This window comes from Amycolatopsis stemonae (assembly GCF_054781455.1).
In genome coordinates this window covers 56,376-97,255 of the sequence record NZ_BAAGUJ010000027.1, presented here as the reverse complement: position 1 = coordinate 97,255, position 40,880 = coordinate 56,376, and the positions used below count along the sequence as shown (strand labels likewise).

At 70.0% G+C, this 40,880-nt stretch carries 44 protein-coding genes (1 of these 44 only partly in view); 38 read left to right on the top strand and 6 right to left on the bottom strand.

Annotation, left to right across the window (positions count from 1 at the left end):
* Window positions 1-197: 197 nt before the first annotated feature.
* Together ACYVLJ_RS46770 and ACYVLJ_RS46765 are read right to left on the bottom strand one after the other, a co-directional pair.
* A complete protein-coding gene (locus ACYVLJ_RS46770; RefSeq protein WP_460443590.1) occupies window positions 198-1,238 on the bottom strand; it encodes a hypothetical protein in 1,041 nt (346 codons plus the stop codon).
* Entirely contained in the window at window positions 1,235-1,501 is a 267-nt protein-coding gene (locus ACYVLJ_RS46765; protein WP_460443589.1) for a hypothetical protein, read from the bottom strand. Before ACYVLJ_RS46765 ends, ACYVLJ_RS46770 begins: the two co-directional genes overlap by 4 nt.
* A 711-nt stretch (window positions 1,502-2,212) precedes the next feature.
* Here ACYVLJ_RS46765 and ACYVLJ_RS46760 point away from each other — a divergent pair.
* The 19 genes from ACYVLJ_RS46760 (at window position 2,213) to ACYVLJ_RS46670 (ending at window position 19,674) form a co-directional block, all read left to right on the top strand.
* Window positions 2,213-2,530, top strand: a complete 318-nt coding sequence (locus ACYVLJ_RS46760; RefSeq protein WP_460443588.1) for a PadR family transcriptional regulator — start codon at window positions 2,213-2,215, stop codon at window positions 2,528-2,530.
* A 276-nt stretch (window positions 2,531-2,806) separates the two neighbouring features.
* Complete coding sequence (locus ACYVLJ_RS46755; RefSeq protein WP_460443587.1) at window positions 2,807-4,033, top strand: helix-turn-helix domain-containing protein; 1,227 nt, start codon at window positions 2,807-2,809, stop codon at window positions 4,031-4,033.
* A gap of 532 nt (window positions 4,034-4,565) precedes the next feature.
* Window positions 4,566-5,108, top strand: coding sequence for a hypothetical protein (locus tag ACYVLJ_RS46750; protein ID WP_460443586.1), 543 nt, complete (start codon window positions 4,566-4,568; stop codon window positions 5,106-5,108).
* Between the two features lie 18 nt (window positions 5,109-5,126).
* On the top strand, window positions 5,127-6,155 hold the full coding sequence (locus ACYVLJ_RS46745) for a GPP34 family phosphoprotein (protein ID WP_460443585.1): 1,029 nt from the start codon (window positions 5,127-5,129) through the stop codon (window positions 6,153-6,155).
* A 60-nt stretch (window positions 6,156-6,215) separates the two neighbouring features.
* On the top strand, window positions 6,216-7,775 hold the full coding sequence (locus ACYVLJ_RS46740) for an APC family permease (protein WP_460443584.1): 1,560 nt from the start codon (window positions 6,216-6,218) through the stop codon (window positions 7,773-7,775).
* Window positions 7,772-8,419: an N-acetyltransferase gene (locus ACYVLJ_RS46735; RefSeq protein WP_460443583.1), complete on the top strand. Its 648-nt coding sequence runs from the start codon at window positions 7,772-7,774 to the stop codon at window positions 8,417-8,419. The genes ACYVLJ_RS46740 and ACYVLJ_RS46735 overlap by 4 nt, the downstream gene beginning before the upstream one ends.
* Window positions 8,420-8,513: 94 nt before the next feature.
* Window positions 8,514-9,104, top strand: coding sequence for a hypothetical protein (locus tag ACYVLJ_RS46730; protein WP_460443582.1), 591 nt, complete (start codon window positions 8,514-8,516; stop codon window positions 9,102-9,104).
* Window positions 9,105-9,134: 30 nt separating this feature from the next.
* Window positions 9,135-10,172: a DUF3558 domain-containing protein gene (locus ACYVLJ_RS46725; RefSeq protein WP_460443581.1), complete on the top strand. Its 1,038-nt coding sequence runs from the start codon at window positions 9,135-9,137 to the stop codon at window positions 10,170-10,172.
* A 278-nt stretch (window positions 10,173-10,450) separates the two neighbouring features.
* A complete protein-coding gene (locus ACYVLJ_RS46720) occupies window positions 10,451-10,585 on the top strand; it encodes a hypothetical protein (RefSeq protein WP_460443580.1) in 135 nt (44 codons plus the stop codon).
* Window positions 10,582-11,466 (top strand): class I SAM-dependent methyltransferase, encoded by an 885-nt coding sequence (locus tag ACYVLJ_RS46715; RefSeq protein WP_460443579.1) that lies wholly within the window; start codon window positions 10,582-10,584, stop codon window positions 11,464-11,466. The genes ACYVLJ_RS46720 and ACYVLJ_RS46715 overlap by 4 nt, the downstream gene beginning before the upstream one ends.
* 419 nt (window positions 11,467-11,885) lie before the next feature.
* Window positions 11,886-12,431 (top strand): hypothetical protein, encoded by a 546-nt coding sequence (locus ACYVLJ_RS46710; protein ID WP_460443578.1) that lies wholly within the window; start codon window positions 11,886-11,888, stop codon window positions 12,429-12,431.
* 124 nt (window positions 12,432-12,555) lie between these two features.
* A complete protein-coding gene (locus ACYVLJ_RS46705) occupies window positions 12,556-13,176 on the top strand; it encodes a Scr1 family TA system antitoxin-like transcriptional regulator (protein WP_460443577.1) in 621 nt (206 codons plus the stop codon).
* A gap of 289 nt (window positions 13,177-13,465) precedes the next feature.
* Window positions 13,466-14,689, top strand: coding sequence for a class I SAM-dependent methyltransferase (locus ACYVLJ_RS46700; RefSeq protein WP_460443576.1), 1,224 nt, complete (start codon window positions 13,466-13,468; stop codon window positions 14,687-14,689).
* Window positions 14,656-15,153, top strand: coding sequence for a helix-turn-helix domain-containing protein (locus tag ACYVLJ_RS46695; protein WP_460443575.1), 498 nt, complete (start codon window positions 14,656-14,658; stop codon window positions 15,151-15,153). Before ACYVLJ_RS46700 ends, ACYVLJ_RS46695 begins: the two co-directional genes overlap by 34 nt.
* Window positions 15,154-15,164: 11 nt before the next feature.
* Window positions 15,165-15,560 (top strand): helix-turn-helix domain-containing protein, encoded by a 396-nt coding sequence (locus ACYVLJ_RS46690; RefSeq protein WP_460443591.1) that lies wholly within the window; start codon window positions 15,165-15,167, stop codon window positions 15,558-15,560.
* A gap of 65 nt (window positions 15,561-15,625) precedes the next feature.
* The gene (locus tag ACYVLJ_RS46685) at window positions 15,626-16,222 is read left to right on the top strand and encodes a hypothetical protein (RefSeq protein ID WP_460443574.1); all 597 of its coding nucleotides are present in this window, start codon (window positions 15,626-15,628) and stop codon (window positions 16,220-16,222) included.
* 574 nt (window positions 16,223-16,796) lie between these two features.
* Window positions 16,797-17,378, top strand: a complete 582-nt coding sequence (locus ACYVLJ_RS46680) for an HAD family hydrolase (protein WP_460443573.1) — start codon at window positions 16,797-16,799, stop codon at window positions 17,376-17,378.
* Window positions 17,375-19,435 (top strand): tetratricopeptide repeat protein, encoded by a 2,061-nt coding sequence (locus ACYVLJ_RS46675; protein ID WP_460443572.1) that lies wholly within the window; start codon window positions 17,375-17,377, stop codon window positions 19,433-19,435. The genes ACYVLJ_RS46680 and ACYVLJ_RS46675 overlap by 4 nt, the downstream gene beginning before the upstream one ends.
* Window positions 19,435-19,674: a hypothetical protein gene (locus ACYVLJ_RS46670; RefSeq protein WP_460443571.1), complete on the top strand. Its 240-nt coding sequence runs from the start codon at window positions 19,435-19,437 to the stop codon at window positions 19,672-19,674. Before ACYVLJ_RS46675 ends, ACYVLJ_RS46670 begins: the two co-directional genes overlap by 1 nt.
* Window positions 19,675-19,926: 252 nt before the next feature.
* Here ACYVLJ_RS46670 and ACYVLJ_RS46665 read toward each other — a convergent pair whose 3' ends face one another.
* On the bottom strand, window positions 19,927-20,280 hold the full coding sequence (locus ACYVLJ_RS46665) for a helix-turn-helix domain-containing protein (RefSeq protein ID WP_460443570.1): 354 nt from the start codon (window positions 20,278-20,280) through the stop codon (window positions 19,927-19,929).
* 201 nt (window positions 20,281-20,481) lie between these two features.
* Here ACYVLJ_RS46665 and ACYVLJ_RS46660 point away from each other — a divergent pair, with 201 nt between their 5' ends.
* Window positions 20,482-21,720 carry an IS110 family RNA-guided transposase gene (locus ACYVLJ_RS46660; RefSeq protein WP_460443569.1) on the top strand — a complete coding sequence of 413 codons (1,239 nt, stop codon included), beginning with the start codon at window positions 20,482-20,484 and terminating at the stop codon, window positions 21,718-21,720.
* 151 nt (window positions 21,721-21,871) lie between these two features.
* Here the strand turns inward: ACYVLJ_RS46660 and ACYVLJ_RS46655 are convergent, their stop codons facing one another.
* Window positions 21,872-22,102 carry a hypothetical protein gene (locus tag ACYVLJ_RS46655; RefSeq protein WP_460443568.1) on the bottom strand — a complete coding sequence of 77 codons (231 nt, stop codon included), beginning with the start codon at window positions 22,100-22,102 and terminating at the stop codon, window positions 21,872-21,874.
* A gap of 14 nt (window positions 22,103-22,116) precedes the next feature.
* On the opposite strand from ACYVLJ_RS46655, the gene ACYVLJ_RS46650 reads away from it, so the two are divergent.
* Both ACYVLJ_RS46650 and ACYVLJ_RS46645 read left to right on the top strand, forming a co-directional pair.
* Entirely contained in the window at window positions 22,117-22,362 is a 246-nt protein-coding gene (locus ACYVLJ_RS46650; RefSeq protein WP_460443567.1) for a hypothetical protein, read from the top strand.
* A 601-nt stretch (window positions 22,363-22,963) separates the two neighbouring features.
* Entirely contained in the window at window positions 22,964-24,232 is a 1,269-nt protein-coding gene (locus ACYVLJ_RS46645) for a cytochrome P450 family protein (RefSeq protein ID WP_460443566.1), read from the top strand.
* Window positions 24,233-24,260: 28 nt separating this feature from the next.
* Here the strand turns inward: ACYVLJ_RS46645 and ACYVLJ_RS46640 are convergent, their stop codons facing one another.
* Together ACYVLJ_RS46640 and ACYVLJ_RS46635 are read right to left on the bottom strand one after the other, a co-directional pair.
* On the bottom strand, window positions 24,261-26,627 hold the full coding sequence (locus ACYVLJ_RS46640) for an ATP-binding protein (protein WP_460443565.1): 2,367 nt from the start codon (window positions 26,625-26,627) through the stop codon (window positions 24,261-24,263).
* Between the two features lie 171 nt (window positions 26,628-26,798).
* Window positions 26,799-27,371: a helix-turn-helix domain-containing protein gene (locus ACYVLJ_RS46635; protein ID WP_460443564.1), complete on the bottom strand. Its 573-nt coding sequence runs from the start codon at window positions 27,369-27,371 to the stop codon at window positions 26,799-26,801.
* 414 nt (window positions 27,372-27,785) lie between these two features.
* On the opposite strand from ACYVLJ_RS46635, the gene ACYVLJ_RS46630 reads away from it, so the two are divergent.
* The 16 genes from ACYVLJ_RS46630 to ACYVLJ_RS46555 all read left to right on the top strand — a co-directional run.
* A complete protein-coding gene (locus ACYVLJ_RS46630) occupies window positions 27,786-28,622 on the top strand; it encodes a hypothetical protein (RefSeq protein WP_460443563.1) in 837 nt (278 codons plus the stop codon).
* A 139-nt stretch (window positions 28,623-28,761) separates the two neighbouring features.
* On the top strand, window positions 28,762-29,193 hold the full coding sequence (locus tag ACYVLJ_RS46625) for a hypothetical protein (protein ID WP_460443562.1): 432 nt from the start codon (window positions 28,762-28,764) through the stop codon (window positions 29,191-29,193).
* 334 nt (window positions 29,194-29,527) lie between these two features.
* On the top strand, window positions 29,528-31,483 hold the full coding sequence (locus ACYVLJ_RS46620; RefSeq protein ID WP_460443561.1) for a S53 family peptidase: 1,956 nt from the start codon (window positions 29,528-29,530) through the stop codon (window positions 31,481-31,483).
* Between the two features lie 78 nt (window positions 31,484-31,561).
* Entirely contained in the window at window positions 31,562-32,509 is a 948-nt protein-coding gene (locus tag ACYVLJ_RS46615; RefSeq protein WP_460443560.1) for a L,D-transpeptidase, read from the top strand.
* Window positions 32,510-32,556: 47 nt separating this feature from the next.
* Window positions 32,557-33,276, top strand: coding sequence for a hypothetical protein (locus ACYVLJ_RS46610; protein ID WP_460443559.1), 720 nt, complete (start codon window positions 32,557-32,559; stop codon window positions 33,274-33,276).
* 97 nt (window positions 33,277-33,373) lie between these two features.
* Window positions 33,374-33,637, top strand: a complete 264-nt coding sequence (locus ACYVLJ_RS46605) for a hypothetical protein (RefSeq protein ID WP_460443558.1) — start codon at window positions 33,374-33,376, stop codon at window positions 33,635-33,637.
* 119 nt (window positions 33,638-33,756) lie between these two features.
* Window positions 33,757-34,620: a GP88 family protein gene (locus ACYVLJ_RS46600; RefSeq protein ID WP_460443557.1), complete on the top strand. Its 864-nt coding sequence runs from the start codon at window positions 33,757-33,759 to the stop codon at window positions 34,618-34,620.
* The gene (locus tag ACYVLJ_RS46595; protein ID WP_310977488.1) at window positions 34,617-35,069 is read left to right on the top strand and encodes an XF1762 family protein; all 453 of its coding nucleotides are present in this window, start codon (window positions 34,617-34,619) and stop codon (window positions 35,067-35,069) included. The genes ACYVLJ_RS46600 and ACYVLJ_RS46595 overlap by 4 nt, the downstream gene beginning before the upstream one ends.
* A gap of 329 nt (window positions 35,070-35,398) precedes the next feature.
* A complete protein-coding gene (locus ACYVLJ_RS46590; RefSeq protein WP_460443556.1) occupies window positions 35,399-36,472 on the top strand; it encodes a DNA-methyltransferase in 1,074 nt (357 codons plus the stop codon).
* 189 nt (window positions 36,473-36,661) lie between these two features.
* Window positions 36,662-36,904 carry a hypothetical protein gene (locus ACYVLJ_RS46585; protein WP_460443555.1) on the top strand — a complete coding sequence of 81 codons (243 nt, stop codon included), beginning with the start codon at window positions 36,662-36,664 and terminating at the stop codon, window positions 36,902-36,904.
* Window positions 36,905-36,951: 47 nt separating this feature from the next.
* On the top strand, window positions 36,952-37,590 hold the full coding sequence (locus ACYVLJ_RS46580) for a VUT family protein (RefSeq protein WP_460443554.1): 639 nt from the start codon (window positions 36,952-36,954) through the stop codon (window positions 37,588-37,590).
* Between the two features lie 4 nt (window positions 37,591-37,594).
* Window positions 37,595-38,182: a hypothetical protein gene (locus tag ACYVLJ_RS46575; RefSeq protein ID WP_460443553.1), complete on the top strand. Its 588-nt coding sequence runs from the start codon at window positions 37,595-37,597 to the stop codon at window positions 38,180-38,182.
* Entirely contained in the window at window positions 38,179-38,838 is a 660-nt protein-coding gene (locus tag ACYVLJ_RS46570; protein ID WP_460443552.1) for a hypothetical protein, read from the top strand. Before ACYVLJ_RS46575 ends, ACYVLJ_RS46570 begins: the two co-directional genes overlap by 4 nt.
* A gap of 100 nt (window positions 38,839-38,938) precedes the next feature.
* Window positions 38,939-39,517, top strand: a complete 579-nt coding sequence (locus tag ACYVLJ_RS46565) for a hypothetical protein (protein ID WP_460443551.1) — start codon at window positions 38,939-38,941, stop codon at window positions 39,515-39,517.
* Window positions 39,514-40,221 (top strand): YczE/YyaS/YitT family protein, encoded by a 708-nt coding sequence (locus ACYVLJ_RS46560; RefSeq protein WP_460443550.1) that lies wholly within the window; start codon window positions 39,514-39,516, stop codon window positions 40,219-40,221. Before ACYVLJ_RS46565 ends, ACYVLJ_RS46560 begins: the two co-directional genes overlap by 4 nt.
* Window positions 40,218-40,880, top strand: partial view of a plasmid partition protein ParG gene (locus ACYVLJ_RS46555; RefSeq protein WP_460443549.1) — the 5' portion only. Its footprint extends 102 nt past the window's final position; the window shows 663 of its 765 coding nt (coding positions 1-663); its start codon is at window positions 40,218-40,220; the stop codon falls past the right edge of the window. Before ACYVLJ_RS46560 ends, ACYVLJ_RS46555 begins: the two co-directional genes overlap by 4 nt.

Here is a 40,880-nt window from a genome sequence, read left to right as displayed (position 1 = left end):
GTGCGTGCGACGGCTCGACCTCAAGTGGTAACGGCTGATCCAGCCTGCATCACCACCCGGGACCCGACCCGTAACAGGCCTGGCGGCCGCCGCGTCTTCCCGGTCAGCGGCACGCGCTGCTGACCGGCCCGGCGTCAGGTCTCCCCCCAACCTGCCGCCGGGCCGATACGCGTCGACCGGACGCGACCTCGAACGCCCTACGCCCTCTGCGCCACCGAACGCAGGCCGCCGGTCGGCCGCTTCCCCTTCGGCCGGGGCGGCACGGTGCGGCGAAGTCGCCAGCGGAGCACCTGCATCGCCAGCGCCACTCCGATCACCGTCAGCGAAGACCAGCTCGCCGACAGGCTCAGCATCCTCATCACGAAGTAGGTGGTGTGTCCGCCGAGCAGGGACGGCACCAAGAAGTGCCAGCCGGCGAGCACCGCGATGCCGAGCAGGATCGGCAGCAACGTCCGCGCCCGGACGAGTTCGCGGCCGATGTCGCCGACCGCGAAGTCCTTGATCCGCGGTCCCCGCCTCGCCGTCGCCTCGCGGACGATCTCACGCGGGCTCAGCCGCGTGATCGGGGTGGAAACCAGCGCGGGCGCCGACGACTCAGCAGCCGGCTTGCCAGTCGGCTTCGGCCTCGCGGCGTTCAGCAGTTCCCACGACCGCATGATCGCGGCGACCTGGCGCAGCTGCAGCCCGCACGCACACAAGAACTCCAGAACCTGCCGGGGCTTCGTCGGCAGGCCGGTCCGCCGGACATCGACCAGGTTGTACACCGAACTGCGGTTGATCGAGGTCTTCATCGTGATCTGCCCGCAAGTCAGCCCCGCTCGGTCCAGCACCAACTTCAGCAACGCCCGGAAGTCGGCGACCGTCTCAACCGCCAGCTCGTCGGCGTCCAGGACCACCTTCTCCGTCGAGGTACACGGCGGCCGGTCGTCGCCGAGCCACCCACCCCAAGCCGGCATGTAGAGCTGCACATGTCCGGAGCCATCCTTGCTGCACGGCTGCAAGTTGACCAACCACTTGGAGTTGGCAACGACCTTGTTGTGGTCGGCCTGCGACACGCTGAAATCGATCGGACCCGTACCGATCTCGTAGGGCACGAAGTCCGCCCAGGCGGAGCGCACTCCCTTGACGGAGCGCACCTTTCCGCGGGCACTCGCGGCGGAGACGAGCCACTTCACGTCCCGAAGCATGGCGAATTCGTCCGGCTCCGCGGGACCACCCGCGACCACGGCGGCGCTCACGGCGCAACCGTCCCGCGCAGGATGTGCACCAGCCCGGCGAGCTGCCTGAGCGCCGCGACGACGTCGCGCGGCTTGACGTTCGCCACGCTGGCCGCGGCCACCCCCGTCACAACGAGCAGGACCGCGGTGACGACGTCGATGCCGCTGGAGATCAAGTAGACCTCGAACCCGAAGATCAGCGCGATGACGATCGCGGTCGGCCTCGGCGTGTCGGGAGCGTCGCCGGCGACGAGCGCGCACGGCGGCACCTTCTTCTTTGCCACGATGTTCCTCCTGGGGAGGGACAGGCGGCCCGGTCGGTGCCCCGGGCCGCAGCGAGATAACCAGTTCGGAGACTTCGGGTCTCTCACCCGGCGAGGTCGCGTCTCGTGAACCCGGGTGCTCCCCCGCGACGAGCACCGCGCCGGGGGACTCCAAAAGTGTGGCACCATCCACCGACAACCTGCGCGAGGTACACGTGTCCGCGCCGAGATCCGCGCCCACCGAACCGTCCACGACGGCCAAGAGCCTGTCCAAACTCCTCCGGTTTGGACGCGGCTCTCCGAGCCAACTCGGACAGAATCACCCGGGTAACCGCTGATCAGAACGTGTTTGGACACTGTGCTCCTCCCAATACCCCGGGGTATTGGGGTCCAAGTCACTCCCGCGCCATGGTGGGCCCGCCGCCGCAGCCCTACAGTGAGGTCGAGGGGCGTTCGGCACGCCGGACGCCCCCGGTCCTGGGCAAGCAGATGACCAGTTCGGAGCACAGGACCCCGATGGCGCACCGGTCGCGCGGTGCCTCATCAACAAGAAGGCCTCGGCGAGCACACGCTCGTCGAGGCCTTCTCCGTTCCGGACACCGCGCCCAACCCCCCTCAGTTGCCACCTCAGCTGGTGCAGCGTGCATCGAAGGGCCTGGCCACCGCGGGCGGCTGGTGCTGCGGAATACCAAAGGGAACCCATAGTAGAACTAGATCATGACCCGGCCGCGGATGACCTTGACCACCCAGCTGGTGCTCCGCGCGCTGCTGGCGGATACGGCGCGGGAGATGTACGGGCTGGAGATCTGCGCCGCCGCCGAGCTGCCGAGCGGCACCGTCCACCCCATCCTCGCCCGGTTAGAGGACATCGGCTGGCTGGAGAGTCGCTGGGAGGACGTTGATCCCCGCGAGGCCGGCCGCCCGCGGCGGCGCTTCTACCGCCTGACCGGGGACGGCGCGAAGGCCGCGTGGACCGCCCTCGTCCGCGCCGAAGCCTCGGCGGCCAAGCTCGCGCGGCTGCGCCCGAGGCTTGCCGGCGGTGAGCGATGAGACGCCGTCGCCCGCGATATCCTCGCGTGGCAGCCCCTCACCCGGCCCGAGCTGTGCGTGCGACGGCTCGACCTCAAGCGGTGAGTCCGGCGCCAGCGGACCTGGTAGTCACGGCAGGGCTGATGCAGCCTGCATCGTCAGGCGCTAACAGCGCGAGCTGACGAGGCTATTCTGGTGTTGGCACCTCGTGTGCCTCCTCCTCGCGGAGGTCGCCCCCGGTTGGCCGCCGGGGGCACGCGAGGAGGGGTTTACCTCCGCGATGAAGGCAGGTCCTCCATGGACGACAGTGAGATCCCTCTTGGCGCAACGATCAGGAGCCTCCGAATCGAGGCAGGGTTTACTCAGCAGCAGCTGGCTGACCGAGCTGGCCTGAGCCTGAGCCTGATCCGGAGTCTCGAGCAGGGGCGGCGGCAGACGGCGCAAATCGGCAGCCTCCAGGCCATCGCCAAGGCGCTCGACGTCCAGATCGACGTACTCCTCAAGAAAGCCCAGGCACTTCCCGGTGAAAGCCCTGACGCAGGAATCGTCGCGATCCGGCGCGTGTTGACCTCCGTTGACGATCTCATCGATGAGGTGGTCGACGACGCCCTTGAACCGGTAAGCCTGCGCGACACCAGCCGAGCTACAACCTACGCGTGGGGCGCCTACTGGGGGGGCAAGTACGACGAGCTGAGCCGCCTGCTCGCGCAGGCTATGGTGCGCGCCCGCGCCGTCGAGCACGCGAGTTCCACGCATGAACGCGCGGCCGCCGTCGATCAGCTTGCTCAGCTCTACCAAATCGCCGCTTGCACGCTCGTGCATCTCGGTCACCCGGACACAGCATGGCTGGCGTCGCTAGAGGCGCGCAAAACGAGCGAAAAGGGTGACGACCCTCTGCGAGTCGCTGCGTTACGCGGCACCGTGTCGTGGCTGCTGTTGACGCAGGGTCGCTATGAGGAATCCCGTAAGGTCGCCGCCAAGACGGCGGAGAAGATCGACGTCGGCGGCAAGGCGACGCCGGCGGCGCTCTCCGTGTACGGGAACCTGCTCCTATCGGCAGCGACTGCGACCGGCCGGGACATCAAGCTCAAAGATGATCGGGCCCGCCAAGCTGAGGACTTCCTCGTCGAGGCTCGTGAAACCGCCGGACGCACTGGTGAGCGCAAAGATTACGAGGCTCCCTTTGGGATCGAGCAGGTAACCATGCAAACGGCTGACGTGCACATCGTCACTGAGCGTTTCAACGCAGCGTTGAAGACGTCGAAACTGATGCCGCGAGAGGCCCGTTTGCCGCTGGCGGCGCGAATGCGCCACTTGACCGACGTTGCTCATGCGCAAACTCAATTGGGCATGAACAGGAAGGCGGCAAACACGGTCCTCGCAGTTGCGGCGGCTGCACCGGACTGGGTCAAACACCAAACCCTGTACAAGCAGACGGTTGCTGAGCTCGACCGACGGCAGCCACCTACGAAGCTGCACGAGTTGGCTGTGAGCATCGGGGTCCGGCGCGCTCGCACCGATTAACCCGCTCTCCCTGATTCCGCCAATCGGGTAGTGACACAAGGCGTGTCACCTGCTGGTATGGGCTCCCTTTTAATGTTCCCTAGGTGATCAAGGACGGAGCTTCTACCAGCCAAGACATGCTCTGCGCCCAAGAGCCACGTCGCTCGGTGGGTGAGTCCGGCCTATTCTTCGATCTTCGCGTGGCGGCTGGCATTTCGGCGTGGGGTCACAGCCGCGGCCACGAAACAATGGCTGCCGCAAGCAGTACTTCAACGACTTGGTTTGGTGCTCAGCAGGCGCATGCAACCGTAGGCATCAGCGCTCAAGACGACGGATTCGCGCGCCCCGCCATCAACGACCGTCGTGCGCTCGATCTCCCGGCGGCCGTGGATGGCGTGGCTCCCGCGTCTGCGGCCGCCGGGGTCCACGCCGCCCATAAACGGCCTTGTGAGACTCCTCCTCGCAGCGGCCCAGCGTGCTCGCGAAACCCGGACCACAAAACGACGACTCGCTGCAGCACGTCCGCGCTGGCCTTCCCCCCGCAGGCGCGGCCATGACCACGGTGTTCGGCTGGCGGCCCAGTCCTGACGGCCAGACCGGTGTGGTTTTCGCGGGTGGTGTCTTCCGGACTGAACTACTGCACCGCGTGCACTCCGGCGCCCCGGTGGTCCGTCTCGAATCGCAGAACGCGGCAGATCTCGGTTGGCTCAACAGATACGTCGTGTTCGCCGTCTGCGGATGCCTCTGCTGGCCAGCCCGCGCCGACGTGGCCGTCGACCAGCGTGAGCACTGCCCGGCGTGCTGGAAGCGCGCCATGGCGTCGCCGGCCGAAGAACACCACGACCTCGGCGCGACGGCGAACGGTGGATCAGTGCGTCGCGGGCTCGAGGCGCCGCTGCGGCCGCCTGACGCCGCCCTCCAGCCTGCAGTAGCTGTCGCCATCCGGCCCCGGCTCCTATCCGGTGCGCTCCCGGCAGGCCACGTGCCCCTCCGCCTACGGCGGCTCGCCGAGCCTGATGCCGCCTGCATCACCGCCGCCGATGCGGCCGACGCCTACTACCTGCCCGCCGCGGCCGCGGACCACCACGCCGCTTGATCACACCCAGAGGCCACCGTGACCCCGATCGAGAACCAACCAGCCCGAGGTCAACGCCGAGTCGGCGACGGCGCCGCGGCCGCGCCCGTTCAAGACGACTGGCACCTGGGCAGCCGTGCGCGGAGGCCCGGCGCCACCGGGCCAACTGCCACTGCCCTGCCGGCGCGCGAGCCGCAGCTTCCCCGCACCGCCGGTCCTGCGCTCGCCGAAGCCACCGCTGACACCGCGCCGCTGTTCATGCCCGCGGCACCCCAGCACCGCGGCACGATCCCTGAACAGCAGACCTGGCAGGCTTCACGGACAGCTCAGCCTCAGCGCGGTCCGGAGACCGTCCGGCGCACCGCAGCGCCCGGCTCACCGCCCGCTCCCTCGGAGACGGTGAAATACCCGGGGTCGATCTTTCGGTACCAGGTCACGGCCTACCAGGGCTCTGACCGGTTGGCGGACCTGGCTCTGGCGGCGCTCTACAGCCAGGACATGCATCGTCCGCTGGTGCACGACCGCGACGCGGTCGCCTACGTCCTCGGATGCATGCTGCTGGTCGAACTGCACTCGGCACGCCAGATCCGTATCGGACCGGACGGCCGGATTTACCCCGGGCGTCCCGCCGCCGACGTCGACGACAGCGCGCACGCGGACATCCTCGAGTACCTGCACGCCGTGAAGAGGGTCGAACCAGTGGCGAGTTGGCTCGACTACCTCGTGATCGAGCAGAGGTCGACCACATCGGTCTGGAAGCGGCTCGTACAGGCCGGAGCTGCCAAGGCGGAGCGGAGATGGCGGCGACGGGTCCGGTACGAAGTCGGCGATTTCCGGGTGACCGGGTGGGCCCGCCGGTACCTGGAAGTGCACGGCACCGCCAGGGACGTACCCGAGGAGGCCGTCGTCCTGTGGCGCGCCTTGCGGGAGCTCGGCCTGAACGCCCGCGCGCTCGACCTCCAGCCCGACATCGGCTCCCGGCTGGAGCACGCGAAGTTCCCGGCCGAGCTGACGCCGCTGTTCGACGCGCTCACCTCCGCCCTCGCCCGCGTCGCCACCCCGCTGTAGCCGCCGCCCGTCCCGCTCCGCCCACTCGGTCCCCACCCGTTGCTCGCAAGGAGTGCCGATATGTCTGATCTGCGCCGCCGCGCCCCCGAGACCACCGGAGGCCTCGACGACGCGCTCGCGTCCGGCCGGCTGTCCACCCGCTCCATCACCGGCCGCACAGTCGCCGCCGCCACCCCGACCACCGTGGTCGCCGGCGTGGTGCCGGTCGCCATCGCCGTAACCGGCGGCAACTTCCCGCTCCTGTTCATCGCGATCGCGGTCGTCTACGTGCTGTTCTGCCGCGGTTACCTCGACACCAGCCGGATGGTCCCGGCCGACGCCGCCAGCGGCGCGTTCTACAACCTGGTCCGCCGAGGCCTGGGCCAGACCATGGGCGTCGGCGCCGGATGGGTCGCCATCGCCGCCTACACCGCGCTCACGGTCGGGCTCTACGGCCTGATCGGCAGCGTGCTCGGCCCGCCGCTGTCGAGCCTGCTCGGCGTCAGCGTGCCCTGGCAGGCCATCGCCGTCCCCACCGCCCTGCTGGTCGGGTGGCTCGGGCTGCTCAAGATCGAAGTCGGTAACAGGTTCCTCATGGTCCTGGTGACCTGCGAAGTTCTCATGATCGCCGTGGTCATCGTCGCCAACTTGAGCCACCCGGCTTCCGGCACCAACCTGCTGACTGCCCTGGACCCGCACCAGCTGACCACCGGCACCCCGGTGATTGCCGCGCAACTTGCGCTGGCCGTCCTGGGCTACATCGGCACCGAACTCACCGTCGTGCACACCCGCGACGCCCGGGACAGCCACCGCGGCGTCTCCCGCGCCACCATCGCCACCATCGCGGTGCTCACCATCCTCTTCGTCGCGGCACCAGCCAGCCTCAGCGTGACGCTCGGCGTCAACGGCGTCGTCACCGCCGCCCAATCCGCTCTCGAACAGCCCGACTCGCCGGGGGTGTTCGTCGGCGCGGTTCACGCGAACCTGGGCAACGTCGCCACCACGATCGTGCAGGTCGTGTTCGCGGGCAGTCTGATCGCCGGGTCCATAGCCTTCCACCACGCGGCGGTGTTCTACTGCGTTCACCTCGGCGGCGCCCACGCCGCCCCGAAGGCCCTCGCCCACGTCAGCACGCGGCACCGCAGCCCCATCGTCGCCTCGCTGATCCAGACCGGCTGCGCGATCGCCGCGATCATCGCGGTGTCCGCGCTCGGCGCCGATCCGGTGACCGCCCTGTTCTACACCGGCGGCACAGCCGGAGCCGTCGGCATCCTGGCCCTGCTCGCCCTCACCGCGCTGGCCACCGCCATCATCCTGCTACGCAACCGACCGGCGAAGACCGAGAATCTCGACTCCGCCAACGCCGGATCGGACAACCGCGACGGGACGACCGGCCACCTCAGCAGGGCACGACGTCGCTGGTCCGCGGCCTCCGCAATCCTCGCGACCGTCTTCCTCGGCGCCATCGTGATCACCGTGATGGCCCAGCTCGACACGGTGTTCGGCGTCCAACCCGACTCGCCGCTGCCGCTGACCGTGCAGCTGACCTACCTGCTCGTGTACGTCGCCGGCGTCGGCTGGGCGCTGTGGCATCGACGCTCGGCCCGCCTCGACCCGCTGGCCGGATCGGACCGCCGATGACCACCTCCAACGTCGAGCCGTTGCGGCCGGTCGACACCGACGAAGCCGCCGCCGTCAAGGCCGCCGCGTTCACCGACCTCGCCATCGCACGATGGCTGGTCCCCCACGACGCCGCCGAGCGTGAACGGATGCTGCGCGAGCAGTTCGCCTGGCTGATCCGGGCCGCGCTCGCCAGCGAAGGGCGGCTGCAGGGCATCCGGGAAAACGGCCGCCTGGTCGCCACCGCGCTGTGGACGATCCACCCGGGCGGCAAGCCGGCTGATCCACCAGGCTACGACGCTGCGCTGCGCGCGATCACCGGCGAGCACTACCTCCGGTTCCGCGCCCTCGACGACGCCTTCGCCGCCACCACCCCCACGGCGCCGCACCATCACCTCGATCTCCTGGCCGCAGCGTCCCGCGGCCGCGGACTCGGAAGCCAACTGCTCAGCAGCTACCTCGCCTGGGCCGACACCCGGCCGGTGCGACCGATGCTGTTCCTGCAAGCCAGCGGCCCCCGCGCGGCTCAGCTCTACACCAGACATGGCTTCGAAGCCGACGATCCCGTCGAGATCGCCGACAGCGACGGAATCTACGTATTCCCGATGCGCCGCCGGCCCCCGACCGCACCGGCCACCACCCCGGCTGAGCTCCACACCATCTAGTCGAAAAGGACCGTCCACCGTGTACACCCGCTCTCCCGCCGCAACACCCGCGCATCGGCGCTCACTGCCCTTGCGGCCTCTGTTGCTGGGCGCCGTGCTCGCCAGCACCACGGCGTGCGGAAGCAGCCACGGGGGACCGGCCCTGCCCCTGGCCGACGCCCGGGCGGCCGCCGTCGCGCAGATTCGCGACGCAGCCGCCGCGGTGTTCCCGCCCGGGTTCACCCTGCAGCCGCTGCCATCGCTTCCGGCGAACTGCACCGACGCCGTCGACCGGCCCACCGGCTACGTCCTGGTCGGCGTCACCTTCTGGGTCGACGGTATCCCCACCAACCGGAACAACAGCTACTTCGACGCCCTCTACGGCTGGTGGGTCGCCCACGGCTGGACTCCCCGACTCGACAGCCGCCCCGCCGACATGTTCACCAACGCCACCAGCAACGACGGCTACCTCATGAGCCTCCGGGCCAACGTCCAGGCCCGCCTGGCCATCGGCGCCACCACACCGTGCCTTCCCGCCAACGGCACACCCAACCCGCCCACCTCCGCACAGCCGATGCCGCCTGCATCACCGCAGCCGAACACGGCGACCCCGACACCGAGTCCGATACCGCCTGCATCACCACCACCGGCCACCACACCCCACTACTGGCCAGCAGCGCGCACTGAAGAGCGCCGCGCTGCCTGACCTGCCCGATCACCACCGACGAGGACCGCGATGACCGACCGCCACGACTGGCCGCCCATGCCTGCCGCGCACTGCGTCCCTGACATGCCGCGGTTCATCGGATGGGGCGGTGCGGAGCCTGTCACCAGAAGCTGCTCGGAGCTCTTTGGAAGGCCCGACGTCTACACCTCGTCGCCGGAGTTTGGAAGCCGGCTCTACAGCGGCGTCGACGTCGGTGTCCCCGCGAACGCGGTTCGCTTCGTCGTCGAGGCCGATGTCCCAGCGAGCCCGGTTCGCCGTCCTCGCCGCCATCCTCGCCGCACCGTCACACACATCGCCGCTTGGCTGCGCACGCTCGGCCCCGACACCCCGAATCGGCGACTCGCGCGCATCGTGCGCCAGTCGAAAGCCCGCCGGCGACGCCAAGCGCGCCATTGGCACGCGCGGCCGCGCTCGATGAGCCGCGCGCTGAGGGGCGCGCTAAGGGCCGCGGTAGCCGGGACGGCCGCGATGGCCGCGACCCTCGCCGTCGTCACGGCCTGTTCAACCAGCTCCTCGCCGACCAGGCAATCCCCCGACACCGCGCCCGCACCATCGACCACCGGTATGCCCACGGTGCCGTTCGGCGGAGCACCCGCCGTAGCCCATCCTCTCCCCCGGGCCGTCCTGGGCGGAGAGCCGTGCGCGGACACCCTGACCCCCGCCCAAGTCCGAGCGGTACTCGGAGTTGACGTTGCCGGTCAACCTGACGTTAATCCCCTGGTCGGCCCGGATTGCACATGGTCTGCCGAGGACGACAGCAGCGTGGTCGGAGTTGCCTACCGGACCAGCGCCGGAACCGGCCTGAGCGGTGTCTACGCCCACCTCAGGCAAAAGGCCTACTCGTGGCGAGCTGTGCCCACAATCGACGGTTTTCCCGCCGTTACCTACTCCGGCCGAGGGGGAGCGATCCAACTCAGCGCCGGGCTTGGTGATCAGTACGCGATCGACGTCCTCTACAAGCCCGCCCCGGGCAAGGAGACCGACGCCGAACAGGTTCTATGCGAGATCGCTGCAGCAGTTGTCAGCAGGCTACGAGGCAGCCGATGACCCTGCTTCCCCGTACAGCCCAGGCACTCACTTGCCGGTCGAGACCGACGCCAGCGACCCGCAAGACCGCCGCGGCTCTTCGGCTAAGGCTCCACCTCCGCCGTGCTCTCCAGCGGCGCGGCGGCACCGCCTTCCCCCCTGACCTGTTCACCAATCCGCTCAAACCTGAGGCACCCGTGGATCCCAACGACAGCCACCACCCCCAGGCCCCGCGCGTGCCGGGCCTGGCGCTCCACTCCGAGTTCGGACCCCAACCCGGGCCTGTCTCGCGTCCCTACGTGGCAACCGACAAAGCCGGGGCAGCGATCCCCCACCCCGCCGCCATCGGCCGGCCCGCCACCGACAAGGAACGAGAGCGGGTTCTGCTGGAAGTTTTTGTTGGTCTGAAAGCGCTCGCCGAGGACGCGTCATGAACGCGTCATGTGCGCCCGAACCGGATGCCCGCATCTCGCGCCGACCTGTTGACGTCGACCCAACCCGCCCGATGATCGCTCGCCTCTACAACGCCGCCCTCGGCGGCAACGACCACTACCGCGCCGAACAGCTTGTACTCGACAAGCTGGCGGCCGTGCCGGACGCGTTCTTCGTGTTCAAGTCAGAAATCGAGTTCCTTCAGCGCGCCGTTCGCCATCTCGCGATCCGTGGCGTCACGCAGTGGGTGGTCGCACTGGCCGGCCTGCTGCCGCACCACGTCGACCGCATCGACGAGATCGTCCGCAGAACGCAAATCGACGCCCGCGTCTGGTACGTCGAGTACGAACCCGTGATCCTGGCTCACCTGCGGGCGCTAGTAGCCGACGAGGACGGTAAACAGCCGGTCCGCGTTGTCGCTGCCGACCCGCTGGACCCCATCGCCGTCTGGGAAGGTCTGACCAGGCGCGACGCACCGATCGAGCCGGGGCCGATCTGCCTTGTGCTCGGCGGCGTCCTCTCCTACCACCCTGGCACCCGAGCCGAGGCCGCAGCCGTAGCGCAGCAGCACATCGCGCGACTGCCGCCCGGCTCGTACGTCGTGCTCACGCACCTGCACGACCCCGAGGACCCCGAACTCGCACCCCTGGTGCGCGGCTTTCACACCGCGATGGGATCCCACGGCGCGCCCCAGCCGGGCAGCGCCACCCGCGACGAGATCCGGGCCATGGTGGCCGGGACGACGATCCTTGAGCCCGGCCCCGGCAAGCCGCCCGGCATCGTCCCCGCCAACCTGTGGTGGCGCGACGGTCCGCTCAAGCCCAGCGAACCGACGTCCGGGCCGCTCGTCGCCGGCGTCGTCGCAGCCGTCGGCCCTGACTGACCTGGTCCCGACGTCCTTGATCCTCCCGGCTCCCCCACCCCCAGGGAGCGACGGGAGACCCGGTGCCCGCGCACAGCCGCCCTGTGCGGGTGCCGGGCGGGGTGCCCGACCATCGCGAACCCCCCGCTCCGGTCGGGCACCCCGCGCAGGCAAGCCAGCCAGCACCGGCGATACAGCCTGCATCACCACCCGCGAGGAAGACCGGGCAGTCGGACACTCCCGGTCCAGCCCCGGCGAGGGCGCCCAGCGCGGAACCCGCTGGTGCAGCCCCCGGGCAGGTGGCCCGGCCTCCCAAGCCTCCGGGAGACCGGGCCATCAGCACCCACGACAAGGAGACGACCATGAGAACCGCCGACGGCCGTCGGCATCGCCCGGCGATGTGGCGAATGAGGCCCCGCCGGGGACGCCCGCACCCCCGCGTGCTTTCGCCTTCCGAGACCGGCGCGCATGCCGTCGCCGTCGTCTGGGGAATCGACTGCGCGCTCGGCGTGGCCGCGCTGACGTGGAGCGGCCAGTTCTACCTCCGCTTCCCGCTCTTCATGCTCGTGGTGGCCCTGGCCGGGCTCGCTGGCGCCGCAGCCGGCTGGACGCTGGCGTCCCGGCAGCGACGGCCACTAAACCCGCACCGTCTCGTGCTGTTCACCTCCGCGCCGTTTCTGCTCCTCGTCTGGCTCGTCTCCGTCGGGCTTGGCCCCAACGGCGACTTCATCCCCGACTACCGCGCCGATCTGGAGGCCTACCGCGGTGGCTGCCTCGCCGGAACCGACTACGGCGGCCCCGCCTTCCGCTACGTCAGCGTCACTTCCGACGAGGTGATCGTCTACCCGCGCTACGGCAGCCCCCTGTGGTTCAGGAGAACCGGCCACTCGTGGCCGTCTCGTGAGCGAGCCGAACTCGGCGGCGAAGGCGTCTTCCCCGCCGACGACCTCACCCGATCCATCCTGGCCGCCCGCGGCTGCCCCTGATCACCCGCCGCCAGCGCGTGGCTCACACAACCACAACCCGGTGATGCCGCCTGCATCACCTATCGACACGCAAGCGCGCGGAACAGAAAACCGCTCACCAGCACAATCTGACGAAGGGGACATGATGACGCAGAACGACATCACAGCTGACACTTCTGGTGAATCGTGGTGGGAAGCCTACCGAGGAGGAGAATTTCCGGACAGCCTCATCGAGTACATCGCCGCAGAAGCTCGCGCAACGAGCGCGCAGGAATATCACGGTTTCGTCATTCCGAACCCGCTTCAGGATCCTGAATACGGGGAAAGAGTTCTGCACGCCTACGACGACAAATACAGCGCCGAGTTGATCGAGCGCGCCACCGTGCTCCGCGCCAGGCGACGAGCAGGCTTCTTCCGCCCCGGCCTGACCGCCTCCTTCATCGTGGACGGCTCAGCCCTCTGGCGGCCGGTCGGGTCTCGCGAGGTGATGAAGAAACAGTACGCCCGCCTGCGAGAAATTCAGTCATCAGGAAAGGCAACCGTCACGGTGATCGACGGGGTTTACCACGGGATGGAAACCCCGTTCACCACCTTCACTGTCGACGGCGAAATCATCGTCTTCGAAAGCGACGAACACAAACTCACAAAAGTTGAGGACCCTGCCCGCAAAGTCGAATTGATTGAGCGATTCAACCGTTACCGACAACTTGCGCTCCCGATTCAGGACCACCCGCTGATGAGCTTGGAGTGGACGTTGTTGGAGTAATGAAGTATTGCGCGCAGCCATCCTTGGCGACCCAGCCAGGGAATCAGCTGTGCGACCGGCTCTCCCGCATGACGTTTCAGCGCTGCTGCGGGCGGCGCGGCCCGCAGCAGCGCCGCGACACGGTTCGAGCACGCCATGGCCACCACCCGGTCAACCAACCTCCCACGCACCGAACTCGGCGGCCACGGCGCACCTGACCGAATCACTGGCCGTCCTCGGCTGCCGCCGATCTCAACAACCCAGGCGGCAAGCGCGGAGCAGGATCGCTGACCGAACCTCGAGGTACCCGATGAACCACTTCAGCCCAGAGCGCCTGCGCGCCGAGATGGTCCGCAACATCGTCGACGCCGGACACGCACAAACCGAGGCGGTCCAACATGCGCTGAACGTGGTGCCCCGCCACCTTTTCTTCGTCGGCGTCCCGCTCGGCGACGCCTACGACCACGGGCAGGCCCTGGCGGCCACACCGGACCCTGCTGCCGGGCCGAGTCCCGGCAGCGGCATCGCGCCCGGTACCGCCGCCATGCTGCTCGAACAGGCCGACATCCGACCCGACCACACGGTCCTGCTCATCGGAACCGGCACCGGCTACACCACCGCTCTCGCTGCCGAACTGGCCGGCGCGGGCCGAGTCGTCACCATCGAACGCGACCAGGCCCTGGCCGCCCACGCCCGCCGCACCCTGCGTGCCCTCGACTACGCCCGCATCGAGGTCATCACAGCCGGCGCCGGCGACGCGGCACCCGGCCTCTACGACCGGATCATCGTCACCGCCAGCGCCTACGACATCCCGGACGCCTGGATTCGCCAGCTGGCCCCTGAGGGTCGGCTGGTCGTGCCGCTGCGCCTGCGGGGCGGCAGTCGCAGCTTCGTCTTCCAGGAGCACGACGGTGTGGTGCAGGCACGTGACAGCCGTGCTTGCTCGCTCCCCCGGCTGCTCGGCGCCGACCACGACCTGCAGCACACCAGCGCGCTCGGCCCCGGTGGCAGGCTCACCCTCTACTGGGACGAGGACCAGAGGCCCCTCGTCGAGCGCTACGAGCTCTACGTGCCCGGGTCCCACCAGGACATCGCCCAGGAGTCGTTTGGGGCGATCGTCGGCGACGGTGACCCGCTGGACAGGCTGTGGTTGTGGCTCGCGGCGACCGCGGCGGGGACTTGCATGCTCGCGGTAAAGGGCGACCTACCCGGCATTCCTAAGCCCGCCTTCCCAACCGGGACACCCGCGATCGTCCGGCACGGCACCGTCGCCTACCTCACCAGGCGGGAAGTACCGGCCGCGCCTGACGGAACCCGGCTCTACCAGCTCGGAGCCGGCGCGTTCGGCCCGTTCGCCCAGCGACAAGCCACCGAGTATTGCGAACTGCTCCGTGCCTGGAGCTGGACTCGGTTGTCCCACCCCACCATCACCGTCTTCCCCGCGGACACGCCCGACGAGCACCTGCCGCAGGACGGCCAGCGCCTGAAGCGGCCGAGCCAGTGGCTCGTCATGAGCCTGGCCAGCACGGCGTGACCACCGCAAACTCCGCATCGCCCGATGCCGCCTGCATCACTCGAACCCTCGCATCGAGCAGGAACAGGAGCAGCACCATCCGAGAAAGGCAACCCCCGGGCCCGCGACGCAGCCCGCACGCCGTGAGCGCCCCGGGGCCGAGTGGCGAAGCCGAGGCTGGCAGGGATCCGAGGATCAACCCGTGTGGTCTCCCGCGGAACCTGCTGCTCCCCCCGCTGGATGACCGGTCGTTCGGCGACCGCGTGTTCGAGCTACGGGACGCGCTCGGGTTGTCCCAAGATCAAGTGGCATACGCGGCAGGCATCAGAAGGTGGTCACTAGGCCGATGGGAGCGCAAGAAAGCCATCCCCACGTCCCTGGCATCCATCGCTGCTCTGGCCGACGTGCTCGGAGCAGACCGGGCCGAGCTCGCCAGGCGGGCACTACGCGACTTCGAGCGCCGCGAAGGAGCAGAACCGACGTGAAAGACCCCGACATGCAGCTGGCCGGTGGCTGGGTTCGATCCCGACGTGACCTGCAAAACCTGCGAGGAACCGAACTCGCCAGAAGAGCCGGGATCCACAGCAGCGTCCTCTGGCGACTCGAAGGCGGAAGCACGCCGTTCACCATTCCCTACGTCGTCCAGGTCGCCGACGGACTGGGCGTCTCCCGGGAAGAGTTGGTGGTCCGCGCCGTCTACGACTTCGCGAAGCGGGAGCCGTGCAAAGGGGTGCGGGGCGAGGGCACTCCTCACCTCCACTCTGGACGCCACGTACGTGCCCAGCGCCCGGGACACGCGCCAGAACGCTTATCTACTCCGCACCCGGCCCCTGACTCGGCCCCCGCAGATCGCGCCGCGATCCCCACGACGTCGCCCACTGCCCCGGCGTGACCGGGCGCCGGACATGAGTCGACTCCATCACCAACAAAACCACTTCGTAAGAGCCGAAGGCGCCGATGAACTACAACCCCGACAAGACGGCCGTCACCCCTGCAGACGTCCTGCGCGAAGTCGAGGCGCTCCGGTCGCGATGCCTTCCGATCCTCCGCGACGCCGCCACCGAGGGCCGCACCATCGAATCCGCCGCGTTCGTCGACTGCATCAGGAAGTTCGCGGATGCGCTGATCGACTTCGGCTGCGCACTCTCACCGGCTGCCGCTCGTATGGTCGCGCTGTGCGATGTTCCGCCGCCGTCCTCCTGCCTCTGTGATAACTGCCAACCCCGCCTCCCCCCTCATCAGATGCTGACGATGGCGATGACGCAGTTCCTGCAGAACGTGTTCGAAGACGCCTCCTGCTACGCGTCCAAAGTCGGCCGCCCCGACGAGGACGCGGAACTCTGGCGGCTGAGTGCTTTCGCCCTGACAAGCGGGGCCAGCATCGGCCACGCCAGCCGCCTGCTGATCGTCTGGAACAGCGAACGCGCCGGACGATCCAACGCCGACATCGCCGGCCAACTCGGCATCCCAGTCGACCGCGTGCCGCAGATGATCGCCACCGCCAAGGCCTACCTCGGCGCCTGGCCGAAGTCCCCGCCGGACGACCCGAGCTGACGCCCGGACTGGGCCGAATCCGGCACCCCCTCGCCCCGTGCCACCAGAACCCACCTCGCCACGCCGCATCAACCAGGAGTGACAGTTTTCATGACCAGATCCGTGAACCTGCACGTCGTCCCGCTACATGGTCGGCCGAGCGCCGAAATTCGCACCGGCAGGCGACCCGTGAAGGCGCACAGGCTCCGGCTCGTGTGGATCGCACTCGGACTGCTCATCGCTAGCGGCGGCATTGCGTGGGCCGTCACCGCGGTGACGCGGCACATCCGGCGGTACACGACGGCTCTCCTCAAGCTCAGCCCCTCGGCGCGGTAGCCGCCCACGATCCGAGCCCGCGGCCGGGCCGAGCCGGCTGCCCGACCGACCAGCCGGATCCTGCCTGATCCAGCCTGCATCACCCCACCCCACAATCCGAACCGGACAGAAAGAGCACACGCCCCTGCCCGATACCGTCGCGCTGATCACCGTCGACATCAGCAGAACCCTGGGCAGATTCACCGGCCGGCCCACCAGCGCACAGCTGGCCGAGCTCACACCCCTCGCCGAGGTCGCTCCCACCCTCGTCGGCGAGACCGTGCGGGCCCTGCTCTATCGGGCACCGAAGCTGACCCCCAACCTGGTCGAAGAGGTCTGCGACCGGCTGCTCATCCCCTGCCGCAAGTTCCCGACCGAGTGGGACCGCGGGTACGAGCCCTTTCCGCGCGCTGAACACGTCCTCGAGGAACTCGCGGAGATCGCGCCGGTGGTCGCCTTGTCGAATATGGCCGTCACCGGCGGCCCGGAACGAGTCGCCGCCGTCAAACGCGCACACGGCCGCACCCTGACCGACGTGTATGCCAGCTGGGCACTCGGCGCCGCGAAGCCCACACCCTGGCTCTGGAATTCCACCGCCGGGAAGCACAAGGTCGTGACGGGCAGCATCGTCCACATCGGCGACCAACTCGTCGCCGACGTCTACGGCGCCTGGACCGCCGGCGCCCGCGTCGTCCACCTGCGCACCACCAGCCAGCCCGCCGTTTACCCGAACGGCAGCGGTGACCGGATCGTCTCGGTGACCGACCTGGCCGACGCGGTGCCGGTCGTTCGGGCATGGGCGGAGCGGAAGCCGCTGCCCGAGGCCGCAGGAGCCAGCCACCCGGGTGGCGAGTCAGCATGAACGAGACCACCCGCACGCAACGCGGTCCACGCCAGTTGCCACCGCCGCCGATGTACTTCGTCAACCGGCTCGACGAACTGGAAGACCTCGATCGGCTGGTCGACGAGCACCGCCGCGGGGCAGAATCCCGGCCCGGCGTCGCGGTCCTCATCGGACTCGGAGGCGTCGGCAAGACCGCGTTGGCCGTCACCTGGGCTCACAACCACGCAAAACGGTTCGCAGACGGCCACCTGTACGCGGACCTGTCTGGCTTCTCCGCCGACACCGACACCGCCACCGGCACCGGCATGGTGCTGGCCGGCTTCCTGCGCGCGCTGGGCGTCGAGCCGGAACGGGTGCCGGTCACCCTGGCCGAGCAGGTGGGCTTGTACCGCACGCTCACTGCCGACGCGCGGCGGATGCTCGTGGTCGTCCTCGATAATGCGGTCTCGGTCCGGCAGGTCCGCCCGCTGATTCCGGCGTCGGCCGGATGCGTCGTGGTCGTCACCAGCCACCGGCACCTGGACGGGCTGTACACCGAGGGCGCGCAATTCATCGAGGTCCCACCGCTCACCCAGCACCAAGCGGAGAGGCTGCTGACCGAGCTGCTGGGCGAAGAGCGCGCGCATCGCGAGCGCAGCGCCATGGCGGAACTCGCGCTGCTGTGCGGCTGCCTTCCGATCACCCTGCATGTCGTCGGGGCGCGACTGGCTACCCACCGCCATTGGGAGGTGGCGCGGGTGGTGGAGCAGCTGCGCGACGAACGATCCCGGCTGGCCACCCTCGATCAGCTCTCCGATGCGGAGACGCCGGTCACGGCGGTGTTCGACTGGGCCTGCCAGGATCTGGAGCCTTACGCCGTCGACCTGTACCGGCTGCTGGGCCGGCTTCCGACCCGTAAGTTCGGGATCGAGCTGGCCGCCGCGGTGACCGAGATGGCCACACCGGACATCGCGCTGGTACTGCAGACCCTGGCCGACGCCAGCCTGCTCGAAGAGGTCGCGAGCGGCCACTACCGCTTCCACGACCTCGTGCGGCTACACGCGCGCACCCAGCGCGCCGACGACGGCGACGAGGTCCTGCCCCGCGCGGCCCGCTGGTACCTGCAGCAGATGACCCGCGCGAACCTGGTCGTCATCCCGATGCGCTGGCGAGTCAGCCCCGTCGCCGCCGACCTCGCCGGCGAGCCGCCCGCGTTCAGCTCCGACGCGGCCGCACTGGACTGGCTCGCCGAGGAGCTGCCGAACGTGCTGGCCGTTCTCGAAGAGGCCGTCCTCGATCGCCGCGACGAACTCGCGTGGCAGCTGTGCGAGGCCCTGTGGGAGCTGATGCTGTACCGCAAGCACTACACGGAGTGGCTGCGATCCCACGACCTCGGCATCACCGCGGCGCGGCGCTGCCGCAACGCGATCGCCGAGTCCCGGCTGCGCTACCAGCTGGGCCGGGCCCACCTTGACCTGGGCCAGCAAGAACCCGCCAGGACCGAAACCCAGGCGGCCATCGATCTCGCGCGACGTGCTGGTGACCGGCGAAACGAATCAGCCGCGCTGGAACAACTCGGCCGTATCGCGCAGGACGACCACGACTTCGACACCGCGATCGCGTGCTTCACCGAGAGCCTGCACATCGAAGGGGAACTGGGGATCCCGCGCGGGGTCGCGTCGCGACATCGACGCCTCGGCGACGTGCTCCTGCTCGTCGACCGCGATGACGAAGCAGAATGGCACCTCCTCGTAGCTCAGCGGATGTTCATCGAGCTCGACTCACCCAAGGACGAAGCTCGAACCGCTCTCGGGCTGGCCCGGATCGACGTGCGGGCCGGGCGGTACGACGTCGCGGATGAGCGGCTGGCCCGCGCTCGACAGGTGTTGAGCCGGGAGGCGTCGCCGACCTACGCAGCTGATGTTTTGCGCGCGCAGGGCGACGTCGCCGTACGGCGCGGGAACGTCGAGCAAGCCCGCCAGCACCTGACCGAAGCGGCCGAGCTGGTCCGCGACCGTGGCGGGGTCTCCCTGGATCTCGCCCGCGCCGCCCTCGAGGCCCTCGAGCGGCCAACGCGCGCCGACGGGAAACCCTGATGAGCGAAGAAATGGACCACGATGCCATCGCGCGACGTTGGGATAAGGCACCCCTAGGCGCTTCCGACGGCGAGCGCATGAACCGCGACGAAGTCGCCGCGCGGTGGGACCTCTACGCCCGGGGCGCCCTCACTCCGGCCCCGCTGCCCGACGATGACGGGGAGGAACGCCGCCGCGCTCGGCGGCGAAGGCGCTCCGCCGAGCTGAACACCATCATCGACGCTGGCCGCCTGTTCTGAATGCCCGGCGGTCAGGATGCAGGAAGCCCGGCAAGCCGGTCGACGTCCGCGATGCGACCGGCGATGCCGCCTGCATCGTGCATTTGGTCGGCCAGCGCACCGACCCCACACCCCCGTCCTGACCGTGATCGACGAGACCAAGCTGCTGGCAGTCTGACCGACGACGCCGGACACCCCGTTGCCGAAACTCAGCGACGGCGGGCTGCCCAGCCTCGACCGGTGCGCCCGCCCGCGGCGCTGCCGGTCGCTCACTCAGCGGGGATTGACAGAGCTGAACTGGGAGCGCAACCCGACCGGGTAGAGATCGGCACTCAGCGCGACTTCGAGGCGGGCGAGGGTGCCCAGATCGGGCAAGACCTCGCCACGCAGCACCCGCTGAACAGTGGCATGGGACAGCCCCGCCGCGGCCGCGGCGGCCCGGCCGCTCATGCCGCTGATCGCCAAGGCCGCATACAGCCGCTGAGCGAAGGCAAGGCCGAAGTGCGCGGAGACCGGCGCGTCGTCGGCAAGCATTGCCTCCGGCCAGGTGCCCGAGCTGACGTAGCTGACGGGCGCTTGGTCGGCGTCACTGCGAGGCACGCCGACCACCTCCCCGAACTCGATCATTGCAGGTCCTGCCCAATCTTCCGGGACGAGCGAGGGGGCGGTGACACGACCCCTCGGTGGACCATGTATGGTCCACTCGGGTGGTTGATCATAGCCACCTCGGCAGGCCGGGGAACGCCCATTGCGATCCCGGACCGGAAAGTCCTCACAGCGAGAACGAGCGCCCGGCCTGCCACGAACCGACCACGTGAGGGCGGGCAGATGGGCCGATACTGGGCCGGGATCGACTGGTCCGAGCAACTCAACGACGTCGCGGTCGTCGACACTGCGGGGCAGGTGGTCACCCGCGCCCGTATCCCCGAGACCCCGGCCGGGGTGAAGGAGCTGCTCCGCCTGCTCTCGGGGCTCAGCACGAGCCACCGACACAGCCGCCGCCAGGTCCCGGTCGCGATCGAGACCAGCTCCAGCCTGCTGGTGGAGGCGCTGCGGGCAGCCCGCCAGCCGGTCCATGTCATCCACCCGTCGATGGCGGCGCGCTACCGGGCCCGGCTCTCGCCCGCGAAGGCGAAATCGGACAAGGGCGACGCGGTCATGCTGGCCAACATCCTGCGCGTCGACGGCCCCCTCCATCGCGCCCTGCCGGCCTCCTCAGACCTGGCCCGCTCCATCACCGTCCTGGCCCGCGCCCAGCTGCGCGCTCGCTGGAGCATGCAATTCCATGCCAACCGGTTGCGGGGAATCCTCCGCGACGTTCATCCGGCAGCCCTGACGGCATGGGCCGACTTGCCCGACGGCTTCCGCCGAGCAGAAGCCCGAGCGGTTCTCGCCGCAGGCCCGACTCCACGCACGGCTGCCCGCCTCGACGCCGTCGAGCTGTGCCACATCCTCGACGGCGCCGGGCGCACCCGCCTGCGAATGAACCGCGCCCTGCACCTGCAGGCCGCGTTCGCCGAACCGGTCATCCTCCGGCCGCCCGCGGTGGAAGCTGCCATGGGCGCCGAGGTACTGGCCTACCTGGGACAGCTTGACCAGGCCTGCGCGACCGCCAGCGAACTCGCCGACCAGGTCGAAGCCGCGTTCGACAGCCACCCGCACGCCGAGATCTACCGGTCCTTCCCCGGATGTGGCTCGCTCATCGGCGCCCGGCTGCTGGGCGAGATCGGCGACGACCCGGCCCGGTTCGCCACCGGCCGCGGCCTGCGGGCTTACGCCGGGGCAGCCCCGCTGACCTGGGCCTCCGGCGGGAGCTCCTCGGTCACCCACCGGCGGATCGCCAACCGGTGGCTCAAGAACGTCGGACACGTCTGGGCGTTCGCCGCCCTCACCCGATCACCGGGCTGCCGCGCGCACTACGACCAGCGGCGCCAGGTCGGTGACCGGCACGCCGCCGCACTGCGGCACCTGTTCGGCCGGCTGCTGGTCTGCCTGCACCACTGCCTCCAGGCCGGCGAGCTGTACCAAGAGGGCATCGCGTTTCCTGCTCCGCCCGTGACCTCGTGATCGCCAGGTAGGAGGCGGCCGGGAACACGCCTCGGAAATCAGCCCGAGCCCCGGAGCTCTGACGCGGGAACGGCGCCCGGCCGCCCCCTACCTGTCGATCACCGGCGCTGTGGCCGGTGATGCGGCCTGCATCACCGGGCGGCTCGCTCGCTCAGCTCGTACCCTCGGGCCGAATCGCCACGCCCATGATCGACTTCACAAGATCCGGGTCGAGGTCCGGCGTCAGCTGCAGCAGCTGATCGAACGCCGACTGGTCGATCAGCTGAGTGCCGGCGCCCGGATGCGCGTGCCGTTCGGGCTCGATCAGCACCCCGCCGAACGGCGTCAGCCAGAAGCTGCCTGCTGGTTCCGGTGGCTGACGGCTCGCCAGTTGCGCTGACATCGATCCCCTACCCCTTGATCATCCGTTCCTGGCCCGTGTCCGGCTCGCCGCCGCGGGATGCCGCGGTCCACAAGCAGACCGTGCGCCCCCGCGCCTCGCCCGGACCGCGGCGCTATGCGGTCAACCGCATACCGCCTGCCATCCAGCTGCTTACCGTCCCCGAGCGGTGCAAGTTCGCCGACCCCGACGTCGGCGAATGCAACACCGTGTTCTGTGAGATCTGTCCGAATGCCATGCTGCTCAGGCCGTCGAACGCGTGATCGTCTAGACGTAGCAACAATAGGCTCATAACGACAGGTGTCAACGTGTTACGGCACATTCGGTGTCGTGTTTTTGTCCGGAGATCGGCCAATGGCGCAGTGGTTAGCGCGGAGTAGCGAATCGGCGGCGCTACGTAGATCCACAGTCGGCGTCGACCGCGACGACAAGCACGCTGAGCAGGAAGTTTAGATTTCATGCACCATCCCTGCTGCAAGTTGCAATGTCATGCCCGGTGCTGGTCGAATGATCGAAGAAACAAGAAGTTCGCGATTAATCGCGGAGGTCGGAAAACCAGGTGAAGCCCAAGTTGATAATCACCTCCGTAGTGCTTCGCGATTGTCCTACGTAGTGGGCTTGAAATCCCTACGTAGTCCGCCCCGGTCTCTTTCCGTAGTTGCCACGATGAATTGCGGCGCATCATCGCCGATGCTTGAGCACGGCACCGCGCACAGCCGCGTGCCGGGGGCAAGGGGTGCGCACCACCACACCGCGCGCGGGCGGGGACCGCCGCGGAACCAGTTCGCCGGACGAGCTGCGTCGGCGCATCCCGCCCACGCAGACCCGTCGCCGCACGGGGCGACCGCGCCACAGGAGAACCACATGACCCGAACCGCCGGCTTCTTCAGCGTCGAGGACTGGAAAGACCCGCTGACGATCAGCGACCGCGAGCGCGAACGCGCCTCCGTCGTCTCGGCGACGTTGCCCGACGGTATGCCGGTCTGGGTGATTACCCGCTACGCGGAGGCGGTCAAGGCATTCGACGATCCGCGGCTCAGCAAGGACAGCGCGACCTTGGTCACGGCGATCACTCGCCAGCTCAAGGAAGCCGGATACGGCGACCGCAGGGTCTCGCGCATGTTCGAACCGCACGCGTTGTTCACCGACCCGCCCGAGCACACCCGTCTCCGCAAGTTGCTCGTGAGAGCGTTCACCACCAAGCGCGTCGAAGCCCTGAGACCACGCTTCGAGGCCATGACCAACACTCTGGTCGCCGGCCTGTCGATCGACGAGCCGGTTGACCTGATCAGCGAGGTCGCGGTTCCGCTCCCGCTCGCGGTGATCTGTGAACTACTGGGGATCCCCGCCGACCAGCGTCCGGCGCTGCGTCCACTCGTGGAGGCTCTCAACGAGAATGACCCCGACGAGGCGCTGGCGGCATCGGACAAGCTCGCCGGCTTCTTCACCAGCCACATCGAGCACAAGCGCAGGCAGCCAGGCGGCGACCTGGTCTCCGCCCTCATCCACGTCGGCGACGACCAGCCGGACAAGCTCACCGAAAAGGAACTGCTCGGAACGCTGTTTTTGCTGCTCAACGCCGGGCATGACACGACCGCCAACCTCATCGGCAACGCCCTGCGAGCCCTGTTGCAGGATCGCCGGTCCCGGTGGCGGCTCGTGCGCGAGCATCCCGAGCTCATCCCGAACGTCGTCGAGGCGGTCCTGTGCTACGACAGCCCCGTCCGGATGGCCACGCACCGCGTGGTCGTCGAGCCGGCCGTCTACGGCGGAATCACGCTGCTGCCCGGCGAGATCGTCCTCATCTCCCTGCACAGCGCGAACCGCGACCCGCGCCGCTTCGGGGAGACCGCCGGCCAGCTCGACCTGCGTCGCGACCGCCACGACCTGCGACACCTCGGATTCGGGTACGGGCTCCATCGGTGCGTCGGCGCGACGCTCGGGCGCATGGAGGCGGAAGTCGTCCTCGGCACGCTCGCCCGCGCCTTCCCCCGGGCCGAGCTGCTCGACCAGCACGATCTCCGTCGAAGGAGAAGCCCGATCATGAACGGCTGGGAAAGCCTTCCCACTCGCCTCGACCCCGGCCACTGGCACCCCGCCACGGAGGTCATGCAGGCGGTGCCGCTGCAGTGATGCCGCCTGCATCACCGACTGGCGGTGATCACCTCGGCTTGGTCGCCTCGAGGATCTCGCTGATCTGGAGAACGCGGGCGGCCCGTGTTGCACCTCGCACACCCAGCTTGTCCGCGACGTTCTGAACGTGCGTCTCCGCGGTCCGCACCGTAATGCTCAGTTCCTCGGCGATGGCCCGGTTCGACAGCCCGGCCGCGAGCAGCCGGGCGACCTCGAATTCGCGCTTGGTCAGCCCGCCAGGGAGCGACGCCGGTGCCGAGGCAGGCGGCGGTGTTTCCATCGCCTTCTTGGCCAACTCGATAACGGCTCCGCGCGAGTAGCCAGCCCCGATCTCCCGCTCGGTCGGCCACGCGTCGTCCAGCTCGCGCTCCAGGGTGAGCTCGGCCTGCCGCTGCAGATGGTCGAACGGCAGCAAGCCCGGCACGATCACCTCGGCCTCTTCCTGGAATTTCGCGACGCCGGCCAGCGTCCGGGCCGCGCGGGAGTACAGGCCCAGCCGCGCCGCGATCAGCGCGATCAACCAGATCGACCAGAGCAGACCCCACCGGTCGCCCATCTCGTCCTGCATCGTCAAGGCCCGCTGCGCCAGCTTGACCGCTCGGCCGAGGTCCTTTCCGAACAGCAGCTCCACCAGGGCGCACGCCCAGTACGCCCACGAGATGCACCAGGCAGCACCCACAGCTTCCGCGTCGGCCAGCAGCCGCTCGCTCTCCAGCACCGCGACGTCGCGGACCCCGAGCATCGCCGCGGCCATCACCATGAACAACCGGGCCATCCACGCGTCGCCGGGGGCGTCGTGGTCGCGGAACCAGGCCGCGGCCTGCTTGTACAACGGCAGGCACCGGCGAGCCTCCTCCAGGTCGCGCTCGACGAGCCACAGCCGGGTCGCGCGCGCGTAGAGCAGCGGTCCCCAGTCCTGGAGGCAGCCGAGCTGCCGAGCGGCGTCTTCGGCGTCCACCAGTAGTTGGTCGCCGCGCTCCGGGTCTCCCTGGCAAAACGCCACGGTGGCGGCGAATGACAGCGCGCTCACCAGCGTGAGACTCGGCTCGTCGGGATGCCACCGACGGGCCGCCTGCAGCATCTCGGCGGCATCGGTCAGCCGGCCGATGAAGTAGAACAGGCGCGTGCGGGCCAAGTTGACGAACAGGTCCATGCCTCGCAGCGCGGTGTCCGGGTTGGCCAGCCGAGTTTCCTCGGCCGCGCGCAGGTTCGGCAGCGCGACACCCAGGCGTCTGAGCCAGCCGGGTTCGTCCGGCCCGAACCACTCGATCCCGGCGCGGGTGGCCATCGCCTCGTGGTGGTCGGCGTGCCGTTCGCGCAGTTTGTCGGCCTCGTCGTCACTCAGCTGCTCGGCCACGTACGCGCGGATGGACTCCCACAGCCGGAACCGCCGGCCATCAGCGCTGCGCTCCGAGACCATGAACGACCTCTTGTGCAGGCCGTTGAGCAGCTCGGCGATGTCGTCTTCGTCCCCGAGATCCGTGCTGAGCGCGGCCGCATCCTCAAGCTCGAAGCTGCCCGCCAGCAGCGACAGCCGCTTCAGCAGTTGCTGCTCCGCTTCGCCGAGCAGGTTGTAGGACCATTCCACCGTCCATTCCAGTTTCCGGTGGCTTTTCTTGGCTGAGGTTCCCCCGGCCAAGCTCATCAGCAGATTGGTGCGCCGGACCATGCTGGCCATCGACACGGTGTCCATGCGACCGGCGATCAGCTCAATGGCCAGCGGCATCCGGTCGACCCGGTTGACGACGGTACGGGCGGCGACCTCGTCCTCGGGCGGGATCTCGATGCGGATGGCACGCGCGCGGTCGCGCAGCAACTGCAGCGCCTCATCCTCCGACAGGCCCGGCACGTCCAGCCATGCCTCGCCTTCCACGCGGATCGCGGCTTGGCTGGTGGTGACGATCTGCAAGTCTTCGGCTGCCTCCAGCAGGGTGCGGATCAGCTGCGCCAGGACGCCGTCTTCGCCGTCGTCGACCAGGTGCTCGCAGTTGTCGAGCATCAACAGCTGCCGCTTGGTCCGCAGGTGCGCGATCAGCCGCGCGGTTCCGTGGCGGGCGGAGTTCGCGGGAATGCCGAGTGCGTCGGCGACGGCCGATGCCAGTTCGGTCGGGCGCACGTTCGTCAGCTCGACGAGGACGACACCGTCGCGGTAAGCGCGCTCCTTTTGCAGCTGGTGCGCGAGGCGGCGCATGATCCGGGTCTTGCCGATCCCGCCCGGCCCCTTCAGCGTGACCAGCCGCCACTCCGTCAGCAGCCGTCGCGCCTCGCGTAGCTCCTCGTCGCGGCCGACGAACGTCGACAGCTCCGCCCGCAGCAGCGCAGGCTGTGCCGCCTCATCGGCGTCCGCCGGCCCGTCGTCGCCGGGATACTTCATCATCGCGTGGTAGCTGTGCACTCGTGTACTCCCCCGGAGTCCCCTCCCGCGGCCCTCCACACCACCGCGGCGGCGCCCCACTCGCCTCCTGATCACCCACCATAACCCGTCTCCCCGACAATCAGCGCAGGTCAGCAAGGCTGTAGCACGGCGATCGCGGTCAGCAACCGGTGGCGGATGATGCAGCGGGTATCAGCCCGCTGAGTCCTGCTTCCGAGCCTGCGCCGCGAACTCCAAGACCCCGATCGCCGCTCGAATGCTGGCTTCGTCCAACGACAGCAGCACCTCGAGCGCCTGGCGCAGAGCGGGCCGTTGTCCGATCGCCGCTACGACCTCGGCCACCAACGACACGTCGGCCGGCTCGGTCACCTGCAGCAGCCGTAGCGCCAGCTCCCGGGTGCGGGGATCGCGCAACGCGACCGCGACCTCGATCTGCCGGTGGATCTCGGCGCTCTTCGCGTCGTCGAAGAAGTACGCCGCCGACACGCCGAAGAACTCCGCGAGGCCCTGCAGATGCGCTCGGCTCGGGTTCGCCTTGCTGTTCCGCATCATCTCGGAGATGTACTGCCGAGTCATGCTGACGCCCGTCGTCTCGGTGACGAACGTGGCGACCTGCTCGTAGGTCCACTTCCGTCCGTCGGGACGGCGGGCCTCCTCGAAGAGGTAGGCGAGGCGTTTTCCAAGGGTCGGTAGTTTGCGGCCCTCCTGCTCGACCGTCGACACCGTGCTGCCGCCCTCCACCGCATCCTCCTCGGTCGAACTCATCCATCTCGCCCTGTCTGCAGCGCTCTGACCTGCGCAATGGTGGCTACAGTTGACAAGTCGCGAAACTCGTCTATCGTCGGAACCGATAGTAAACTAGAGCCATCATTCACGGGAAGCGGTCTCCGTGAATCATTCCGAAATCGTGCACGGAGTCGCGGGGCGATCGCCTGCCCTCGGGTATTGCCGACCCCGGCGACCCGGGCCCCGCATGGACCACGACGTGCCGGTGCCGACTCCGCAGGAGGGAGCCGACACCGGCGTAGCCGGGCCGCGCCGCCCTGCGGCCCACCGGGCAGGCCGCCGGCCGGGTAGCCACACCACGATGGCAGCACCCCGGCCGGTGGCCTGCCGTTCCGAACACCAGCGATGCAGCCCGCATCAGCCGCGAGCGGACCTTTGGGGGGAACGTTCTTCATGTCGCCGCATACCTGGATCCACCGCCACAACCGGCTCCGCGTCCGCGTCGGCCAGCGGACCGAGCCTGTTCCCGAGCCGATCGAGGGTCTGCTGCTCTACGGGCCCGACGATCTCACCGCCGACGTCGGCGCCGATCTCCTGCGCCTGGACGGCACACTCGCCGCGCTGGCCCGCCGGCTTCGCGCCAACGCCGAAGCCGCCGCCCGTGAGATCAGCCGTCACCACGCCGACCGCGGTGGTGCGGCACGCCCGCTCACCGGGCGCACCCGGGCCGAGGCCGTCGCCGGTCACACCCGCATCGTCGAGCAACTCGACGACGTCACCATCACCATCGAAGTGCTCCACGAATTCGTCATCAGCCTCGCCCCCGACGGCCTGCTCCGCGACGTCGCCGAAGGCTGGCAGCGCAACCCGGAGCCCCCGGCCCACGTCGAAGTCATCCTCGACGAATTCCTCGCCGCCGAACTCGACCGCCGACGCGCCCGCCCCGATGGCTGGGGCGGCACCGCGCTCAACGGCGTCGAGGAATTCGGCGCGCACTGGCGCCGCGAGCCCGACGACGACCCCAGCGAACTGCCGCCGCACTACCTGACCGGCAGCTGGGTGCTGGGCTACCTGCCCACCACCACCGAGGTCTACGCCGTCCGGCGAGGCGATGGCCCGCACACCTTCTGGCTGCTCGGCGGCGGCTTCGCCACGCTCGATGAGATCACCGGTGTCCTCGCGCCGATCCTGCCGAAGATGCGCTGCCCCAACTCCCTCATCCTGGCCGCCGAGACCATCCACGCGGCCCGCCGGCTGCGGGACGTGCACACCCACGCCGAGGCCGGATGATGCCGCCTGCATCGCCGAGGGAACTCCGAACCCACAAGCCCGAGCGCGCGGTGACCGTGACCACCGCGGTGCTCACCCCCTCGTCGCTGCACCGTCCCCGATGGACGGTGCAGCGACGAGCATTCCTCAAGGGGACACCATGAATCGCCCCGCCAGCCCCGCCGGACACACCGTGCCTCAGCGCCGGTGGGGCCTGGCCGGGTTCGCCCTCGCCGCGGCCGCCGCGCTCGCCGGATGCTCGAACTCGCCGCCCCCCGCTCCCCCGCCGCCGATACCGCCTGCATCACCGGTTCCGCTGCCGCCACCGGACACCGACGGGCCGGAGCTGACGGTCAACGGACAGGTTACCTGGACGATGCCGCACCCGGGGTGCGTGCAGCTCGCCATCGGCTCGCAGACCTTCACCCTGGTCGGCCCGGCCGCAGGGCAGCGGCTCGGCGCCGTCCGCGCCGGAACGGCCCCGAGCACCGAACGCGTGCAGATCACCGGGTACGTCGCCCGGGTCGGTGCCTCCGTCTGCGGTGCCCAGCGAAACCTCGTCGCACAACGCATCGATCCCGCTCCCGGGTAAGCAAAAGAAAATAGCGCCACTTCTCTGCCTCGATCTGAATTCGCGGATCGAGCCCTTTGACGTGCGCGAAATAAGTGTCGGAAAACTCGTCAAAATTGAATGCTGGATGTGGTTGACATTGCGTGTCGAATCGATGCAAGGTGATGACGTCCGGCGAGCATAGCCGCTGGTCAGGTCGGCAACCTTGCTGGCCGACACCGAGGGGGACCCGCAGTCAATACGAGGAGAGCCGCGCTTGGTGGCACTCGTCGTTCGGACGCGAAATCGTCGGCAACCGTCGAATTTGCAAGCGGGCTCGGTGCGTCGGAAACAGACAACGAAACGGGAGCCATTCATGGCAGTACGACCTTCCCGCGCGGCCGGGCTGATCGCCGGCTGCGCGGTACTCGCGGGAATCGCGGCCGCACCGGCCGCGACCGCCCAGGACAGCACCGCGCCCGACGGCCGCACCGCGCTCGCGGGCTCCGTGCCCAGCTGGGCCACGCCCGCCGCCCGGGTCGGCCACGTCGACCCCCGCCAGCAGCGCCACATTCAGATCGCGCTCGCCCTGCGCGACCCCGCCGGAGCCGAAGCCCTCGCGAAAGCCGTGTCCACCCCCGGCTCGCCGGAATACGGACGGCACCTCAGCAACACCGAGTTCCTCGCCCGGTTCGGCCCGACCCAGGAGAGCATCGACCAGGTCACGACCTGGCTGCGCGGCCAAGGCCTGCGTGTGACCGGCGTCGCCGGAAACCGGCACTTCATCTCGGCCGACGCCGACGTCGCCCAGCTGCAGACCACCTTCCGCACCTCCCTGGCGACCTACCGCCACACCACCCGCGACGGCCGCACGCACGTCCTCGCCGCGCCGGAATCCGCCGTGACCGTTCCGGCCGCCATCCGCAGCACCGTCACCGCGGTGCTCGGCCTGGACGATTCGAGCAAGACCATCACCCCGGCCCAGGCCACCGCGATCCGCCCGGACGGCACCCGGCCCGGCGTCACCCCGGCCGCCGGCGACCCGAACAGCTGCGCCCGGTTCTGGGCCGAGACCAACAACGCGAACGTGCCGCAGAAGTACGCCGCCGGGCAGCAGAGCAACGCCCTGTGCGGCTACACCAGCCCGCAGCTGCGCGCGATCTACAGCCTGCCCAGCACGGCCACCGGCGCCGGGCAGACCGTCGGCATCGTCGGCGCCTACAACCTGTCCACCATCGTGGCCGACACCAACCGCGCCGCCGGGCAGTTCGGCGCCCCGGCCCTCACCAGCGGCCAGTACAACGCCGTCCTCCCCGGCGCCTTCACCGACCAGGACCGATGCGGGCCCGACTCGTGGGCCAGCGAACAGGCCCTCGACGTCCAGGCCATCCACGAAGTCGCCCCGGCCGCGAAGATCACCTACTACGCGGGCGCGTCCTGCCTCGACCTGTTCAACACCCTCAACAAGGCCGTCGCCGACGACCAGGTCAGCGTCATCAACAACTCCTGGCTCTACCCCGGCGAGAGCAGCGTCTCGCAGGCCGAACGCGACCAGCTGGGCGCCATCGCCGTCCAGGCCGCCATCCAGGGCCAAGCCCTACTGTTCGCCTCCGGTGACTCCGGCGACAACTCCGCCCCGGCCGCCGCCGGACGCGCCGAAGCCAGCTACCCGGCCTCGCACCCGTGGGTGACCGCCGTCGGCGGCACCTCGGTCGCGCTCGACGCCAGCAACCGCGTGAAGTTCCAGACCGGCTGGGAGAACTCCGGCAACACCCAGTCCGGCAACACCTGGACCCCGCAGTCCGACGCGGACGGCCGCTTCGCCGGCGGCGCCGGTGGCGGCGTCAGCACGCTCTACGACCAGCCCGACTACCAGCAGGGCGTCGTGCCGGCCACGATCGCCGGAGGCCACCGCGCCGTCCCGGACATCTCCGCCCTCGCCGACTCCTACACCGGGCTCGCGATCGCCTTCACCACGCCGCAGGGCTACGCCGCCTACTCCAGCGGCGGCACGTCGCTCGCCGCGCCGATCCTCGTCGGCCTGGTCGCCAACGCCCAGCAGGCTCACGGCGGCGGCCGGCTCGGGTTCCTCAACGCCGCGCTCTACGCGCTGAGCGGAAAGGCACAGATCACCGATGTGAAGCCGGTCAAGGCCGGGATCTGGTCGCCGTACATGGCCGGGTTCGGCCACGTCACCGTGCCCTCGGCGTCCGGCTCGTACCTGCTCGACCTCGACAGCAAGCCGCAGAGCTTGCAGTCCGGCACCGGCTGGGACCCGGTAACCGGCATCGGCACCCCGGCCAGCGGTTTCGTCTCCGCCCTCGGCCAGTAGCACCGCGGGGTGGCTGCCGACCCGGGGGCGGCAGCCACCCCACCCCACCACCTCGACCACCAGAAAGGAGGCCGCGCCGTGGCCGACGACACCGAGCACCAGGACCATCCCGCCGCCGTCGACGTCACCGGCCCGCGCGCCCGCGGACGCCACCGCCGCCGCGCCGCCGAGCCACCCCGCGGCCGCCGCGGTACCCGCTGGGCCATCGTCGCCCTCGCCACGCTCGCCGTCCTCGGCGCGCTCACCTGGACCAGCTGCGGCACCAGCGGGTCCGACGCGGTGATCCAGCGTGGATCACTGACCCGCGTCGGGGTCGACGTCGACGACGTCGCCGTGATCGAGCCGGTGCCGGTCACCGCGCAGCAGCTGACCCAGCTTCCCCGCGCCGACACCTTCGGCACCGTGTCCGCCGCGCTGGCCGACCCCGCACCGCGCGACGCACCCGGCGGCCGGCTGGTCCACCCGACCGCCGTAATCCCGGTTTACGCCGCGCCCGGCGGCCCAGCGATCGCCGCGCTGCCGCCCACCGAACTCGTCAGCGACACCTGGCTGCCCGTCGTCGCCGAGCAACCCGGCTGGGCCGAAGTCCTGCTGCCCGCCAGGCCGAACGATCGCGCCGGATGGATCTACCTCGACGACACCGTCGGCACCGCCCACAGCTCGTACCGGATCGAGGTCGACCGCGCCCGATTCACCCTCGACCTCTTCCGCGACGGAACACCGGTCGGGCACTGGACGGTCGGGGTCGGCAAGCCCGGCTCGCCGACCCCGGCGACCCGCACGTTCATCCTCGCGTCCATCAAGGACGTCCACCCCACGTTCTCGCCGATCATCCTGCCGACCGGCGCCCACAGCGACACCTACTCCACCTACGGCGGCGGCCCCGGCACCGTGGGCCTGCACACCTGGCCCACCGCCGACGTCTACGGCCGCCCCAGCTCTGACGGCTGCATCCGGATCCCGCCGGACGCGCTGCAGGTCATCAGCACGCAGGTCCCGATCGGGTCCCCGGTGCTGATCCGGTGAACACCCATCCAGGCCCGGCCGGGCCACTTCAGGCAAGGGGGGACCACGTGGTCCGCACATCCAGAACCGTTCTCGCCGGTATCGGCGCCGGCGGCGTCCTCATCGCCAGCGCCACCGCGCTCGTGCTCACCGCCGGAGCGCCCGCGAACGCGGCCGCCACCACCTCGACCGCCTACGGCGTCTCGGCCAGCGGCGTCGACCCGGTCAGCGCGACACCCTCGGTGTCCAGCAGCGGGGAGGTCAAGTCCGCATCCGGCTCGGCCGCGGGCAAAGCCGGGACGTTCTCGGCGAGCGGGATCACCGTGCGCGCCGGTGCCGGGATCGCCGAAGCGACCGTGGGCGCCCTGACCGTCGGCGGCAAGTCCATCGGCTCGGTCAGCGCGAAGTGCTCGAACGGCGAGACGACCTACAGCCACTCCGGCAGCGCACCCGCGGCCAGCAACCTCAAGGTCAGCTTCGGCGGCGGCGCGGGCGCGACGGTCCAGATCATCGGCGCGGGCGGCAAGGCGGTCGAGACGATCACCGTCGCCGTCGTCAAGTGCGGCACCGGCACCCCGCCGCCGACCAGCCAGCCGCCCACCGGCACGCCCACCGAGCAGCCACCGACAGGCCAGCCCACGACGCCGCCCGGCGGCAAGCCGACTCACCAGCCCAGCGGCAAGCCCACCACGCAGCCGCCCACCGGCACGCACCGACCGGGCCGGACGCCGGACAAGCCGGCGCCGCCGCCCGTCCCGCGCGACGGTCACCACCCGGTGACCGGCTGAGCGACCCGACCCACGTCGCTCAGTACCCCCACGGCCCGGCGGCCCGCTCCACCTTCCCCGGGAGCGGGCCGCCCGGCCCAACCTCAAGGAGAAACACGTGATCAGCAAGACCATCGCCCGCACCATCATCATCGGCGGCCTCGCCACCGCCGCCGCCCTCGGCACCGTCGGCGTCGCCGCGGCCGCCGCCCCGGGCTCCTACTCGCACGGCATCACCGCCACGCCGAACGGGCAGATCGGCACTGCCGTCGTCACGCCCGGTACCCGCGAAGGCGGCGTGCAGCCCGACGGCACCCGGATCTGGGCGACGCCGGACAACCGCGAACTCACCGTGCAGCCGAACGGCACCCGCATCTGGTGACGACCCAGCCCCCGGTCACCCGGTGATCCAGCCTGCATCACGGACACCGAAGACCGGAGCACCGAGTGTGGGCGGGGCGGCGCCCCACACCCGGAAACCACTACCGCAGAAAGGTTCCCGTGCCAGCGCCACCGCCCACGCCACGGCCGACGACACTGCTCAGCCGCGGCAACCGCCGACTCGCCGACGCCGGCGTCTACACCTGGACGCTCCCCGCGCTCTCGGCCCGGCTCAACGGCGTCACCGTCCGCACCTGCCCGTCAGCGGGCATCTGCGCGCACGTCTGCTACGCGCTGGCCGGAACCTACCGCTTCGCCAACGTCCGCCGCCGCCACCTCGCGAACCTCGCCTACGTCATCGAGGACCTACCCGGATGGGAGCACGCGATGAAGACCGAACTCACCGCCGCGCGCTTCACCGGCGCCTGGGTCCGCATCCACGACGCCGGCGACTTCTTCTCCGACGCCTACACCCGCGCGTGGCTCCGCATCATGCACGCCACCCCGCACACCAAGTTCTACTGCTACACCAAGGAAATCCGCAGGTTCCGGCATCTCGTCGAGCCGGAGCCGCCAGAAAACTTCCTCTTCGTCTACAGCTTCGGCGGCCGCGACGACCAACTGCTCGACGACCGGCGCGACCGCGTCGCCGACGTCTTCCCGACCGGCGCGGCCATCGAAGCCGCCGGCTGGCACTCCCAAGAGGACTCCGACCTGCTCGCCGTCCTCGGCCCCGCACCCGTCGGCATCCCCGCCAACAGAATCGCGCACTTCCTGACCCGCTTGGATGGTCGCACCTTCCGGCAGTGGCAGGCCGAAGACGACGCCCGCCGCGGCCGCCGCCTCTGCAGCGAGCGCGTCGACGACGCGCTGCGACGTCATCCGCGCCGCGGGCCCGCCGGACTGATGCGCGCTGCATCGCACCGGCCCGCAGAGGACCTGCGCACCGACGTTGACGCCTCGCCCGTCCGGGAGGTCCCGTGACGTCGCTGCACCTCGTCCCGGTGCCGTTCGCGTACGCGGCCGGGTTCGTCGACACCTGGCACCGCACGCACAAACGACCCCCGGGCTGCAAATTCTGCGTCGGCGTCGCCGACCACGACGGCGTCCTGCGCGGCGTCGCCATCGTCGGCCGACCCGTCTCCCGGATGCTCGACAACGGCGCCACGCTCGAGGTCACCCGCACGACCACCGACGGCACGCGCAACGCCAACTCGATGCTCTACGGCGCCGTCACCCGCGCCACCTTCGCCCTCGGCTACACCCGGCTGATCACCTACACCCAACGACCCGAGACCGGCGCGTCGCTACGCGCCGCCGGCTGGCGCGTCATCGCCGAGCGCCCAGCGCGGCCCGGGTGGACCAGACCCAGCCGCCCCCGCGCCGTCCTCGGCACCGAAGCCATCCCCCGCACGCTCTGGGAGGCCACGTGACATCCGCATCCGGCGGCGCCCCGCCGTTCCGAGGCCGCCCAGCGGATGCGGACCGCCGCAGTCCGCACCCCCAGCCCGCCGTCCGGCGTCGCCCGCTTCGACCGGGCCGCCCACGGCGACCCCGGCCCCGCACCACGGGGCAAGCCGACGACCAGGAAGGAGGCCAGCACCACCGGCGGCCGCCGGGCTCCACGACCGTGGCGCGCGACCGCCCCGTAACCCCCCAACGGGAGCGCAGCCGCCGGACCCCGGCCGCATGTCGCCCACCCACGGCCACCCAGGAGCCCGGCCGCCACCGGCCAACCGGACAGACCACGACCAGGAGCACCATGGACCACCAGCGGCCCGAAGGCACGCCGTCACCCGGTGACGCCGTGCTCGCCCCGCCGATGCCGGTGATCCTGCGCGGCGACGCCCGCGCCCTCCCACTGCAGGACGCCTCCGTCGACCTCGTGGTCACCTCCCCGCCCTACTACGCCCTTCGGTCCTACCAGGACGGCGGCCGCCACTACGCCGGCCAGCTCGGCGACGAGCCAAGCCCCCGCGCATTCCTCGCCGCCCTGCTGGACTGCACGCGCGAGATGGTCCGCGTCCTCAAACCGGCCGGATCGATCTTCATCGCCCTCGGCGACAAGTACTCCGGCGCCCAAGGCCAGACCCAGACCGGCGTCCACGGCCGCCGGCACCGCCCCGACGCGGCCGCGACCTGGCGCCAGACCGACCCGCGTCGGACCGGCATCCCGACCAAGAGCCTCATGCTGCTGCCCGAGCGGTTCCGGATCGCCGCCGTCGACGAGCTCGGCCTCACCGCCCGCGCCGTCATCATCTGGGCCAAACCCAACGGCCTGCCCGAATCCGTGACCGACCGCGTCCGCCGATCCCATGAGGACTGGGTCCACCTCACTACCCAGCCGCACTACTACGCCGACCTCGACGAAATCCGCGAACTCTACGACGGCGACCGGACCCTGTCCCGGCGCGTCAAGCACTCCGGGCCCGGCAAGCACATCCAGCGCGCGGCATGGCACAAGCAGCACCCCCGCGGCCGGATCCCCGGCTCGGTGTGGCTGATCGCCACCCAGCCCCTGACCGTCCCCGCCTCGCTCGGCGTCGACCACTACGCCGTCTTCCCACCGCAGTGGCCCAGCCGCCTTATCCGCGCCTGGTCACCAGCCGGCGGTGTCGTTCTCGACCCCTTCGGTGGCACCGCGACCACCGCGCTCACCGCAGCTCTTCACGGCCGCATCGGGATCAGCGTCGACCTCTCCGCCGACTACGGCCGCATCGCCCGATGGCGAGCCACCGACCCGCGCGAGCGCGCCCGCGCCGCCGGCACCGATCCGGCCAAAGCCGCACCCGTCGATCCCGCGCAGCCCGACCTGTTCGGAGGGCTGACCGAATGAGCCCGTCTACGCCAGCCCGGATCGCGGCCGCCGACCTTGCGACAGCTGCTGATACAGGCCGAATCACCGCTCAGCCGATCAGCGCGGCCGCCTGCCCACCCGGACGCCACCTGCTGCACCCGCTGCGCCACGCGGCCCCGACCTCGCCCGTCGGCGTGGCCGGGCGCAAACGACCACGAGAGGAAGCCGATGACCGACCGTCCCCCGCCGGAACCCCGGCGGACCTACCTCGACGACCCCGAGCTGCCGCTGGTGCTCGAACCAGGACACGAGCGTGCCGACGCCGCAGCAGTTCTCGACGAGCTGCTGGATCGCTCCCCCAACTCCGAGGAAGCCGCGTTGCTGATCCGGGGTGCGGTGATGCTGCGCGCCACGGGTGCCGGGACCGCCGCGGCGTGCCTGAGCACGTCGATGACCTGGCTCTACGGCTGAATCCGCACGTCCCGCGTCCACCGTGCGCCGTTACCACGGGAGCAGCCGTGCCTGACCCTCACCCGACCGGCGACCAGCCCGCCGTCACCCCGGCAGCCGCGGCGGGCAGACCCGCCGAGGTGATGCAGGCTGGATCACCGCGTCCCCGCCGCCGCGCGTCGAAACTCGCGCTCCTGCTCGCCTACGTCGCCAGCATCGTCATCGGCAATCTCACCACCAGCTACCTCGGTCTCGCCCCCGCCGGCTTCGGCCTCATGGTCACCGCGGGCACCTACGCCAGCGGCCTGGCCCTCGGCTTCCGCGATCACCTCCAGGACGCCGCCGGCGTCCGCTGGGTCGTCGCCGGGATCGCCGCAGGCATCGCAGTGTCCGCGATCAGCGGAGATCCCCGCATTGCGCTCGCCTCCGCAGCCGCCTTCGCGGTGGGCGAAGCCGCCGACCTCGCCGTCTACACCCCGTTGCGACAGCGCCGCGGGTTCCGGCCAGCGCTCATCGCCTCCAACACGGCCGGCGGGATCGTCGACACCTGCCTGTTCCTGGTCGTCGCGGGATTCCCGCTCACCGCCGACGTCGTCGCCGGACAGCTGCTGGTGAAGGCCGTGTGGACCACCGGGCTCTACCTCCTTGTCCGAGAAGCGGCGAGACGTGCTCTACCTCGCAAACGCCAGCTCACCGAAGGTGCGTGACGCCATGCGCGCTGGTGATCTCGGCCAGATGTGCACCCCCGCCGAGGGCCGTACACCGCTGCCCGGTGTCGAGTGGGGCGCCGATACCGGCTGCTTCTCGGCCAAGGGCTACCCCGGCGACGAGAAGTGGATCGCGTGGCTGGAGAAGCTGGTCCCCTGGCAGGACCACTGCCTGTTCGCGGCCGCGCCGGACAGGTTCGACCCCGCCCTCGGCAACGACATGGGCGCGGCCTCACTCGAGCGATCCCGCCAATGGCTGCCGATCATCCGCTCCCTCGGATACCCCGCCGCCCTGGTCGCGCAGGACGGTCTCACCGTCGGCGACGTGCCGTGGGACGAGATCGACGCGCTGTTCGTCGGCGGCACCACCGAGTGGAAGCTGTCCCGCTCCGCGCAACGCCTGGAGGTCGCCGCGAAGGAGCGGGGCAAGCACCTTCACGTCGGCCGGGTGAACAGCGCTCGCCGCTGGCAGATCACCGAACTGTTCGGCTGCGACACCGCCGACGGAACGTTCCTCGCCTACGGGCCCGACCAGAACCTCAACCGCCAGGCCCGCTGGCCCGTGCCCAACCTGTTCGGAGACCAGGCATGACCGAACCCACACTCCTCGCAGCCGCCCCGGGTGACACCGGCGCCCGCGAGATCCGCCCCGGCCCCGCGGCCGCCGACGCCGGACTGCAGGCGCAGAAGCTCACCGCCGACCTCGACCGGCTCGCCCGCATGATCCGTACCGCGCCGCGCTTCCTCGACGCCGTCCGCTGGTGGGCAGCGTTCCCCCTGCGCGGCCAGCTGCTCGAACCGCCCGTCACCCACGAGCTCAGCGAAGCCTCGGCGATCCTGCTCGACCTGCCACCCGGCACGCGCGTGCTCCGGCGCGAACTCCGGCTGGTCAGCGCCATGAGCGGCCCGCCCTTCACCGTCGCCACCGTGTCCGAATACGTCCACGAAGCCCTTCTCGGCGCCAACCTCGGCGCTCGCCGAGCCCTACGCGAAGGCGGCCAGCCCGTCGACGACATCCTCGACGGCCTCCACCGCGCCGCCTACCTGCTCTCCCGCCCGCCCGTCGGCAACGACAACCAGAAAGCAGACCTGCCCGCGCTCTTCTCGCACGCCGTGCTCAGCGGAGCAGGTCGCCCCGTGGCGCTCACCACCGAAGCCGTGCACCGGCAGCTGGTCACCCATCGCGCGCCCGACACCATCCCGCACTACGCCGACCGCATCCCCCGCCCCGCCCGGATCACGCCATGAACCGCCACCTCCGCCCCGCCGTGGCGGCCCCTCACTCTCACTCGCGGCGCGGCGAACTACACCCCGCCAGCCGCACTTCCCCTGCCGTGAAAGGAAAACCATGCCGACCGAGCTGCACATTCAGACTCTGGACATCCCCCAGTTCGCCTTCGGCGCCCAACAGCAGAAGCTTGCGCCGCTGGTGCACAACGGCGTCGTCAAGCCCCGCGGGCTCACCTGCGGACTGGTGCGGATGGAAGGCGCCCACCACGCAGTCGCGCACATTCACCGACGCTCGCCGATCTTGGTCTTCGTGCACGCCGGAATGATCGCTTCGCTCGTCGGCGAGGAGCTGAAGCCGTTGCTGCACGCACCCGGCTCGGTGATCTGGATCGACGCACGCGTTCCGCACCTCGGCCTCAACCTCGATGCCGTCACTCCGGCCGCACTCCTGGAGGCCCGCACCGACCCGTTCTTCAACCGCGACGTCAAGCGCCTCCCGGAACTCGACGCACTCGTCACCGACCGCGTCGCCGACCTGCAACGCCGCTACGCCGCCGGCGAGCTCAACGACCAGCTGACCAAACCGAGCGTGCACATCATCTCCCGCGGCCGCCGGGACTGGCTCGGCCGCGTCCTCTCGACCGGCCGCCGGGGAACGCCCCAGCGCATCGACCTCCCGACCGAGGTGGCGGCATGACCCGCCCGGCGTGCTGGCCACCCTGGGCACGGCTCGCGCTGTTGGGCAGCGGCACCCTGACGATGGGCGTGGGCATCGCCCTGCTGGTCGCCAGCCGGCTGGGCATGGTCCCGATGGACACGGTGCACCTGGCCATCGCACGCGCATCCGGCTGGACATTCGGCGTCGGCATCCTCATCTGCCAGGCGATCCTGCTGGCCAGCTTTCTCCCGCTGAAGCTGCGACCCGGCATCGGCACCTTCGTCGGCCTCGTGATACCCGCGCTCACCGCCGACACCGTCCTGGCCGTCCTGCCGCCGCTGACCAACATCATCGTGCGCCTCACCGTGTTCGCCGCAGGCGGCGGGCTGTTCTGCACCGGCGTAGCGCTCTACCTGGCCGCCTCCCTCGGCCCGCTCCCACGCGACGGACTCATGCTCGTGCTCGCCGGCGACCGAGCCGCAACCGGCAACAACCGACGCAGACTCGCACTGGTGCGCATCGGCATCGACAGCGTCTTCGTCGCGACCGCCACCCTGATCCTCGGCCCGGCCGAAGCAGTCCACACAGGCGCCGTCGGCGCTGGCACCGTCGTGCTGGCCCTGATCAGCGGGCCGCTGATCGCCCGGCTGTTGCACCGTCTCCGGCGTATCCCCCGGCTCTCGCCCTCGACGCCGGGAGAGAACCCAGTCCAGGCACAGCACGCCGCCGCGGAGTCCTCATGAATGCCCGCCCGTCCCCCGGCCACGTCGCGGCCCCAACTGATGCAGGCTGCATCGACAGCCGGATTCCCAACCTCCTGCGGTCGGATATCGCGACCGCTCTCGCGGCGGAATTCCTTGCTGTCACAGCGGTCTCTGCAACTCAGGCGCATTTGACAAAATGGATCAATTGTGCTAAGCGTGCAATTCTATTCGTGGCCCCCGGCGCCGGAGTCGAGCGCGCCGCGCCCCACTGCGCCGAGACCGCCTTGCAGTTCGTGACGATCGCCGGGGCCGCGTTGTGGGCCGCTCTCCGCCACCGGTTCGCCGACCTCGCCCGCAACCCGGCCCGGACGCCCGACTCGACCGCCGTCTACATAGGAACGACCACATCCAGCGCCGTCCACGCAACCCAACCCGCCACGACCAGGCCGGATGCCCTGCGGATCGCGTGCGCCGTGGCCTCGGGCGCCGTGCTCATACCCGGGGATTTTTTCCGGAAAAAATCCCCGCAAGATCCGCGTGTCGAGACCTCGAGCGCGCGCGGTGTCCGATACAACTACGCCATGGGTCGACCACGCCTCAGACAACCTCGCACCGAGAAGGTCGAAGCCTTCGTTCCGGACGGCACGAAGGTGAAGTTCCGGCGTGCCTGCACGGCCTACGGCACGAGCATGACCGAT

What these genes read in the sequence shown, in the direction of transcription:
- ACYVLJ_RS46670 (WP_460443571.1), top strand. Translation starts at nt 19,435, where the DNA reads ATGAGCGAAGAAATGGACCACGATGCCATCGCGCGACGTTGGGATAAG.
- ACYVLJ_RS46620 (WP_460443561.1), top strand. Translation starts at nt 29,528, where the DNA reads ATGGCAGTACGACCTTCCCGCGCGGCCGGGCTGATCGCCGGCTGCGCG.
- ACYVLJ_RS46575 (WP_460443553.1), top strand. Translation starts at nt 37,595, where the DNA reads ATGCGCGCTGGTGATCTCGGCCAGATGTGCACCCCCGCCGAGGGCCGT.
- ACYVLJ_RS46585 (WP_460443555.1), top strand. Translation starts at nt 36,662, where the DNA reads ATGACCGACCGTCCCCCGCCGGAACCCCGGCGGACCTACCTCGACGAC.
- ACYVLJ_RS46760 (WP_460443588.1), top strand. Translation starts at nt 2,213, where the DNA reads ATGACCTTGACCACCCAGCTGGTGCTCCGCGCGCTGCTGGCGGATACG.
- ACYVLJ_RS46700 (WP_460443576.1), top strand. Translation starts at nt 13,466, where the DNA reads ATGAACCACTTCAGCCCAGAGCGCCTGCGCGCCGAGATGGTCCGCAAC.
- ACYVLJ_RS46750 (WP_460443586.1), top strand. Translation starts at nt 4,566, where the DNA reads ATGACCACGGTGTTCGGCTGGCGGCCCAGTCCTGACGGCCAGACCGGT.
- ACYVLJ_RS46725 (WP_460443581.1), top strand. Translation starts at nt 9,135, where the DNA reads ATGACCGACCGCCACGACTGGCCGCCCATGCCTGCCGCGCACTGCGTC.
- ACYVLJ_RS46645 (WP_460443566.1), top strand. Translation starts at nt 22,964, where the DNA reads ATGACCCGAACCGCCGGCTTCTTCAGCGTCGAGGACTGGAAAGACCCG.
- ACYVLJ_RS46755 (WP_460443587.1), top strand. Translation starts at nt 2,807, where the DNA reads ATGGACGACAGTGAGATCCCTCTTGGCGCAACGATCAGGAGCCTCCGA.
- ACYVLJ_RS46705 (WP_460443577.1), top strand. Translation starts at nt 12,556, where the DNA reads ATGACGCAGAACGACATCACAGCTGACACTTCTGGTGAATCGTGGTGG.
- ACYVLJ_RS46590 (WP_460443556.1), top strand. Translation starts at nt 35,399, where the DNA reads ATGGACCACCAGCGGCCCGAAGGCACGCCGTCACCCGGTGACGCCGTG.
- ACYVLJ_RS46655 (WP_460443568.1), bottom strand. Translation starts at nt 22,102, where the DNA reads ATGTCAGCGCAACTGGCGAGCCGTCAGCCACCGGAACCAGCAGGCAGC.
- ACYVLJ_RS46660 (WP_460443569.1), top strand. Translation starts at nt 20,482, where the DNA reads ATGGGCCGATACTGGGCCGGGATCGACTGGTCCGAGCAACTCAACGAC.
- ACYVLJ_RS46665 (WP_460443570.1), bottom strand. Translation starts at nt 20,280, where the DNA reads ATGATCGAGTTCGGGGAGGTGGTCGGCGTGCCTCGCAGTGACGCCGAC.
- ACYVLJ_RS46570 (WP_460443552.1), top strand. Translation starts at nt 38,179, where the DNA reads ATGACCGAACCCACACTCCTCGCAGCCGCCCCGGGTGACACCGGCGCC.
- ACYVLJ_RS46630 (WP_460443563.1), top strand. Translation starts at nt 27,786, where the DNA reads ATGTCGCCGCATACCTGGATCCACCGCCACAACCGGCTCCGCGTCCGC.
- ACYVLJ_RS46735 (WP_460443583.1), top strand. Translation starts at nt 7,772, where the DNA reads ATGACCACCTCCAACGTCGAGCCGTTGCGGCCGGTCGACACCGACGAA.
- ACYVLJ_RS46690 (WP_460443591.1), top strand. Translation starts at nt 15,165, where the DNA reads ATGCAGCTGGCCGGTGGCTGGGTTCGATCCCGACGTGACCTGCAAAAC.
- ACYVLJ_RS46715 (WP_460443579.1), top strand. Translation starts at nt 10,582, where the DNA reads ATGAACGCGTCATGTGCGCCCGAACCGGATGCCCGCATCTCGCGCCGA.
- ACYVLJ_RS46675 (WP_460443572.1), top strand. Translation starts at nt 17,375, where the DNA reads ATGAACGAGACCACCCGCACGCAACGCGGTCCACGCCAGTTGCCACCG.
- ACYVLJ_RS46635 (WP_460443564.1), bottom strand. Translation starts at nt 27,371, where the DNA reads ATGAGTTCGACCGAGGAGGATGCGGTGGAGGGCGGCAGCACGGTGTCG.
- ACYVLJ_RS46740 (WP_460443584.1), top strand. Translation starts at nt 6,216, where the DNA reads ATGTCTGATCTGCGCCGCCGCGCCCCCGAGACCACCGGAGGCCTCGAC.
- ACYVLJ_RS46565 (WP_460443551.1), top strand. Translation starts at nt 38,939, where the DNA reads ATGCCGACCGAGCTGCACATTCAGACTCTGGACATCCCCCAGTTCGCC.
- ACYVLJ_RS46560 (WP_460443550.1), top strand. Translation starts at nt 39,514, where the DNA reads ATGACCCGCCCGGCGTGCTGGCCACCCTGGGCACGGCTCGCGCTGTTG.
- ACYVLJ_RS46685 (WP_460443574.1), top strand. Translation starts at nt 15,626, where the DNA reads ATGAACTACAACCCCGACAAGACGGCCGTCACCCCTGCAGACGTCCTG.
- ACYVLJ_RS46625 (WP_460443562.1), top strand. Translation starts at nt 28,762, where the DNA reads ATGAATCGCCCCGCCAGCCCCGCCGGACACACCGTGCCTCAGCGCCGG.